Origin of the sequence: Nonomuraea sp. NPDC050394, assembly GCF_044459065.1 — a bacterium.
GTDB lineage: Bacteria > Actinomycetota > Actinomycetes > Streptosporangiales > Streptosporangiaceae > Nonomuraea.
On sequence record NZ_JBITIO010000001.1, the window covers coordinates 1,573,786 to 1,620,531 of the forward strand.

Below are 46,746 nucleotides of genomic sequence, written 5' to 3' on the forward strand. Positions count from 1 at the left end.
GACGCTGCCGCTGACGGTCCCCGGCGTGCTGACCGGGTGCCTGTTCGTGTTCGTGCCGAGCTTCGGCAACTTCGTGATCCCCGACATGCTGGGCGGTGGCAAGTCCGTCATGGTCGGCAACCTGATCAGGACCGAGTTCCTGCAGGCGCGCGACGAACCGTTCGGCTCCACGCTGACGCTCGCGCTGATCGCCGTGCTGCTGGTGTTGCTGATGGCCCAGTCATGGGCGGCCCGCCGTGCGTAGATCGAAGCTGCTGTCCGTGCCGTTCTGGGCCGCGATCGTCTTCCTCTACCTGCCGATCGCCGTCCTGGTCGTCATGTCGTTCAACTCCGGCGACTCGGCCTACACCTTCGAGGGATTCAGCCTCAAGTGGTACGGCGAGCTGGCCGGGGACGAACGCGTCATCTCCGGACTGGTCAACACGCTGATCGTCGCGGTGAGCTCCACTCTGATCGCCACGGTGCTGGGCACCCTGCTCGCGGTCGGTCTGGCCCGCTACACCCGCTCCAAGCTCTTGGACGCGGTGGCGCTGATGCCCGCCATCCTGCCCGACCTGGTGCTCGCGATCGGCCTGCTGCTGCTGTTCGTGACGCTCAACCAGACGCTCGGCCTGCACTCGGTGATCCTCGCCCACGCGGTCTTCTCGATGGCGTTCGTGGCCGCGGTCGTGCGTACCCGCCTCAGCGGCGCGGACGTCTCGCTGGAGGAGGCCAGCCGTGACCTGGGCGCGGGCCCGGTGACCACGTTCATGAAGGTGACGCTGCCGCAGCTGGCGCCGGGCATCGTGGCCGGCGCGATGCTCGCGTTCACGCTCTCGCTCGACGAGTTCGTCATCGCCTTCTTCACGATCGGCAACGCCGACCCGACGCTGCCGATCGTCATCTACTCAATGATCCGATTCGGGGTGACCCCGGAGATCAACGCCCTGGCCTCGATCCTCCTGCTGGTGAGCTTCACCGCGGTGATCGCGGGGCAGCGGCTGACGAAGATCGGGGAGACTCGTGCTCAAGATTGACGGCATCACGCGCCGGTTCGGCGAGGTCACCGCGCTCGACGGGGTCTCGCTGGAGATCGGCCAGGGCGAGTTCTTCGCGCTGCTCGGCCCCTCGGGCTGCGGCAAGACGACGCTCCTGCGCATCCTGGCCGGCTTCGAGACGCCCGACGGCGGCTCGGTCTCGCTCGACGGCGCCGACCTGCTCACGATGGCGCCCAACAAGCGGCCCATCAACCTCATGTTCCAGTCCTACGCGCTGTTCCCGCACATGAGCGTCGCCAAGAACGTCGCCTACGGCCTGGAGCGCGAGAAACTGCCCCGCGGCGAGGTCAGGAAGCGCGTCGGCGAGGTGCTGGAGACCGTCGGCCTGTCCGCCCAGGCGAGCAGGAAGCCACAGCAGCTGTCCGGCGGCCAGCGCCAGCGCGTCGCCCTGGCCAGGGCCATCGTCAAGCGCCCCCGGCTGCTCCTGCTCGACGAGCCCCTGTCGGCGCTGGACAAGAAGGTCCGCGCGGACATGCAACTGGAGCTCAAGCGGCTGCAGCACGAGGTCGGCATCACCTTCGTGGTCGTCACCCACGACCAGGAGGAGGCCATGTCGCTGGCCGACCGCATCGCGGTCTTCGACACCGGCCGCGTGCGCCAGGTGGACCGGCCCGTCGAGCTCTACGAGCGGCCCCGCTCCCGCTTCGTCGCCGACTTCGTCGGCGCCAACAACCTCTTCGCCGGTACGGCCGGCGCCGACGGCACCCTGCGCACCGAGAACTTCGGCACCCTGCGCGGCACGGCCGTCGAACAACTGCCGGAAGGGGCGGCGGCGCTGCTGGCCGTACGGCCGGAGAAGCTGGAACTGACCGAGGACGGCCCGATGACGGGCAGCGTGCTGGACGTCAGCTTCTACGGCGGCGTCTCGCACATCTCCGTCGAGGTGCCCGGTCAGGCCAAGCCCGTGCTCGTGGCCGTGCAGGGCGCCAGCGCGGTGAAGCCCGGCGCCGAGGTCGGGCTGCAGTGGGGGGAGCGGGACGCGGTCCTGCTCCCGGCGGTTCAATGAGCGAGGTCGTTGCCGGTCGCCGCGCGCGCGTAGGAGAGGATCAGCTCCACCGCCTCCGCCGGGCCGATCACGGGGTGCCTGGCGGTGATGCGGTAGCCGTAGGCGTCCTCCAGGGCCACCAGGTTGCGCGAGATCGTCAGCGCGTCCGCGCTCAGCGTGAACACGCCGAGCGCGGCCCCGGTGTCCAGGATCGACTGGTACATCGACACCTGGCGGTCGTAGAGCGAGGTGAGCAGCACGCCGTACATCCGGTTACGGCCCGCGGCCCCGCCGAGCTCGTTGAGCAGGCGCACGTCCGGGTCGAGCGGCCCGGTCGGCAGCCCGGAACGGATCGTCATGACCAGCTTCTCCACCGGGTCCATGACGGCGGCGATCTGCCGCAGCCGCTGCTCGTAGAAGCGCTCCATGCCCGCGTGCTGGGCCTCGACGAGCAGCTCGTTGAGGTCGGGGTAGTGGTAGAGCACGGCACCGGAGGTCAGACCGGCCTCCTCGGCCACGTGCGAGAGCTGCACTCCGTCGACGCCATGCCGGATGATGGCTCGGCGCGCCGCCTCGATCAGATCGATCCGGCGATCCGTGCGACTCTTGCGCTGGGCCACGCCCACCCCCGATGCACCATGGTTCAGCAAATCCGTCACCATAGTGCCGCGAAGTTGACCTTTACGCTAGATCAGCATTTGAATTCCTGTTCAGATTGATGTTTCCCCCCGGAGTGACCACATGGCTCTCACCATCCTGTTCATGCCCGAGAGCGCGTACGGGCCGACGAACAACAGCATCGGCATCGGCGACATCCTGCGCCGCCGCGGACACCGGGTCGTCTTCGCGGCCGAGGCGTCGTGGAAGGGCAAGCTCGAAGCGCTCGGCTTCGAGGAGGACCTGGTCGACCTGGCTCCCCCGGCAGAGGATGCCGAGGAGCAGGACCCCGGCCAGTTCTGGAAGGACTTCATCCGCGAGACCGCGCCGGAGTACCGCAAGACCACTCTGGAGCAGCTCGCGACCGTCACCAAGCCGATCTGGGACTCCCTGATCGACGGTGTCAAGTACTGCGAGCCGCAGCTCAAGGCCATCATCGAGCGCGTGAACCCCGACGTCATCGTCGAGGACAACGTGATCACCTTCCCGGCGCTGCTGACCGCGGGCAAGAAGTTCGCGCGCATCGTGTCGTGCAACCCGCTGGAGGTGCGCGGCGAGAACATCGCGCCGGTCTTCTCCGGCCTGCCCGCCGACGACCGCGCCGACTGGGACGCCTTCCGCGCGGAGTACGAGCGCACCCACCGCGAGATCTGGACCGCCTTCAACGCCTGGTGCGTCGAGCAGGGTACGAGCCCGCTGCCCGACCTCGACTTCATCCACGAGGGCGACCTGAACCTCTACGTGTACCCCGAGGTGCTCGACTACACCAACGCCCGCCCGCTGGGCCCGTCGTGGCACCGGCTCGACTCCTCCGTGCGAGAGACCGAGGAGCCCTTCGAGCTGCCCTTCGAGAGAGGGAACGGCGCGCTGGTCTACTTCTCGCTGGGCTCGCTCGGCTCCTCCGACGTGGAGCTCATGCAGCGGGTGATCGACGTGCTGGCCACCACCCCGCACCAGTTCATCGTCTCCAAGGGCCCCCTGCACGAGGAGATCAAGCTGGCCGACAACATGTACGGCGCGGAGTTCCTGCCCCAGACGAAGATCATCCCGCTCTGCGACCTGGTGATCACCCACGGCGGCAACAACACCACCGTCGAGGCCCTGCACTTCGGCAAGCCGATGATCCTGCTGCCGCTGTTCTGGGACCAGTACGACAACGCCCAGCGCGTCGACGAGCTCGGCTACGGCGTGCGGCTGTCGACCTACACCTTCACCGACGAGGAGCTGAAGGGCGCCCTGGAGCGCCTGCTCGGCGACGCCGAGCTGCGCGCCGAGCTGGCCGCCACCGGCGAGGAGATCCGCGAGCGCGACGGCCTGCGCAAGGCCGCCGACCTCATCGAGCAGCTCGGCCTGAAGTAATCCGCCGGTACGGCTCGCACCGCCGGGCCGTACCGGGTCATCCAAGGAAAGAACCCCATGCGCCAACTGATCAACCCGGCCACCGGGCAGCCCTTCGCCGATCTTCCCGACACTCCGGTGGGGGAGGTGGCGGTCGCCGTACGGAAGGCCCGGCGGGCTTTTGAGGAGTGGTCGCAGACCACTCCGGCCGAGCGGGCGCGGCTGCTGCTGCGCCTGGCCGACCTCGTGGAGGCCGACGCCGAGGAGCTGACCAGGCTGGAGGTCGAGGAGACGGGCAAGCCGGCCGCGGTCTTCCGCGACGGCGAGCTGCCGTTCGCCGTCGACAACCTGCGCTTCTTCGCCGGCGCCGCCCGCTCGCTGGACGGCACCGGAGCCGGTGTCCTCAGCACCGGATACACCTCGGTGCTGCTGCGCCGCCCCGTCGGGGTGGTCGGGTCGATCGCGCCGTGGAACTTTCCGTTCATCATGGCCGTCTGGAAGATGGGGCCTGCGGTCGCGGCTGGAAACGCGGTCGTCATCAAGCCCGCGCCGCAGACCCCTCGTTCCACGCTGCGGCTGGCGGAGCTGTTCGCGCGGGCCGGGGCGCCCGAGGGGCTCGTGCAGGTGGTGCTCGGCGACGGGGCCGTGGGCGAGGCGCTGGTGACCGACCCGGGCGTGGACATGGTCAGCGTGACGGGCTCCACCGAGACCGGCCGCGCGGTCATGACCGGCGCGGCGCGCACGCTCAAGCGGGTGCACCTGGAGCTCGGCGGCAAGGCCCCGGCTCTGGTGTTCGAGGACGCCGACCTGGAGGAGGCGGCGCGCGGCGTGGCCATGGGCGCCACCTACAACACCGGCCAGGACTGCACCGCCGCCACGCGCGTCTACGTCGCCAGGACGGTCTTCGACGACACGGTCGAGGCTCTGCGTGCGACCCTGGCCAAGATCACCGTAGGCGACCCCTGGGACGCGGCCACGGACATCGGCCCGCTGGTCTCGGCGGCCCACCGCGAGCGCGTGCACGGCTTCGTCGAGCGGGCGGGCGCTCAGGTGGTGCACGGCGGGGCGCCGATCGACGGCCCCGGGTTCTACTACCCGCCGACGCTTGTCACCGGCGTGGCGCAGGACAGCGAAATCGTGCAAGGTGAACTTTTCGGTCCGGTCCTCGTGGTGCTTCCCTTCGATCACGAGGACGATGCGGTACGGCTGGCCAACGACACCCGCTACGGCCTGGCCTCATCGGTCTGGTCGCGGGACGTGGCGCGGGCCATGAGGGTGTCGCACCGCCTGGATGTGGGTGTGACCTGGGTAAACGACCATCTTCCCATCGCCAGCGAGGCCCCGCACGGCGGCGTCAAGGGCAGCGGATTCGGCAAGGACATGAGCCAGGAGGCCGTTCAGGAGTACTCGGTGACCCGTCACCTGATGATCAAACACGCTGCCCCGGTCGAGCGGGACTCCTTCCGGCCGGCCTGAAAGCCGAAGGCGAAACCGACCGAAATGACACGTTTGGTCGCGTTTGATGGGAAATGCACGGTTGGCCGATCTGGTACGGGTTGTGTTCCAATTACCCACGCCCGCGGAATCCCATGCGCCGCACGCGTGTCAGATTTTTCGAGCACGTAGCGCGAGAGGTAGCGAGAGTCAGTGAGGACGGAAAACCCCAGGCACGCGACGCCAGGGGAGTACACAGGCGGACGGTTCCGGCTGGCTAACTGGCGTGTGCGCTCCAGGTTGGTGGCCCTGATCCTCATCCCCACCATCGTCGGTGTGCTCCTCGCCGGTATTCAGCTTGCCAACGCGATCGGCACCAGCGCCGAGTACCGGCGGCTCACCCAGGTGGCCGAGCTGGTCCAGCGCATCGGCGCGCTCTCCCACGAGATGGGCAAGGAGCGCACGCTCACCGCCTGGTACATCGCCGACCGGCGGCGGCCCAGCCGGATGGCGCAACTGCGCACGCAGCGCGCCGTCGTGGACGGCGCCAAGACCAAGGTGCTCGACAGCACGGCCGCCATCGACGACGCGCACGCGCCGCGCGTGCGGCAAGAGGTCGAGACCATGCGCCGCTGGCTCATCGGCCTCGACGGACTGCGCGAGTCGATCCTGGGCGAGAGCGTTCCGCCCCGAGCCGCGATCCGCACCTACTCGACGATGATCGACGTCCTGGAGAACCTCCAGGACGAGCTCGGCCAGGTGGGCGACAACGACAGCCTGGTCAAGGACGTGGCCGCCCTCGGCGCCCTCCAGCGCGCCAAGGACGAGGTCGCCCGCCAGCAGGGCATCCTGACCGTCGCGCTGGTCGAGCAGAAGCTGGACTACGACGACCTTTCGGACTTCCTCGGCTCCTGGAACGCCCAGCAGGCCGAGCTGGCCACCTTCGAGCAGGAGGCTCAGGCCAAGTACACCGCCCTGTACACCGACACCGTCAAGGGCCCGGCCATCGACCGCGCCGACGCCATGCGTCAGCGCGCCCTGGCCCAGCTGCGTGAGTACAAGGAGATCCGCGACCTCGACATCACCGCCACCCCGCGCCGCGAGCTGCTGTTCTGGTACGACAGCACCACGCTGACCGTCAACGCCATGCGCAAGGTGGAGGACGGGCTCGCCACGGCCGTCGTGGCCAAGACCCGCGAGCTGAGCGACACCGAGCAGCGCAACGCCATCATCTCCGGCGCGCTCATCCTCGTGCTGCTGCTTCTCGTCCTGGTGATCACCACCCGTGTGGCCGGTTCGCTGGTCCGCCCGCTGCGCCGGCTGCGCGCCGAGGCGCTCCAGGTGGCCACGACCAGGCTGCCGGAGACCGTCCGCGTGCTGCGCGAGTCCGGCGACGGCGCCGCCACGCCGGAGGTCCCCTCCGTCGGCGTCAACACCCGGGACGAGATCGGGGAAGTGGCACGGGCCTTCGACGAGGTCCACCGCGAGGCGATCCGGCTGGCCGGTGACGAGGCCAAGCTGCGCGCCAACGTCAACTCCATGTTCGTCAACCTCTCGCGCCGCTCCCAGACGCTCGTCGAGCGCCAGCTCCAGCTCATCGAAGGCCTGGAGCAGGGCGAGGAGGACGAGAACCGGCTCGCCAACCTCTTCCGCCTCGACCACCTGGCCACCCGCATGCGCCGCAACAGCGAGAACCTCCTGGTCCTCGCCGGCCAGGAGGCCGCGCGCAAGTGGAGCGAGCCCGTCCCGCTGGTCGACATCGCCCGCGCCTCGCTGTCCGAGGTCGAGAACTACGAGCGGGTCCAGATCCAGATCCCGTCCGACATCCAGATCGTCGGCCCGGCCGTCACCGACGCCGTCCACCTGCTCGCCGAGCTGATCGAGAACGCGATCTCCTTCTCGCCGCGCGAGAGCCGGGTCAGCGTCACCAGCGCGCCCGCCGACGGCGGCTTCGTCGTCACCATCAGCGACCTGGGCATCGGCATGAGCGGCGACGAACTGGCCGAGGCCAACTGGCGCCTGGCCAACCCGCCCGTCGTGGACGTGTCCGTGTCCCGGCGCATGGGCCTGTTCGTGGTCGGCCGCCTGGCCCTGCGCCACGGCATCCGGGTCCAGCTGCGCATGCGGGAGACCGGCGGGCTCAGCGCGCTGGTCATGCTGCCCGACATGCTCGTCGCCGCCGCCAACGGCATGGTGCCGCAGCAGCGCGGGCAGTACGACAGCTTCACCACCTTCGACCCGGCCATGCTGGGCTCGCCGCCGTACGCCAACCCCGACACTCCCGAGGTACGCGCCCACGAGTCGCTGGCCGACACCCAGTGGCCGGGTTCGATGCCGGTGCCGGACACAGGTGGATGGACACCGTACGGCGAGGAGGCGTCCCAGCCCGGTCAGCCGCCCCACGCGGACACGCCCGGCGACCAGGCACCCGCCGCCTTCGGTGAGCAGCCGCCCTTCGCCGACCGGCCCCGCTTCGGTGAGCAGCCTCTCGCCGACCAGCCGCCTACGGCCCAGCCCTTCGCCGGCCAGTCACCCTTCGCCGGCGAGCCGCCCTTCGCGGGAGAGTCGCCTTTCGCGGGAGAGCAGCCCTTCGCCGGAGAGTCGCCTTTCGCCGAGCAGTCGCCAGAGGCGAGCTGGCCGTCGTTCGCCGAACAGCCGCCGCCGCTCGCGCCCGACCAGCGCTGGCCCTCCTTCGCGGAGGAGCCGCCGCCGCTTGAGGTCGACCAGCGGTGGCCGTCCTTCGGCGAAGAGTCGAACTGGCCGTCGGTCGCCTCCTCGACCCCCAACGGCAACGGCTCGGGCAACGGGCTGTTCACGCCCTACAACACCGACTACGCCTCACAGGACCTCACCGGTCCGCTGCCCGTGGTCGACAGTTCGCCCATGGAGTCCGAGGGCGAGGACTTCCTGCCGATCTTCTCGTCGGTGGGCTCCGACTGGTTCCGCCGGCCCGAGCCCGACCCGCTGAAGGCCCAGGAACCGCCCGCCGATCCCGAGCTGCCCGGTCCTTCGACCGGCGCGTTCGGACCGGTCGGACAGGGCGGGTACGCCGGAGCTCAGGGTTCCTCCTCCGACGGCTTCAGCGGTCCGGGCACGGGCGCGTTCGGCGCGGTCGGCAACAGCCCCGCCTACGACTCCTTCGAGGCCGACTCGCCCCCGACCATGCCCCACCCGGTCATCTCGGCCGACGGCCCCCCGCCGGTCTCCGGTTATGGCCAGGGTCCGGGCTACGGCCAGGGCCACGGTGGCCACGCGGACTCCCAGGGCGGCTTCGCGGGCGCCGGTCAGGGCGGCCACGGAGACTCAGGCGGCCGGCCCGGCTACACGGGCCCCGGCGGCCCCTCCGACTACTCCGGCGCTCCCGGCCAGGACTACGCGAGTTCAGGAGCCCCCGGTTCGGACTACGCGGGCGCGGGCGCCCCTGGCCACGGCGGCCCAGGTCACGGCGGCCCCGGTCAGGCGGGTCCCGGCAATGCGGGTTCCGGCTATGGCGGCCCCGGTCACGCGGGTTCCGGTCACGCGGGTTCCGGTCACGCCGGTCACGCCGGCCCCGGCTACGCGGGTGCGGGTTCCGGTCATGCGGGTCCTGGCGCGGGTGGTCCCGGCGCGGGTGTTCCGGGTGCCGGTGGGCCCGGTGCCGGTGGCGCGGGTTCGGCCGGTGCCGGGCAGGCGGGTGGCGTCGGCAAGTCCGGTCTGCCGCAGCGCAGGCCGGGACAGTCCGGCGCCGGCGCTTCCTGGACCTCCCCGGCCGACAGCGGTTTCCAGGCCGCGCAGGCCGCCGCCGAGCCCGCCAGGGGCGGTACCACCGCCTCCGGCCTGCCGCGGCGCGTGCCCAAGGCCAACCTGGTGCCGGGCACGGCGGGCTCCGCCGAGCCCCCATTGACGTCACCGGCACCGCCGATCTCACCCGAGCGCCTGCGCAGCAGGCTCTCCAGCTTCCAGCAGGGTGTACGGCAGGGCCGTGAGGATCTGAAGGAGAAGGAATGAGAGAACTGAGCCAGGGAGCGCGTGGCATCAGCTGGCTGATCACCGACTTCGTCAACAACGTGCCCGGTGTCGCGCACACCGTTGTCGTGTCGTCGGACGGTCTGCCGCTGGCCTTCTCCGAGGGGTTCCCCAAGGACCGGGCCGACCAGCTCGCCGCGGTCGCCTCCGGTGTGATCAGCTTGACCCAGGGCGCGGCCCGCGTCTTCGAGGGCGGCATGGTCACCCAGACGGTGATCGAGATGCAACGCGGCCTTTTGATGATCATGTCGATCAGTGATGGATCGTGTCTGGCGGTGCTCGCCTCGCCCGACTGCGACATGGGCCTGGTGGCCTACCAGATGACGCTCCTCGTGGAGCGGGCCGGTCAGGTGCTGACGCCCGCCGTACGGGCGGAGCTGCAGGCGGCCCGCCCCCGCTAGCCGGGCGGTGACAGGAGATCATGGTGTCAGGTCAGGGTTGGGCTGGTGATAGCACTCCGCCGCATCCGTCGGCGCCCCGTCCGCAGAAGCCGAGCTCTCTGGTGCGGCCCTATGCCGTGACCGGGGGGCGGACCGCTCCGCGGATGAAGTTCGCCATGGAGGCGCTGGTTTCCTCCGTGACGTCGGAATACCAAGATATTTCCCTCTTGAGTCCGGAGTATCAGGCGATCATCCAGCTGACACGAAATGTTCGGTCGGTTGCGGAGATCTCCGCCCTTTTACGGCAACCTCTCGGGGTGGTCCGGGTGCTGATCGCCGACATGGCGTCGGAAGGCCTGATCCGCGTGCACCAGCCTGCGCTGGACGCGGGGAAGCCGGACCTCAACTTGCTCGAAAGGGTACTCAGTGGACTTCGCAGGCTCTAGCGCCGGCCTCACCTCGACGAAGATCGTCGTGGCTGGAGGCTTCGGCGTGGGCAAGACGACGTTCGTGGGAGCGGTCTCTGAGATCCTGCCGCTCACCACGGAGGCCGTCATGACCGACGCGTCGGCCGGCGTCGACGACGTGTCGCTCACTCCCAACAAGACCACGACCACGGTGGCGATGGACTTCGGCCGGGTCTCGCTGGACCGCGACCTGATCCTCTACCTGTTCGGGACGCCGGGTCAGCACCGGTTCTGGTTCATGTGGGACGACCTGGTACGCGGCGCCATCGGCGCGGTGGTCCTCGTGGACACGCGCCGCCTGGCCGACAGCTTCCCGGCCATCGACTACTTCGAAGAGGCCAAGCTGCCGTTCGTGGTCGGTGTGAACGGCTGGGACGGGGCCTTCTTGCACGATGAGCGGGAACTGCGCGAGGCACTGACGGTCGGCGACGGCACCCCGATCGTCCGCCTCGACGCCCGCAACAGGGAGTCGGTCAAGTCCACCCTGATCACGCTGGTCGAACACGCCCTGACCCGCCAGATCGCCCCGGCATAGCCGCGCAGGAGTTGGCCGAGCCCCCCGGCCCGGCCAACCAACCCCCTGCCACCCAAAACCCCACCCCAAAAACCCACCCCCGGGCTCAACACGGGAGCACGGGCTGAGAACCCACGCCGGGACACCTGCCCAGAGCTCAAGGCGGGAGCACGGGCCGGGGACGCTTGGCCCAGAAGGCACGCCGGGACACCGGCCCAGGACTCAACGCGGGAGCACGGGCCGGGAACCCACCTGGGGCGTGGAACCCGGCCTTTTGCGCGTTGTCCGGGTGATGCCCCTGGCGCATGGTGCCGGGGTCGAGACGGCGAGCTCCGGGTGTGCGGTGGTCTTCCCGCGCGGGGGTCTACGTGCGCACGTCGCGGTGGCCCGCCGGGGAGGCGGAGGAGCGTTCCCCTGGAAGGTCACCGGCCACGTGCGGCGGGTGGGGGTGGGGCGGCCTGCCGTAACCCCAAAGCGCCCTTGCGCGGAGATCGCGCGGAGATCGTCAGGCGGGAGTTTTGGAGTCCAGGCCGCGGACGAGGCGGCCGACCTCGGCGCGGAGGTGGACGAAGTCGGGGTGCTCGCGGGTGGTGATCTGGTCGCGGGGGGACGGTAGGTCCACGGGCAGGTCGCCGACCACGTTGGCGGGAGCCTTGGACAGGACGACCACGCGGTCCCCGACGTACACGCTCTCGTCGATGTCGTGCGTGATGAGCACGATGGTCATCTGGTGGTGTCCGCGCACCTGCAGGACGAGGTCTTCGAGGTCTTCGCGGGTCTGGGCGTCGACGGAGCCGAAGGGCTCGTCCATGAGCATGAGCGTCGGACGGTAGGCGAGGGCGCGGGCGATGGCGACCCGCTGCTGCATGCCGCCGGACAGCTGGAACGGGTATTTCTTGCCCGCGTCCCCCAGCCCGACCGACTCCAGCGCCTCCTGCGCGGCGTCTCTGCGCGCCTTCTTGTCCATGTTCTTGCGGCGCAGCGGCAGGGCGACGTTGTCGGCCACGGACATCCACGGGAACAGCGAGCGGCTGTAGTCCTGGAAGACGACGGCCAGGTTGTCGGGTGTGTGGGTGACCACCTGCCCGTCGACCTTGATCTCGCCGCCGGTGGGCGTGAGGAGGCCGGCGATGCTGCGCAGCAGCGTGGACTTGCCGGCGCCGGAGGGGCCGACGATGCACAGCAGTTCGCCGTCGGCGACGCTCAGGGAGAGGCCTTCGATGGCGTGGTGGGCGCTGGGGCCGCTGCCGTAGGTGTGGCTGAGGTTGGATATCTCGAGCAAGGCTGGGTTCCTTGAGGGGCGCGAGTGACCCCCTGACTCTAGCGGAGGCCCGAATTGTGAGGCCATAGCTGGCATTGACCAGAATTCACGTTGCTTTGTGCCTTTGAGTCCGGATTGGGGATTTCACTCGTCGAAAAGGTGTCAGAAAAGCCGCGCGTCATGAAATATCGTCTCTTGCGGCAGGCCCTCCCCACCCCCCGGAGCGCGCACCATGAGACGTACGATCCCCGCCCTCCTGCTCGCCACCACCCTGGCGCTGACCGCGTGCGGCGGTGCCGAGCAGGCGTCCACCGGCGGGCTGGAGAAGCCCGTCATCAAGGTGGGCGCGCTGCCCATCCCCGACGCGGCCGCCCTCTACATCGCCCAGTCCAAGGGCTACTTCAAGGAAGAGGGCCTCACCGTCGAGCCGATCACGATCCAGGGTGGCGCCGTCGCCCTGCCGCAGATCAAGAGTGGCGCCCTCGACATCTCCCACACCAACTACGTCTCCACGTTCCTGGCCGCGAGCAGGGGCGAGAAGGTGAAGGTGGTCGGCGACCTCTACGGCGCCGCCCCGGACACCTTCGACCTCATGGTGGCCAAGGACTCCCCGATCCAGGCGCTCGCCGATCTCAAGGGCAGGACCATCCTGGTCAACACCCTCAACAACATCGGCACGCTGGCCGTCACCTCGACGCTGAAGAGCGCGGGCGTGGCGCCGGGCGAGGTGAAGTTCATCGAGAAGCCGTTCCCCGACATGGGCAACGCGCTGGCCGCAGGGCAGGCGGACGCCGCGTGGCTGACCGAGCCGTTCATCACCGCCACGCAGGTCCAGCCGGGTCTGCGTGTCCTCGCCGACACCATGACCGGGCCGACGGCTGACCTGCCGATCGCCGCCTGGATGGCCACCGATGAGTGGGTCGCGAAGAACCCCAGGACACTCGCCGCCTTCCAGCGCGCGATCGGCAAGGCGCAGAAGCTGGCCGCCGGTGACCGCAAGGCCGTAGAGGCGGTCATCCCCTCGTACTCGAAGATCGACAAGACGGCGGTCACGAAGATCACGCTGGGCAGCTTCCCGACCGACCTCGACGCGGCGAAGTTGCAGCGGGTGGCCGACCTGATGCTGGAGTTCGGCTATCTCAAGCAGCCCCTGGACGTCAAGACGCTCCTGGTCAGCCCCACCGGATGAGCGTGCGTGCCGTGCGGGGCGCGGCGGGCGTCGCCGCGTTCCTGCTCGTGGCCGAGCTGGTCGTGCGCTTCTGGCTGGCCGAGGGCGTGGTGTTCCCGCCGCCCTCGGCCGTGCTGATCGAGGCCGCGCTGCTCCTGGCCGACCCCGCGTTTCTGGCGGGCGTCGCGGCCACCATGCTCAACTGGGCGCTCGGCCTGCTGGCCGCCGTGGCCGTCGCCGTGCCCGCGGGCGTGGCGCTCGGCGCGCTGCCCGCCGCCGAGCGGGCGACCCGCCCGCTGCTGGAGTTCATGCGTCCCATCCCGTCGGTGGCGATCATCCCGCTGGCGATCCTGCTCATCCCCGTGGACGTCGCGATGAAGGCCTCGGTGATCGTGTACGCCGCCGTGTGGCCCATCCTCATCAACACGCTGTACGGCATGCGCGAGGTCGACCCCCTGGCCAAGGACTCCCTGCGCAGCTTCGGCTTCGGCCCCCTGGCGGTGCTGTGGCGGGTCAGCCTGCCCAGCGCCGCCCCGTTCGTGGCCACCGGCGTCCGCATCGCCGCCGGCGTGGCCCTCATCCTCGCGGTCAGCGCGGAACTGCTGGCCGGAGGCAGCTCCGGCATCGGCGTCTTCGTCATCCAGGCGGGCAGCGGCAACCGTACCGATCTCATGCTGGCCGCCACCCTCTGGGCGGGCGCGGCGGGCCTGCTGGCCAACACGCTGCTGGTGGCGGGCGAGCGCCGCCTGTTCCGCTGGCACGAGGCACGCAGGGGAGTGGCCGGGTGAGCGTGCTGAACAGGCTGTGGTTCGTGCCCGCGGTGCTGGTCGTGTGGGAGGTGCTCACGCGGCTGAAGGACGACACGGACTTCCCGCCGCCGACCGCGATCGCGGGCCGGATGCGCGAGCTGTGGTTCTCGGGCCCGGCGGCCCGGTTGTTCCTGACCGACGAGGCGGTGGCCAATCTGCTGCCGAGCCTGGCCCGCATGTTCACCGGATGGGTGCTGGCCGCCGCGGCCGGTGTGCTGGCGGGGGTGCTGATCGGCCGTTCACGGGCGGCCCAGGACTACGCCGGGCCGCTGATCCAGTTCGGCCGCTCGGTGCCGCCGCCGTTGCTGCTGCCGTTCTTCCTCGCGCTGCTGCAGGGCGGGCTGGCCACGCAACTGGCCGGGATCGTCTTCGGCGTGATCTGGCCGGTGCTCCTGAACTCCATCGACGGTGCCCGCTCGGTCGAGGTCCTGCAGATCGAGACGGCCCGCGTGTTCGGACTGTCCCGCGCCGAGCAGGTCCGCAGGGTCATCATCCCGGCCGCGGCGCCGAAGATCCTGGCCGGTCTGCGGTTGAGTCTTTCGCTGGCACTGATCATGATGGTGATCTCCGAGTTGTTCGGCGGCACCGACGGGATCGGGTATCAGCTGCTGCAGGCGCAGCGGGGGTTCGACACCCCGGGGGTCTGGGCCGCCATCGCGCTGCTCGGTCTGCTCGGTTACGTGGTGAACTCCCTGTTCGTCGTGATCGAGCGCCGCCTGCTCGGGTGGCAGGGGGCGTAAGCCGGAAGAGGTGGAAATTTCATGAAATTCTCCCGAGTGTCGCTGTTAGTGGTCATGGTGGCCGCGACGGCGCTGGCGGGTTGCGGCTCGGGGACGGACGCGGCGGAGCCGGGCAAGACCGGCGGCCAGGAGTCCAGCGTGGTCAAGGCGATGGCGCTGCCGTTCCTCGACCAGGCGGGACTGCACGTGGGTCTCGACAAGGGCGTCTTCAAGAGCGAGGGCCTGGACCTCACCGCGCAGTTCTTCACCGACAGCAAGGCCGGCAGCGTCGCCTTCAACAGCGGCGAGGTCGACCTGGGCTTCGCCAACTACGTGACCCTGCTGCAGATCATCGACAACGGCGCCAAACTGAAGATCATCTCTGAGGGGTCGGTCGGCAAGCCCGGCGTCCAGGCGGTCATGGTGCCGGAGTCCTCGCCGATCAAGACGGTCAAGGACCTGGAAGGCAAGAAGGTCGCCGTCGCGGTGCTGAAGAACGTCCAGCCGCTCATGCTCAACGCGGTCCTGCGCGACGCCGGCGCCGATCCGGCCAAGGTCGAGTACGTGCAGGTGCCGGTCCCGAACACGGTCGCCGCGGTCGAGGCCGGGCAGGTGGACGCCGCCGCCTTCACCGAGCCGTTCACCAGCCAGGCCGCGGGCAAGGGCTTCCGCCTCGTCACCGACCTGGCCTCCGGCACCACGCAGAACTGGCCCACCGCCGGCTACTTCGTCAAGCAGGAGTGGATCGACGCCAACCCCAAGACCGCCACCGCCCTCGGCAAGGCGCTCGGCAAGGCGCAGAGCCTGGCCGCCGACCGGGTCAGCGTCGAGAAGGTCCTGCAACTGCCCACCTACACCAAGATGGACGCCACGACCGCCGCGGCGATCAAGCTCGTCGACTTCCCGACCGCGCCCGATGCCGCCCGCCTCCAGCGCGTCATCGACCAGATGAAGGTCGAGGGCCTGCTCAAGGGCGACCTCAAGGCCGCCGACCTCATCTACACCCCGGGCGGTTGACCGGGCTTCGCCGGCGCGGCGCCGTGGGCGTCGCGCTGTTGCTGGCCGGCCTGGAGGCGCTGGGCCGGGCGAGCGGGGGCACGCTGCCGCCCGCCGGGGACATCCTGGCCAGGGCGGCGACGCTCGCCCTGGATCCCGGCTACCTGTCCCACCTCGCGGGCACCCTGCTCACCTGGGCGGGCGGCACCCTACTGGCCACCGCCCTGGCGATCCCGGCCGGGCTGCTGCTCGGCAGCCTGCCGGGCGTCGAACGGGCGAGCAGAGCGGTGCTGGAGTTCCTCCGCCCGATGCCGGGCGTCGCGCTCTTCCCGCTGGTCGGCATGATGCTCGGCTCCGGCGGCACCACCCGGGTCGTGGTCGTCACCTACGTCGCGCTGTGGCCGGTCCTGTTCAACGCCGTGTACGGGCTGCGCGACGTCGAGCCGGTGGCCGTGGACACGCTGCGCGCCTTCGGCTTCGGCCGTACCGCGGTGCTGGTGCGGGTCTCGCTGCCGAGCGCGGCGCCGTTCATCGCCACCGGTGTACGGCTGGCCGCCGGCATCGCCCTGATCGCCACCATCGCCGGCGAGATCTTCATGGGCACCGGCCGGGGGATCGGCGTGCACGTGGCCCAGTCCACGTTCGTCCCCGACGCCACGGTCGAGGTGCTGGCCGTCACCGTCTGGGCCGCGCTGCTCGGCCTGCTCGCCAACACCCTGCTGGTACGCGGCGAGCGCCGCCTGTTCTCCTGGGCCCACCGGTGATCCGCTGGGCGGTGTTCGCCGCCTGCGCGCTGGCCTGGGAGGCGCTGTCGCGCTCGGCGGGCAACCGCTTCTTCCCGCCGCCCTCGCAGATCGCGGCGCGCATGTACGAGATGTGGTTCTCCGGCCCCTACATCCTCACCGACCAGGCGATCGGGCACTTCGCCCCAAGCCTGGGCAGGCTGGCCGCCGGGCTCGCGGGCGCGGTGATCACCGGGGTGGTCCTGGGCTTCGTCCTGGGCCGGTCGGCGAAGGCGCGCGCCTACGCCGACCCCGTGCTGCAGCTCTTCCGCGCCGTCCCGCCCCCGCTGCTGGTGCCGGTCTTCATCGTGCTGCTCAGCGTCGGCACCCAGATGCAACTGGCCACGATCGCCTTCGCCACACTCTGGCCGATCCTGCTCAACACCGCCGACGGCGTCAAAGGCGTGGACCGGCAGCATCTGGAGACCGCCCAGGTCTTCCGCCTGACCGCCGCCCAGCGGCTGTGGCGGGTGCTCGTGCCGTCGGCGCTGCCGAAGGTGTTCGCGGGGCTGCGGCTGAGCATGTCCGTGGCGCTGATCCTCATGGTCTTCTCCGAGCTGATGCCCGGCTCGTCCAACGGCATCGGCTACCTGCTGCAGGACGCCTACGCGGTCGGCGACCTGCCCACGATGTGGTCGGCGGTGGTGCTGATCGGGGTGCTCGGCTACGCGCTCAACGCGGTGCTGCTGGCCGTACAGCGCAGGGTGCTGGCCTGGCAGGGCGGCTAGAACGCGCGGCGGATCGGGGGCGCGTACCCGGCCGAGTCGATCCCCCACGAGGAGATCGAGGCGGGCAGCAGCTCAAGCCACTGCGGACCGCCGCCGCGCACCACCTGCTCGCCGCCGTCGTCGTGGAGCTTGGCGGTGCCGCGGATGAGCAGGCCGCGCGGCACGCCGTCCTCGGTGTAGTCGTCCACGACGATCGCCAGCTCAGGGTTCTCGGCGGCGTTGTCGCGGTAGGCGCGCCGCTGCCCGCGGACGGGCAGGTCGCGCGCGCCGATCTCCAGCGAACGCCCGTCCTCCGACAGCCGGAACCGCACCGGCACCACGTGCGGGCGCCGGTCCGCGCCGGCGCTGGCCAGCCGGCCGATCGTGTGGTCGCGCAGGTAGAGGAGCTCGCCTTCAGTGAACACCGGGCCTCACGAGATAGGAGCCGACGGGACGGCCGATGATCTTACCCGCGTCCATGACGTGGTGGCCGCGTACGAACGTGTCGGTCACCCGGGCGGTCAGCTCGAAGCCCTCGAACGGCGTGTACTCCTGCGTGGACTCCGAGTCGGCCGCGTGCACCGTCCACGTCTGGTCCGGGTCCACCAGCGCCACGTCCGCGTCGTAGCCGGGCGCGATCGTGCCCTTGGAGCGCAGGCCGTACCGGCGCGCGGGGTTCCACGAGGTGAGCGCCGCGATCCTCCCGTACGGCAGGCCGCGCCGCCGGCCCTCGGAGACGAGCCCCGGCAGCAGGTACTCGGCGCCGCCGAACCCCGCCTTGGCCACGAACACGTCGTCCCGCGGCTCGCCGTACTTCAGCTCCTCGCGGCAGCAGGCGTGATCGCTGACCACCCAGTCGACGGTGCCGTCGAGCACGTACTCCCACAGTGCCTCGACGTCCTCCCGGGGGCGGATCGGCGGGTTGACCTTGCCGCCCAGCCCTTCCGCGGTCTCGACGGAGGCCAGCAGGTGCCCGATGGTGACCTCGCGGCGGAAGTCGATGTTCGGGAAGGCGGCGGCCATGCGCACCGCGGCGTCCAGCGCCTTGCGCGAGGACAGGTGCAGCAGGTTGATGTTGGCCAGCCCGGTCTCGTGGGCCAGGTAGGAGGCGATGAAGACGGCCAGGCCCTCGGAGTGCGGCGGCCGCGAGGCACTGTAGGCGGCCAGGCCGCTGAGCTCGCCGGCCTCCTCCACCAGCTTGGTGTAGGCGGTCATGATCTCGGCGGTCTCGCAGTGCAGCGACAGCGAGATCTCGCCGGCCAGCTCGGGGAAGCGTTCGCGGGCCGCCTGGACGCCACGCATGACGAACTCGAAGTGGGCGTAGTCGTAGCGCTCGCCGTCGGGCAGCATGAGGAAACGGCTCTGGTCGTTGGAACGGCCGTGCAGGCCGTGCCCGCCGTAGAACATGAAGATCTTGAAGCTGGGCACGCCGTGCTTCTCGATCAGGTCGGGCAGTTCCGCGATGTGCGTGCTCGACATGGGCGCCAGGTGGAAGCCGTAGTCGATGTAGGCGCGGCCCTCGGCCCTGGCGAGCACCTCGGGGAAGAACTCGGCGTAGGGGCCGCCCCGGTTGAGGTAGTACTGGCCGGTGCGCATGTAGGTGAGCGCGGTGGTGACGCCGCCCTGGGCGGCCGCCCGGCTCTCGGTCGAGGCGTCCTCCTCCAGCGCGTTGTAGATGCCCCAGTGCTGGTGGGCGTCGACCACGCCGGGGAAGGCGAGCTTGCCGTTCCCCTCGATGACGTCGTCGCCGGGCGGCAGGCCGGGGGCGACCGCGGTGATGCGGCCCTCCGATATCGCGATGTCCGCCTCGACGGGTTCGTCACGCTCGTGGGTGACCACCCGCACGTTCCTGATCAGCAGGTCTGTCATGACCGCCTCCGGTTGTGGTGCCAGGCGAGGACGCGGCGCTCGCCCATGAGGAACAAGGAGTTGAGAAGGAAGCCCAGCACGCCGAGCATCACGACGCCCGCCCACAGGGCGGGCATGTCGGCATTGTTGGAGGCGAGGCTGAGCAGGTAGCCGATGCCCTCCGTGCTGCCCTTGAGCTCGGAGACGACCATGAGGATGAGCGCCAGGGAGACGCTCAGCCGCAGCCCCGCGAAGATCTTGGGGGAGGCGGCGGGCAGGATGATGCGCAGGACCCGCAGGTGGGCGGGGATGCCGAAGACGGTGGCCGTCTCGATCTGCATCCGCTCCACGTGGCGGGCGCCGTCGATGGAGTTCAGCAGGATCGGCCAGATGATGCCGAAGATGATCGTGGCCACCTGTACCTCGGTGCCCATGCTGAACAACACCAGGAAGACCGGGAGCATCGCCGGCGGCGGCACCGCCCGGCCGAACTCCACGAGCGGGTCGATGTAGTCGGCCAGCCAGTGCGTACGCCCCAGCGCCACGCCCAGCAGGACGCCGACCAGCACCGCCACGCACCAGGCGCCGACCACCCTGGCCAGGCTCGGCCAGACGTGCCCGATCGCCTCCTCGGCGGCGAACATCTCATACAGCCGCACCACGATGCGCGAGGGCGCGGGGAAGTACGGGCTGGCGACCGCGACCGCGGCCAGTTCCCAGCCGGCCAGGACGACGGGGATCAGCCAGAGCCGCTTGACGAGAGTCTTGATCATGAGCTCCGCCACCTGAACAACCGCCGCTCGGCGCGCAGCAGCACCGCGTTGACCATCAGGCCGACCAGCCCGGCCCAGATCAGCGTCGCGATCACGTCGAGCATGGCCGACTCGCCGATGCCGGTGCTGGCCTCGATGAGGAACCTGCCCACGCCGCTGGCGCCGCCGACGAAGTACTCCACGCTGATGGCCAGGATGAGGGTGACCGAGGCGGCCAGCCGTACACCGGTGAAGATGAACGGCGCCGCGCTCGGCAGCGCCACCCGCCACACCACCGCGCCCGCGCCGAAGCCGAACGAGCGCAGGGTCTCGGTGGCGACCGGGTCGACGTCGCGCACGCCGTACAGGGTGTTGATGAGGATGGGCCAGGACGCGGCGTAGACGATCAGCGCGATCTTGGCGTTGATCTCCGGCGTGAAGAAGAACAGCGCCAGCGGGATCAGCGCGACCGACGGGATGGGCCGCAGAAACTCCACGATGGCGCGCGTGGTCTCCTCCACCACCGGCACCGTTCCGAGCAGCAGCCCCACCGGTACGGCCAGCAGCACCGCGAGCCCGAGCCCGAGGATCGCGGCGGTCAGCGTCGCGGCCAGGTCGCCGAGGAAGACGGGGTCGGCGGCCAGCGTGGCGAACCTGATCAGCGAGTCGGAGGCGTTCGGCAGCCAGGTGAACAGCCCGGCCCGGCTCACGACCTCCCACAGAAGCAGAAAAGCCGCCACGCCGATGACGTGGCGGGTGATCTTCGCTAAGGGGACGCGGGCGAGCGGGTCGCGCTCGCGCCGCGTTCCGTCGATCGCTGCGGTCATCCCTGCGGATTGACGATCATCGTGCTCACGTCCATCTTCGCCTTCAGGAAGCCGTACTCGGCCATCAGGTCGGCGACGCGTTGGATGCGCTGGGCGTTCAGCGAGGTCGGGTAGTTGCCGAGGTTGATCGTCGCGGCCGTTTCCTTGGGGATCTTGGTGAAGGTGGGCAGGATCGCGGTCACCGCGTCGCGGTCGGTGGCGGCGATGTTCTGCGCCTTGGCCATCGCGCGCTGGAAGGCGGCCATGGTCTTGGGGTTCTCGCTGATCCACTTCTCGGTGGCCGCCCAGCCGGTGATGGGCAGGCTCTCGGTGGGGCCGGACATGGTGTCGATCAGCATGGTGGCGCCGAGTTTGCTCTCCGCCTCGCTGACGTACGGGTCGGTCATCCAGACCGCGTCCGCGTCGCCCTTCTCCAGCGACGACAGCCAGTTGGTGGTCGCGATCTCGACGTAGGTGACGTCCTTCTGCGGGTCAACGCCATTGATCTTCAGGTGCGGGTTCATGGTGAGAACGCCGAGTCCCTTGAGCGCGTTGACGCCGATCTTCTTTCCCTTGAGGTCGGAGATTTTCTTGATCGGTGAATTCTTCGCGACCATCACGCCGAACGCGCCGCTGGCTCCCTGATAGGAGTCGGCGATGTACTTGAACTTCTCCGAACCGCCCTCCTGAATGGTCAGGATGGTGGCGTAGCTGCCAAGGACGACGTCCATCTGGCCGTTGCTGAGCTTGGGCAACACGGCCTGCGGAGCCTGGATGGGTTCCTGCTTGACATCAAGTCCCTGCTCTTTGAAGAAGCCGCGTTCCATCGCGATGAACAGGGGCGCCGAGTCTGCTCCGGGGTACTGGCCGATGAGCAACGAGGTCTTCTCCAGACCCGACGCGTTGGCCGTACCCCCCGGTTTGCTTTCCGTCCCGGATCCAGAACACCCCGCAATCACCAGGGTTGTCGCCAGGCCGATCAGGGCGGTGCGCCCCAGGGCACGTAACCGCATGCCGTGTCTCCTTATGAACCAGGGGGTGTGAGCGACGATGACACGCACTGTAACGCACGAGAAGAGATTTAAAGGAGATATAGTGGATATGTCAGTTTTAGCCTTTTGACCGTCGGATTTAAATTAAACCGCGTACTTTGTCCGGTTTTATGGGCATTTATGTTGGTATGTCGTGTAGATGGCAGGGTGGCTTTCCGGATAGGCTCAGAGGGCGATCATAGGTTTGGGTGTAAGGGGTGTCGTGGCAGACGTCGATGGTGAGGCTCCCTACGGACTGAATCTGTCGGAGGCCAGCCCTGCTCGTGTGTACGACTACCTGCTCGGGGGCAAGGACAACTTCGGTGTCGACCGGGCCGAGGGTGAGCGCATCCGCGCGCTCATGCCCGGTGTCGAGATCGGGGTCCGCGCGCAGCGCGCGGTGCTGGGCAGGGTCGTCAGGTTTCTGGTCGGAGAGGTCGGTCTACGCCAGCTGATCGACATCGGCACCGGGTTACCGACAGCCGAAAACGTGCATCAGGTGGCCCACTCGGTCGATCCCGGGGTGCGTGTCGCCTACGTGGACAATGACCCGCATGTCCTGGTCCATGCCAGAGCCCTGCTGGCCAGGAATGTCAACACGCTCGCCGTACACGCCGACCTGCGCGAGCCCGCCGCCCTGCTGGGCGACCGCGAGCTGCTCGCGCACATCGACCTCAAGCGGCCGGTCGGCCTGATCCTGTGCGGGATCCTCCACCACGTCCAGGACGAGGAGGACCCCTGGCACCTGACGAAGGAACTCGTCGCCGCCCTTCCCTCGGGCAGCTACGTGTTCATCCACCACCTCCTGAACAGGGGCGACGAGCAGAGCCGTTCGCTGCTGGAGGCCCGGAACACCCGATACCGCACCAAGGATGAGATCGCCCGCTTCTTCGCGGGTCTTGAAATGGTCGATCCCGGGCTGGTAGGGGTGCCTGACTGGCGTCCCGACCCCGATCAGCCGTTCCAGGAGAGCCATCCGGTGCTGAAACTGGCGGTCGCCGGCGTCGGCCGCAAACCATGACCAACCCTGCAAGAGGTGTTCCTATGGGGCTTCGTGATGACATGCCGCTGCTCGCCCGCCACGAAGGCGAGTGGGAGGGCACGTACACCCACCTTGACGCGGACGGCAACCTGATCGACCGCCACCGCTCCCACCTGACCTGCACCATCGTGGACGACAAGACCTATCACCAGGTCAACCGCTACACCTGGGACGACGGCAGGACCGAGGAGCTCCAGTTCCCCGGCACGTACCTGGGCAACGGGCGCTGCGGCTTCGACACCGAGCGCATCAAGGGCGAGTTCTGGGAGCTGGACGCGTCCACGATCTACCTGAGCTGGATCTACAAGGCCGCCGACGAGGACCTGCGGCTGTTCGAGCTGATCGTCCTCAGCGACGACGGCAAGAGCAAGAGCCGCGTGTGGCAGTGGGTCAAGGGCGGCGTCTGCGTCAAGCGCACGCTGATCGACGAGCGACGGGTGGCCTGACCCCGCCCCGGCCGCCCTGACCGGGGGCGGCCGGAAGCACTGCCCGGAGCCGACACGCGCGTTGACAGAGTCTCTCCGTTGATGATCGTATTTCCCCCGCTATCGCCGCCCCACCTCCGGAGACACGATGTTGAAGCGCCGTGGTCTGTCCTTCGCTATCGCCTTATCCGCCGTCATGCTGACCGGTCTCGCACCGGGAGCCGTGGCCGCCGACATCGACGACCCCTGGGCCCCCGGCCCCATCTACCGGACGGTCACCGACGACGCCGGACAGCTCCAGCTACAGTCCATGGGCCGCCCCGACGGCCAGGACATGGTCTTCCGCATCTCCGGCTCGGTCTACGCCAACGTGGAGGGCAACGCCCTCGACCCCAAGATCCGCCACGGCCAGAAGCTGTTCAACCTCGAGGGCTACAACATCCGCCGGCTCTACCGCGTGCCCGGCACCACGCAGATCCACCAGCTCTCCCGCGAGATCGTCTTCTACACCAGCCCCACCAACCCGACGCAGATCCTCACCGAGTGGACCAACCCCGTCGACGGCAAGATCTACCCGGTCGTGCCGATCAACAACGACAGGGTGGCCTTCGGCCCGTTCAACGTCACCCCCTCCTACGTCGGCCCGCCCCTGCAGCAGCGGCACGAGGAAACGGCGTGGACCAGCGACATCCCGGTCAACACCAACTTCACCACCACGCTCGGCGAGAGCTTCGGCCTCAAGAACGGCCACTACAGCGCGATGGAGATGTTCGACTTCTACGTCGACGACCGTGAGCGCGCCGCACGCACCGTCGACGGCACCGTCCCCACCCTCGCCATGAAGACCAAGATCAGCTGGAGCCGCACCAGCCCATGGGCGCCCTTCATGTGCCTGCCGGAGGCGAGCGTCCAGGGCCAGCTCACCTACCACGCGCGGAGCTGGGCGCTCAACTCCTACGCTGAGGTCGAGCCCTGGCTGCGTGCCAAGATCGACCTGCAGTACCCGCTCTACCAGGCCGCTCCCACCGACCCCGGCGCCAGCGAGAACTCCTGGACGTCGTTCTACAACAAGCAACTGGGCCGTGGTGCCACCACCTGGGCCCAGTGGTGCACCACCAACGGAAGGTAACCATGACGCAGGTCAGGAACCCGCTCACCGGGGAAACCGACCGCCTGCTCGCACCACCGTCGCCCGCGCGGCTCACGGCCACGGCCGCAGAGCTGCGCGCGGCGGCGCCCGCCTGGCGCGAGGCGGACCGAGGGGCCGTGCTCAACCGCTTCGGGGCCGCGCTGGCCACCGACGAAGAACTGCTCGCCGCGCTCGTGGCCGACACCGGCCGCACCGGCGAGTCGGTGCTGGAACGTCAGATCGTCGCGGGCATGATCGAGCGGTGGGTACGGCAGGCCCCCGCCCTTCTCGCCCCGCCCCAGGACGAGCCCGCCGGCCTGCCCGGCATCGTGGTCGGAGGCGAGGCGGTGCCGTACGAGCTGGTCGGGGTGATCAGCCCGTGGAACTTCCCGCTGCTGCTCGGCCTCATCGACGCGATCCCGGCGCTGGCCGCCGGGTGCGCGGTGCTGGTCAAGCCGAGCGAGGTGACGCCCAGGTTCATCGAGCCGCTGATGAGGCTGGTGCCCGAGGAACTGCCCCTGCGGGTGGTCGAGGGCGCGGGGGAGACCGGCGCCGCGCTGATCGGCCTCGTCGACGCGGTCGTGTTCACCGGCAGCGTGCCCACCGGGCGCAAGGTCGGTGAGGCGGCGGCCAAGGCGTTCATCCCCGCGTTCCTGGAGCTCGGCGGCAAGGACCCGGCCATCGTGCTGGCCGGCAGCGACCTCGACCGGGCCGCCGCCGCCGTCCTGTGGGGCGGCACCGCCAACGCCGGCCAGGCCTGCCAGTCGATCGAGCGGGTCTACGTGGAGCGGGCCGTACACGCGGAGTTCCTCGCGCTGCTCGCCGACAAGGCGGCCAAGGTGACGCTGACCTGCGAGGGCGGCCCCATCGGCCCGATCATCGCGGCCGACCAGGCCGACGTCATCGAGCGCCACCTCGCCGACGCCGTCGAGCGCGGCGCGGTCGTGCACACCGGCGGCCGGATCGAGCACCACGGCGGCGGGCTGTGGTGCCGCCCGACCGTGGTGTCGGGCGTGGACCACTCGATGGCGCTCATGACCGAGGAGACGTTCGGGCCGATCCTTCCGGTGATGGCCGTGGACGACGCCGATGAGGCGGTCCGGCTGGCCAACGACTGCGCGTACGGGCTGTCCGGCGCGGTCTTCGCCGCGAGCGAGCAGGACGCCCGCGCGCTCGCGCGGCGGCTGGAGGTGGGCGCGGTCAGCGTCAACGACGCCTCCCTCACGGCGCTGGTGCACGAAGGGGAGAAGAACTCCTTCAAGCTCTCCGGCCTCGGCGGCTCGCGCATGGGCAAGGTCTCGATCAACCGGTTCGTCCGCCGCCGCGCCCACCTGGTCAACCGCTCGGCCGCGGCCGACCCGTGGTGGCACCGGTGACCGCCTACCGGGCGCTGGCCCTGCAACTGGAGACCCGGGCGGTGACGGGGCTGGCCGACCCGCGTTCCGAGATCAGGGCGGCCATCGCCCGTGTGGACGCGGGCCTCGGCGGCTCCAAGGCCTGGATCGGTCCCGACCTGCGGCTGGTCGTCCTGCCCGAGTACGTGCTGACCGGCTTCCCCATCAGCGAGAGCGTCGCAGCCTGGCGGGACAAGGCGGCCCTGGCCCCCGACGGCGAGGAGTACAAGGAACTGGCCGAGATCGCCGGCCGCCACGGCGTCTACCTGTGCGTCAACGCCTACGAGAGCGACGAGCACTTCCCCGAGCTGTTCTTCCAGGCCTGCGTGATCCTCTCCCCGCAGGGCGAGACGGTGCTGCGCTACCGCAGGCTTCACTCCATGTACTCGCCCAGCCCCTACGACGTGTGGGAGCGCTACCTCGGCGTCTACGGCATGGACGCGGTGCTGCCGGTGGCCAGGACCGAGATCGGCAACCTGGCCGCGCTGGCCTCGGAGGAGATCCTCTACCCGGAGCTGGCCAGGTCGCTGGCGCTGCGCGGCGCCGAGGTCTTCTGCCACCCGACCTCGGAGGCCTCCGCCCCGGCGCTGACGCCCAAGGCGATCGGCCGCCGGGCGCGCGCCATCGAGAACATGGCCTACGTGGTCTCGGCCAACAGCGGCGGCCTGAGCGGCATCTCCATCCCCGGCGACTCCACCAACGGCGGCTCGGAGGTCCTCGACTTCGAGGGCCGCGTGCTGGCCGTCGCCGGGCCGGGCGAGTCGGTGATCGCGGCGGCCGAGCTCGACCTCGGCGGGCTGCGCCGCTTCCGCACCCGCCCCGGCATGACCAACCTGCTCTCACGCGTGAAACCGGCCCTGTGGGCCGAGGAGTACGCCCGCCACGACGTCGAGCGCCCCGACGGCCTGACCGGCGCCGAACCCGGCCGCGCCTGGTTCGTTGCCCGCCAGAAGGAGATCATCGAGCGCCTGTACGGCTGACGCGCGGACGCCCCCTCCCCTCCTGAATCGGGAAGGGGGCGTCTCAGCGAGTACGGCTGGCCCGATGCCAGCCCAGCGTCATCCGCTCCACCCCGATGAACACGGCGTTGAGCAGGATCCCGAGGATGCCCAGCAGCACGATGCCCGCCCACATGGCCGGGATGTCGAACTCGCTCTGCGCCTCCAGCATGCGGTGTCCGATGCCCTCGCTGCTGCCGACCAGCTCCGAGACGACCATCATGATGAGCGCCAGCGAGACGCTCAGCCGCAGCCCGGCGAAGATCTTCGGTGCCGCCGCCGGCAGGATGATGCGGAACACCCGCTGCGTCCTGCTCAGCCGGAAGACGTCACCGGTCTCCATGTACTGCTTGTCGACGAAGCGTGCCCCGTCCGCGGCGTTGATCAGCACCGGCCAGACGACGCCGTAGACGATCGAGGCCAGCTGCATCGGCGTACCGATCTTGAACAGGATGAGGAAGATCGGCAGGAGCGTCGACGGCGGCACCGAGCGGCCGAAGTGGATCAGCGGGTCGGCCAGCGCCGACAGCCAGCGCGAGCGGCCCAGCAGGACGCCGAGCGCCACCCCCGCCGCCGCGGCCATGGCCCAGCCGGCCATGAGCCTGGCCAGGCTCGGGACCAGGTCGGCGAGCGCCTCGTCGGTGAGGAAGACCCGTGACAGCGGCCCGGAGAACCACATCTCGTGCAGCCGGACCACGATGACGCTCGGTGGCGGGAAGTAGGTGGCCTCGGCCTGCCGCGTGCCCAGCTCCCAGGCCAGGACGGCGACGGGCAGCAGCCAGTACCACGCGAGCCTGCGTATGATCATGACGTCGATCCCTGGTGCCAGTGGAACAACCGGCGCTCACCGGCCATGAACAACGCGTTGGCCGCCAGGCCGATCAGGCCCGCCCAGATCGTTCCGGCCAGCATCCTGTCGATGCGGTTGGCGCCGCTGGCGAGGGAGAGGAAGTTGCCGATCCCGCCGCCGCCACCGGCGATGAGCTCGACGCTCACCGCCACGATCAGCGTGACCGACAGGGCGATGCGGATGCCGGTGGCGATGAACGGCGCCGCGCTGGGCAGGCTGACCCGCAGCACGATCGACATGCCGCCGAACCCGAAGCTGCGCAGGGTCTGCTTGGCCTGGGGGTCGACGTCGCTCAAGCCGTACATCGTGTTGATGAGCAGTGGCCACGCGCAGGTGTAGACGATCAGAGCGATCTTGGCGTCCTGGCTCTCGGTGAACAGGAACATCGCCAGCGGGATCAGTGACACCGACGGGATGGGCCGCAGAAACTCCACCAGCGGGCGCACGGAGCGCTCGACCACGGGCACGGTGCCGAGCAGCAGCCCGGCGGGCACCGCGGTGGCGATCGCGATCACCAGGCCGATGAGGCAGGCCAGCAGGGTGTTTCCCACGTTGGACAGGAACTCGCCCTCGAAGGCGATCTCGACCGTGGTGACCAGCACGGTCGAGACGAGCGGGATGATCTCGGGGTCGATGACTCCGAGACGTCCCAGGGCCTCGACGAGAACGAGGAATCCCAGGACGCCGGCGGCGCCCAGGATTCCTCGTCTGTTGCGGAGAGTGCTCATTCGACCTTGGCGGGGATGAGTGTCGAGACGTCCATCTTCGCCTTGAGGTAGCCGTAGCCGTGGAGCAGGTCGGCCAGCTTCTGGAACGCGGCCATGTCCGGCTCCATGCCGAAGCTGCCGAGCTTCATCGCGGCGACGGCCGGCGCGGGGATCTGGGTGTAGGTCGGGACCACCTCGTTGATGGCGTTGCGGTCCTCACCGGCGATCTTCTGCGCCTTGGCCAGCGCGCGGTGGAAGGCCGCGGCCGTCTTCGGGTTGTCGGCCAGCCACTTCTCCGACACGCCCCAGCCGTCGATCGGGATGCCCGCGGTCGGACCGCTGGTGGTGTCGATGATCTGGGTCGCGCCCTCCTTGATCGCGGCCGACAGGAAGGGCTCCACCAGCCAGGCGGCGTCGACCTTCTTGGAGGCCAGCGCGCCGAGCTGGTCGGCGAACTGGATCGCCACGAACTTGACGTCCTCCGGCTTGAGACCGGCCGCCTGGAGGTGGGCGTTGGTGGCGGTCTGGCCGAGCGCCTTCAGCACGTTGACCGCGACCGTCTTGCCCTTGAGGTCGGCCGTCGCCTTGACCGGCGAGTCCTTGGGCACGACGACGCCCGCGATGCCGGGGGCGCCGGTCTGGACGTGCTGGAACAGCTTGAGCTTGGCCGCGCCGGAGTCCTGGATGGCCATCAGCGAGACGTAGCTGGTGAGGAAGGCGTCCATGCTGCCGTTGAGGATCTTCGGCATGACCGCCTGCGGAGCCTGGATGATCTCCGTCTTGACGGTCAGGCCCTCCGCCTTGAAGAAGCCACGCTTCTCGGCGATGTACAGCGGCGAGGAGGAGGGCACGGGCACCACGCCCACGGTGATCGTGCTCTTCTCCAGTCCGCCGGCGGGGGCCGAGCCCTGCGCCTTCGGCGTTTCCTTCTGCCCGCCGCCGCACGCGGCCAGGGCGAGAACGGTCGCGCAGGCGACGGTGACGACCCGCGTTAATCTCATGTTTTCGCTCCTGCTACTGCTCGGGTCCGTTGAAGACCATAGTGGGGACATCAATCTTGCTCTTCAGATAGCCGAACTCGTGCATGAGGTCGGCCACGCGCTGAATGCGCGTCGCGTTGAGCGAGGTCGGGAAGGTCCCCATGGCCATGGTCATGACCGCTTCCTTGGGGATCTGCGTGTACTTCGGGACCACTTCGGCCAGCGCGGAACGGTCGGTCGCGGCCAGTCGCTGGGCCTTCTGAACGGCGCGCTGGAAGGCGGCGGCGGTCTTCGGGTGCTTGGCCACCCACGCGTCAGTGCTGCCCCAGCCGTCGATCGGCAGCGACTCGGTGGGGCCGGTGTTGGTGTCGAGCAGTACGCGCGCGCCGCCCTGCTGCGCCGCCGACAGGAACGGCTCCACCAGCCAGGCGGCGTCCACGGTGCCGGTCTTCAGCGCGGCGATCTGCGCCTGGAAGTCGATCACGGTGAACTTGACGTCCTGCGGGGTGAGCTCGTTGATCTGCAGGTGGGCGCTGACGGAGAGCTCGCCGAGGTTCTTGAGGGAGTTGACGGCGATGGTCTTGCCCTTGAGCTCCTTGGCGCTCTGCAGCTTGGAGTCCTTCGGGACGACGACGGCGGCGATGCCGGGTGCGCCCTGGAGGGTATCGGACAGGATCTTGATCTTCTGACCACCGTCCTGAAGGTTTAGGAACGACACGTAACTGCCCTTGAAGATGTCCATGCTGCCGTTTTCGATCTTGGGCATGACCGCCTGGGGCGCTTGGATGATCTCCATCTTGACGCTGAGGCCCTCTTGCTTGAAGAAACCTCGCGCTTCGGCGATGTAAACCGGCGCGGACGACGGTACGGGGGAGACCCCGATGGTGATCGTCGTCTTCTCAAGGCCCCCACCTGCGGAGGAGCCAGAGGGAGAGCCTGAGCCGCTGCTGCAGGCGGCAAGGGAAACGGCCACGACGAGCCCGATTACGGACACGCGGAGGGTAGGCCCGAAAGTCATGAGTCTCCTCGACGGGGTGGTGCAAGGGTTCCGCGAGCGTCCCGAGCGACAGGTGGGAGCCGTGCGAACAGGCGGAGATCGTACAGGAGCCCCGGTCGCAATTGCCATGAAATCATCCGTTTTGTGTTGTCCGAAATATCGAGGGCTGGGTCGTATGTCCGAAATAATGACCTTTGAGGTGATAATGAAGATGTGATATGGCAGGGAGTGGGTGATTTGCAATGCTTGATGAGTTCGGTGAGACCGGAGTGTTGGCCTGAGTTAGGAGGATGTGCTCAAATAGCTCCTTGTTCCGAGGGTTGTCCCGTCTATCCCTCACCACCCCGTGGAACCCGCGAGGAAGTGCCAGTCACGTGAGGAAACGATCCGGCGCGAACCAGCGTGGCACGCAGAGTCCGGTGCCCACGCAGGCACACTCCAAGGCCGGTGGCGGTAGGTTCCGACTCCGCAACTGGCGCGTGCGATGGCGGCTCATCGCGCTCATCGCCGTCCCGACCGCTGTCGGTGTGTGGATCGGCGGCCTGCAGATCGTGGACTCCATCGGCCGGGCCAACGCCTATCAGCGTGTCCTGGAAAAGGCGGAATTGGGGGATTCCATCACCGAGCTCGTCCACGAGCTCGCCCTGGAACGTGACCGGGCCGTCCAGTACGTCGCCGTCGGTCGCCGCAAGCCCGCCGAAGCCGACTTACGCGGCACGTTCACCTCCGTCGACAAGGCCGTCACCGCGTTCAACCAGAAGGCCGCCGTCATCTCCGACGCGCACGGCGAGAGCGTGAGCCTCATGGTCCAGCAGATGCAGGGCCGCCTTGAGGAGATCGCCTTCGCCCGCGACACCGTCATCAAGTCGCAGCTTCCCAGGCTGCCCACGATGCGCAAGTACTCCCAGATCATCGACGCCCTCCAGAAGTTCCACGACGAGATCGGCCAGGGCGACGTCGATGAGACCCTCAGCAACAGCGTCCGCGCCTTCAGCGCCCTGACGCGCGCGAAGGACGCCGCCTCCCAGCAGCGCGGACTCCTGGCCGCCGCCGCCACGACCGGCGCCTTCCAGACCGGCGAACAGGAAGCCTTCGGCGGCGCCCGCGCCCAGCAGGAGAGCGAGATCGCCGCCTTCCGGTCGACCTCCTCCATCGACGAGCTGCAGTTCTACGAGGACACCGTCACCGGCGCCGACGTCGACCGCGCGGCGCTGTTCCGCCTGCGCGCGCTGTCGCAGGCGGCCGAGGGCAGCGCCATCGACCTCGACTCCCGGACCCGCGCGGACGCCGACCGCTGGTTCGAGTCGATCACTGGCGCCATCGACGCCATGCGCACCGTGGAGAAGCGGCTGTCGCAGTCGATCAACGTGCAGAGCCGCGGGCTTAAGGACTCCGCCCAGACCTCCGCGCTGTTCGCCGCGGTCGGCTCCGGCCTGCTGCTGATCCTGGTCCTGATCGTCACCACCCTGATGGCGCGCTCGCTGGTCAGCCCGCTGCGCCGGCTGCGCAGCGAGGCCCTGCACATCGCCGGCCAGCGCCTGCCGGACACCGTGCGGACCATGCGCGAGACCGTCGACGCCAGCACGCCCGAGGTGCCGCCCATCGGCGTCGTCTCCGAGGACGAGATCGGTGAAGTGGCCCGCGCCTTCGACGAGGTCCACCGCGAGGCGGTACGGCTGGCGGGCGAGGAGTCCAGGCTCCGAAGCAACGTCAACGCCATGTTCGTCAACCTCTCGCGCCGCTCCCAGACCCTCGTCGAACGCCAGATCACCCTCATCGACGGCCTGGAGCAGGGCGAGCAGGACGAGAGCCGGCTGGCCAACCTGTTCAAGCTCGACCACCTCGCCACCCGCATGCGCCGCAACAGCGAGAACCTCCTGGTCCTCGCCGGCCAGGACCCGCCCCGCCGCTGGAGCCAGCCGGTCAAGCTGGTCGACGTCGCCCGCGCCTCCCTGTCGGAGGTCGAGAACTACGAGCGCGTCGTCCTTCAGGTGCCCGACGGCGTCTCCGTCGCCGGACAGGCCGTCAACGACGTCATCCACCTGCTGGCCGAGCTGGTCGAGAACGCCCTGTCGTTCTCCCCGCGCGAGACCCGCGTGACCGTCTCCGGCAGCCGCATCGACGGCGGCGGCGTCATGCTGTCGATCACCGACTCCGGCATCGGCATGACCGGCGAGGAACTCACCCAGGCCAACGACCGCCTCACCGACGCGCCCACGGTCGACGTCTCCGTCTCCCGTCGCATGGGCCTGTTCGTGGTCGCCCGCCTGGCCCACCGCCACGGCATCCGCGTGCAACTGCGCCCCCACGGCTCCGGCGGCCTGACCGCCATGGTCCTGCTGCCGGAGGCGCTGCTCGGCGCCCAGGCCGCCGCCATGGCCGGCGCGGGCACCGGACCAGGCCCGGTCAGCGCGCCGCCACCGCACCCGCCCGTGGTCGAGCCGTTCAACGGCCAGCCCATGCAGTGGGGCCAGCAGATGCCCGGCGGCCACCCCTCCTTCCCGTCGAACCCGGCCGGCGGTTCGTGGCCGTCGATGCCCCAGTGGCCCTCCGAAGGCGGAGTCCCCGCCGGCGGTGGCGGCGGGAACGGCGGCTGGCCGTCCGACCCGCGCGGCAGCGGCCCCGACACCTCGGACGTGTGGGTGCCCTCGCGCAACACCGGCGGTGGCGGCTGGGGGAACGAACCCCCGCTGCCCAAGCGCCAGCCGGCGCCTCCCTCGGAGGAGGTGTCCACCTGGTCGTTCAACCGCGAGCAGCAGCAGCAACCGCAGCGCCCGCAGAACCGCTACGACTTCCCCGAGACCGAATCGGCCGCCACCGGGCCCATCCCGGCGGTGAACCAGGGCGACGAGTTCCTGCCGATCTTCGCCTCGGTGGAGTCCGCCTGGTTCGAGCACAACGACAACGGCGGCGGCAACTGGGGCTCGACCAAGGCCGACGCGGGCTGGAGCGCGGCGGAAGCCGTACGCGAGCCGGTGCGGGACGCGCCGACGGCGGCGGGACTGCCGAAGCGCGTCCCCAAGGCCAACCTGGTGCCGGGCTCGGCCGACACCGCCAGCGCGCCGAAGGGCGTGGCCCCGGTACGCAACGTCTCGCCCGACCGGGTACGCAGCCGGCTGAGCAGTTTCCAGCAGGGCTTCAGAGCAGCACGTGATGACATCAGCGAAGGCAGGGCGTATCCCCCTGGCTCGAAGCACGTTGATAGCAGGGAGGAGGGCGAATGAACGACCTGAGCCACGCGGCGCGCGGGGTCGACTGGCTGATCACTGATTTCGTCAGCACCGTTCCCGGGGTCGCCCATGCTGTTGTGGTCTCTTCCGACGGGTTACCGCTCGCGGCCTCCGCCGGCTTCCCGACGGACAGGGCCGACCAGCTGGCCGCGATCGCCTCCGGGCTGATCAGCCTCACCCAGGGCGCCGCCCGGGTCTTCGAGGGCGGGGTGGTCAACCAGACCATCGTGGAGATGGAACGCGGTCTCATGCTGATCATGTCGATCAGCGACGGCTCGTGCCTGGCGGTCCTGGCCGCCCCCGACTGCGACATGGGGCTGGTCGCCTACCAGATGACCCTGATGGTGGACCGTGCCGGGCAGGTGCTGACCCCCGCGGTACGCGCCGAACTGCGCGCCAGCCAGACCAGGTGATCGGCGTGAGCGACCATAGCTGCGAGGTGCACGCCTCGTGAACAGCCACCCTAGCTGGAACAGTGGCGGCGGCTGGGAACCCCCGCCGCCGCCCCACAACGACCCCGCCTCGCCGGTACGCCCGTACGCGGTGACGGGCGGGCGCACGGCGCCGCGGGTCAAGCTCGCCATGGAAGCACTGGTGTCCTCGGCCACGGCCGAACACCGGGAGTTCTCGCACATCACCCCCGAGTACCAGGCGATCTCACAGCTGTGCCGCCAGGTGCGCTCGGTCGCCGAGGTCTCCGCGCTCCTGCGGATACCACTGGGCGTGGTGCGGGTGCTGATCGCCGACATGGCGGCAGAAGGTCTGGTCCGCGTGCACCAGCCAGCGCTGGAAGCCGGAAGGCCGGACGTGTCTTTGCTCGAAAGGGTGCTCAGTGGACTTCGCAGGCTCTAGCCCCGGCCTCACCTCGACGAAGATCGTGGTGGCCGGAGGTTTCGGTGTCGGTAAGACGACGTTCGTCGGCGCGGTGTCGGAGATCATGCCGCTGACCACGGAGGCGGTCATGACAGACGCCTCGGCGGGGATCGACGACCTCGGGATGACACCACTGAAGTCCACGACGACCGTGGCCATGGACTTCGGCCGCGTGTCGCTGGACCGTGACCTCATCCTCTACCTGTTCGGGACGCCGGGTCAGCACCGGTTCTGGTTCATGTGGGACGACCTGGTACGCGGCGCCATCGGCGCGGTCGTGCTGGTGGACACCCGGCGCCTGGCCGACAGCTTCCCGGCCATCGACTACTTCGAAGAGGCGCAGCTGCCGTTCGTCGTGGGCGTCAACGGCTGGGACGGCCAGTACCCCCACAGCGACGGCGAGGTGCGCGACGCGCTCACGCTGGCGCCGCACATCCCGCTGGTGCGCCTGGACGCCCGGTCCAAGGACTCGGTCAAGAGCGCGCTCATCCACCTGGTCGAGCACGCCCTTACGGTACGCATGGCCGTGCCCGGCTGGAATGGCTGAAGGAGCGGCTAGGCTGGGTCCAGACCACGCATAACCGCATCGAGGACTGGCCAACCACGTGTTCGAGACGCTTTCCGACCGGTTGACATCGGTCTTCTCCTCCCTCCGTTCCAAGGGTCGGCTGTCCGACGCCGACATCGACGCGACCACCCGCGAGATCCGCATCGCGCTGCTCGAGGCCGATGTCGCGCTGCCGGTGGTCAAGGCGTTCGTCGCCCAGGTCAAGGAGCGTGCCCGGGGCTCGGAGGTCTCCGGCGCGCTCAACCCGGCGCAGCAGGTCGTCAAGATCGTCAACGAGGAGCTCATCGCCATCCTCGGCGGCGAGACGCGCAGGCTCCGCTTCGCCAAGACGCCGCCGACCGTCATCATGCTGGCGGGTCTGCAGGGCGCGGGCAAGACGACGCTGGCCGGCAAGCTGGCCCGCTGGCTGCGCGAGCAGGGCCACGTGCCGCTGCTGGTCGCCGCGGACCTGCAGCGTCCCAACGCGGTCAACCAGCTCCAGGTCATGGGCGAGCGCGCGGGCGTCGTCACCTACGCGCCCGAGCCCGGCAACGGCGTCGGCGACCCGATCGAGGTCGCCAGGCAGTCGATCGAGGTCGCCCGCCAGAAGCAGCACGACGTGGTCCTCATCGACACCGCCGGCCGCCTGGGCATCGACCAGGAGATGATGAAGCAGGCCGCCGACATCCGCGACGCGGTCTCGCCCGACGAGGTCCTCTTCGTGGTCGACGCCATGATCGGCCAGGACGCGGTGACCACCGCGCAGGCGTTCATGGAGGGCGTCGGCTTCGACGGCGTGGTCCTGACCAAACTCGACGGCGACGCCCGCGGCGGCGCGGCCCTGTCGGTGCGGCACATCACCGGCAAGCCGATCATGTTCGCCTCCACGGGCGAGAAGCTGGAAGACTTCGACGCCTTCCACCCCGACCGGATGGCCTCCCGCATCCTCGACATGGGTGACGTCCTCACCCTGATCGAGCAGGCGCAGAAGACGTTCGACGAGGAGCAGGCCGCCAAGATGGCGGGCAAGCTCACCTCGGGCGAGAACTTCACGCTTGAGGACTTCCTCGAGCAGATGATGATGGTCCAGAAGATGGGCCCCATCAAGAACCTGCTCGGCATGATGCCCGGCATGGGGCAGATGCGCGACCAGCTCGACTCCATTGACGATCGCGACCTCGACCGCATCGCCGCGATCATCCGCTCGATGACCCCGGGCGAGCGAAGCGACCCGAAGATCATCAACGGCTCCCGCCGGGCCCGCATCGCCGCCGGTTCCGGCGTGACGGTGACCGCGGTCAGCAACCTCATCACCCGCTTCCACGAAGCCCAGAAGATGATGAAGCGGATGGCCGGCGGCATGGGCATCCCCGGCATGCCGGGCGGCCGCAACAAGGCCGCCAAGCAGCAGAAGAAGAACAAGAAGGGCCGCAGGGTCAGCGGCGACCCGCGCAAGGCGGCGCTGGGCAAGCCCGCCCCGTCACCCGAGGACGACGCCGCTCCCCCCAAGCGGGGCGGCCTGCTGGGCAACCTCGGCGGCGGTCCCAAGCTCCCGCCCGGGATGCAGCTTCCGCCCGGTTTCGACCCGTCGAAGTTCCAGCTTCCGGGCGACGACAAGAAGTAGCTCCTCGTGGGGTACGGCGCGCGCCGCCGTGCCCCACGTGCCGTGTCGCTGTCAGTACCCACGGTCTGGCACAATGGCATGTTGGAACACCGTGACCAGGCGGGTGCCCTCTCACCTCCCGCCGGCCGCGCCTGTCCCTCGAGCGGCCCGCCATCGTGCCCCACTCGATGGCAAACCGTTCACCCACGCTCGATTGCAGGAGAGACCACACCCGTGGCAGTCAAGATCAAGCTCAAGCGGCTCGGCATGATCCGCAACCCGCAGTACCGCATCGTCGTCGCCGACAGCCGCACCAAGCGTGACGGCCGGGCGATCGAGGAGATCGGCCTGTACCACCCGAAGGAAGACCCTTCGGTCATCCAGATCAACGCTGAGCGCGCCGCCTACTGGCTGGGCGTGGGCGCGCAGCCCACCGAGCCCGTGCTGAAGCTGCTCAAGCTCACCGGTGACTGGCAGAAGTTCAAGGGCGAGCCCGCGCCGGCTCCGCTGAAGGTGGCCGAGGTGCCCGCCGACCGTCACCTCGTCTACGAGGCCGCGGCCAAGGAGGCGCTGTCCGGTGGCGACACCGGCAACAGCGGCACCACGCCGAAGAAGGCCAAGAAGAAGGACGAGGCTCCGGCTCCGACCGCCGAGGCCCCCGCCGAGACGCCGGCCGAGACCCCCACCGAGGGCGAGGGCTGACGTGCTCGAGGAGGCTCTCGAGCACCTCGTTAAGGGCATCGTCGAACATCCTGACGACGTCCGGGTCCGCGCACGCCGCATTCGCAGCGGGCGCGTTCTCGAGGTCCGGGTGCACCCCGACGACCTCGGTAAGGTCATCGGCCGCGGCGGCCGCACCGCAAAGGCGCTGCGCACCGTCGTGAACGCACTGGCTGACGGAAAGTACGTCCGGGTCGATCTGCTCGACCTGCACGAAACGGTCCGCTAGCCCGCTGGTTTCACGCGCCCTCATCGGTTCTCCGATGGGGGCGCTCGCGTTGGGGCGTGCCGTACATGGAGAGAAGGAAAAGATCGTGCAGCTGGTAGTGGGGCGGATCGGACGTCCGCATGGTGTCCGCGGCGAGGTCACCGTGGAAGTGCGCACCGACGAGCCCGAGCTGCGTTTCGCGCCCGGCACCGCGCTGGCCACCGACCCGGCCGCGCGCGGCCCGCTCGTGGTCGAGAGCCGCCGCTGGAACAAGAGCGTGCTGCTGCTGCGCTTCGAGGGCTTCACCGCGCGCGACGCGGCCGAGGAACTGCGCGGCACCATGCTCGTCATCGACTCCGCCGACGTGCCGCCCTCCGACGACCCCGACGAGTTCCACGACCACCAGCTCATCGGGCTCGCGGTCGTGACCGTCGAGGGCGCGCCCGTGGGCGAGGTGACCGACGTGCTCCACCACGGCCAGGACCTCCTCGTCGTACGCCGCGGCGGCGGCCAGGACGACGCCCTGATCCCGTTCGTGAAGGCGCTGGTGCCCGAGGTCGACCTGCCCGGGGGCAAACTGGTCGTCGACCCGCCGGAGGGGCTGCTCTGACATGGTGCGCCTCGACATCGTCTCGATCTTCCCCGAGTACTTCGCCCCCCTCGACGTCTCCCTCATCGGCAAGGCCCGGGAGCGCGGCACCCTCGACGTCCGCCTCCACCAGCTGCGCGACTGGGCGCACGACGTGCACAAGACCGTCGACGACACCCCCTACGGCGGGGGTCCCGGCATGGTGATGAAGCCCGAGGTGTGGGGCGAGGCGATCGACACCGTGATCGGCGACGGGGCGCCCCGCATGATCGTGCCGACGCCGAGCGGGCGGCCGTTCACCCAGGAGCTGGCGCAGGAACTGGCGCGCGAGGAGTGGCTGCTGTTCTGCTGCGGGCGCTACGAGGGCATCGACTCCCGCGTCATGACCGAGTACGGCTCGCGCCTGCGCGTGGACGAGGTGAGCATCGGCGACTACGTGCTGGCCGGAGGCGAGGTCGCGGTGCTGGTGATGGTGGAGGCGATCGGCCGGCTGCTGCCCGGTGTGCTGGGCAACGCGTGCTCGGCGGTGGATGACTCGTTCGCTCCTGGTTCGATGCGTAATCTGCTGGAGGGGCCGGTCTACACCAAGCCGCCTGTCTGGCGGGGGCACGAGGTCCCGCCTGTGCTGCTCAGCGGGCATCACGGGAAGGTGACCAGGTGGCGTCGGGACGAGGCACTGCGCCGTACCGTCACGAACCGGCCCGAACTGGCGGCCAACCTCGACCCCGAAACCCTGGACAAGCACGACCGCGCCCTCCTCGACCACCTCCACCCCCCACCCACCCCCTAACCTCAACCCCACCCCGCTGTTCCGCTCTGCCGCCCTGCGGGCCTCTTCCCTGCCCCCGCTCACCTCCCATGAGCCCTGGGCTCTGCCCTCGGTCCCTTCGGACATCCTTGTGGCCCTGCCGTTCCCCTGGGCTGTTGTCGGGGTCGTTTCGCTTCACGCGCGAACATGTGGCAAACTGAATCGCTGCCAACCCGTCATGTGGTTGGTTCGCCGTGCCCGGGGGACGCCCGGGTTCATCATGGAAGCAGGCGTGTCCGCCGCGAGCCGCGGCCGGGTGGACCTCCGCGTGCTCGCGAAGACTTTGAGGTAACAGCTCTCATGCACACGAAGATCCAGGAGCTCGACAAAGCGACCCTGCGCAGCGACGTGCCGGACTTCCGTCCCGGTGACACGCTCGAGGTTCACGTGCGAGTCGTCGAAGGCAACCGCTCGCGTATCCAGGTCTTCAAGGGCTTCGTGCTGCGCCGCCAGGGCGCCGGCGCCCGCGAGACCTTCACCGTCCGCAAGGTGAGCTACGGCGTGGGTGTCGAGCGCACCTTCCCGGTGCACAGCCCGGTCATCGAGAAGATCGTGCTGGTCACCCGCGGTGACGTCCGCCGCGCCAAGCTCTACTACATGCGTGACCTGCGCGGCAAGGCCGCCCGTATCCGCGAGAAGCGTGAGAGCGCGCCCGCCAAGTAAGGCGCGACCCAAAAGCCCGGTACTGCTTGGCCGTACCGGGCTTTTCTTTATATGGAACGACTCGCGGGCGGGTGTACCGTCGGTCGAGGCTTGTCGAGCCCATGCATCATCTAGGCTCGTCAGCGATGACTAGCGAGAGCCAGGAGAACGGCGCAGCGCGCCGCCCTGTCAAGGACGAGGTGGACGTGGTCGCCGAAGAGACTCAGAAGGCCAAGGACCCCAAAAAGAAGGACAAGAAAGGGTCGTTCTGGAAGGAACTTCCCGTCCTGGTCGTCGTGGCCCTCGTACTAGCCTTGATCATCAAGACCTTCGTGATCCAGGCGTTCTACATTCCGTCTGAGTCGATGGAGAACACCCTGCTGAAGAACGACAGGGTGCTGGTGAACAAGCTGGTCTACCACACGCGTGACATCGAGCGCGGTGACGTCGTGGTCTTCTCCGGGGTCGACTCCTGGGACGGCGAGTTCGTGATGGAGGAGCCGTCGAACCCGATCGCGGCCTTCTTCCGCTGGGTGGGCACGGCCTTCGGCGTGGTTCCGGGTGAGAAGGACTACATCAAGCGGGTCATCGGCGTCGGCGGCGACAAGGTGAAGTGCTGCGACTCCAAGGGCCGCATCTCGGTCAACGGCGTGGCGATCGACGAGGAAAGCTACCTCTATCCGGGCAATGTGCCGTCGCGGGAGCCGTTCGAGATCACGGTGCCCGAAGGGCGGCTGTGGGTGATGGGCGACCACCGCGTGGTCTCGCTCGACTCACGTGCCCACCAGGGCGATCCGGGTGGCGGTTCGATCCCGGAGAGCCAGGTCATCGGGCGGGCGTTCGTCATCGTCTGGCCCTTCTCGCGGGCGGCGACGCTGCCGATCCCCGAGACGTTCGCGCAGCCCGCGCTGCAGGCCATGGCCGGGGGGCTGCCGCTGGTCGCCGGGTTCGCGTTCGCGGTGCCGCTGGTGCTGGTGCGTCGGCGGTGGGTGCTGAGGAGGAAGCGCTGATGGCCGTCACCAAGAAGGCGGAGCCCGCCGGGAAGAAGAAAAAGGGCGGTTTCCGCGAGACGGTGCTCCTGCTGGTGCTGGGCGTCGGCATCGCGCTGCTGCTGCAGGCGTTCGTGGTCGGCTCCTTCTACATCCCGTCTGAGTCGATGGAGAACACGCTTCAGATCAACGACCGGGTGTTCGTCAACAAGCTCGCCGGCAAGCCGGAGCGGGGCGACATCGTGGTCTTCAAGGGCTGGGACGGACAGGACACCATCAAGCGCGTCATCGGCGTCGGCGGCGACAAGGTGGTGTGCTGCGACGCCAAGCGCCGGGTCACGGTCAACGGTGTCGCGCTCGAAGAGAAGTCCTACCTGTTCCCGGACGACGAGCCGTCGGGTGAGGATTTCAAGTACACCGTGCCGGCGGGCAAGCTGTTCCTCATGGGCGACCACCGGTCGATGTCGCAGGACTCGCGTGACCACGTCAAGCAGGAGGGCGCCGCCGGGTGGATCTCCGAGGAGGACGTGGTCGGCAAGGCGTTCGTGCGCTACTGGCCTTTGGGCCGGGGCGAGATCTTCCAGAAACCGGAGTCCTTCGACAAGGTGAAGTGAGCGCCTTTCCGGTCGCGGTTTGCGGCTATTGGGGCGTACGCTGCGTCTGTCATGACAGTTGCGTTCCGCCCCCGACCGAGCGTTGTCCGGCGAGATTCCGGGCTTTACGCGTACGAGAGAGCGCTGGCCCGCCGCGGTCTCACCCCGATCGCCGGGGTGGACGAGGCCGGTCGCGGCGCCTGTGCCGGGCCCCTGGTGGTCGCGGCGGTGATCCTTCGCAAGGAGATTCCGGGTCTGGGGGACTCGAAACTCCTGACAGCGGCCACACGCGAGCGCCTCTACGCCTTGGTCACGAAGAGCGCCGACGTAGGGGTTGTCGTCATCCCGCCGCAGGAGATCGACGCGCGCGGGCTGCACCGGTGCAACGTGGCGGGAATGCGGCGGGCGGTGGCGCAGTTGACGACAGACCCGGAATACATCCTGACCGACGGCTTTCCCGTGCCGGGCCTGCCGGCGCCGTCGCTGGCGGTATGGAAGGGGGACCAGGTCGCCGCATGCGTGGCGGCGGCCTCCATCGTGGCGAAAGTGACGCGAGACCGGATGATGGTCTCGCTGGACACGGAGTTTCCCGCCTACGGTTTCGCCGAGCACAAGGGGTACACGACCGCTCGGCACCGGGGGGCACTGGAAGCTCACGGTCCGTGCTCGCATCACCGGTTCTCCTTCGTCACTGTGGCAAGGGAGATGGGTGACAATGAAATGGGGGCCGGGGTTGCCTGACCTCGGAACTACAGGAGGGACGCGATGAGCGCAGAAGATCTCGAAAAGTACGAAACCGAGATGGAGCTGCAGCTTTACCGCGAGTACCGGGATGTCGTGGGCCTGTTCACCTACGTCGTGGAGACGGAGCGGCGCTTCTACCTGACGAACTCGGTGGATCTCGACGTGAAGACGGCGGGGAACGGTGATGTGTTCTTCGACGTGAAGATGCAGGATGCGTGGGTTTGGGACATGTACCGGCCTGCACGGTTTGTTAAGAACGTACGGGTGGTGACGTTCAAGGACGTGAACGTCGAAGAACTGGCCAAGGCCGACCTCGAGATGCCCAAGGAGGGCTTCTCCAAGTAGGGGTTTCGGCTTACCGGGTTGGCCTCTGGAGTCCGTGACGACACTGGGGGCCTCTCGCATGCTGCTCAACCTTCCTCTACCGGCGCCCATCGCCCCTGCCTCCCACCGACCCGGTCCGGCGCCCATTGCTCTGCCCTGCATCGGTCCGGTGCTCAATGCCCTGCCTCCCACCGGCCCGGCCCGGCGCCTATCGCCTTCCCTCGCATCGGTCCGGTCCGGTGCCCAATGCTCTGTCCTGCATCGGTCCGGTCTGGTGCCATCGCCTTGCCTCCCACGGGCCCGGTCCGGCGCCCATCGCCTTGCCTTCCACCGACCCGGTCCGGTGCCCATCGCCTTGGCTACTGGCACGCCCGTCCGCTTGCGTCCTTCGGGTTGCTACGTCACCGGTCGTTACGTCTCCTCCGGGCTCGTCCCCTGCGCTGGAGGGTTTTCCCCTGCAACCCCGCTCTTGGCAATCCCGCTCTTGCCCTTGGACCTTTCCGGCACGGATGCGGTGCGGCCTTCCGGTCGTCGAGTACCAGCGATCTTCCCGGTCGCCGCATACCAGGGGGTTGCCCTCAGTGGTCCGGCACGTGTGGCTCCCGGTTGGTGGTTGCCAGAGGTGGGCTCCTCTGGGCTCTGGGTTGGGGTCAGGGGCGGGAGAAGGCGCCGGGTTTGAGGCGCCAGCCCTTTGGGGTGCGAAGGACGTAGCCGGCGGCGGCCAGGCTGCCGAGGGCGCTGAGGGTCGTGGAGAGGTCTGTGCCCGCGGCTAGCGCGATTGTGGCGGTGCCCGCACCACCTCTGCCGGGTACGGCGTCCAGGACGCTCCTGGCCGTCTCTGAGAGCGTGTCGTGGGGCACGACGGGGCCGCGCGGGGCCGGGGCCAGGTCGTCGCCGATCATGCCGACGAGGTCGATGAGTTCCGCCGGTGTGGTCACGCAGACGGCCTTGCGGTCGCGGAGCAGCCTGTGGCAGCCCGCGGACATCTCCGAGGTGACCGGACCCGGGACTACCGCCAGGTGGCGCGACAGGGTCAGCGCATGGGCGGCGGTGTTCGCCGCGCCGCTGCGCAGAGCCGCCTCCACCACGAGGGTTCCTCGGGAGAGGGCGGCTATCAGTCGGTTCCTGATCAGGAAGCGGGCGCGGGTCGGGTGAACGCCGGGCGGGCATTCGCTGACGACCGCACCGTCTGCCCTGATCGCCGCGAACAGGTCGTGATGACCGCTCGGGTAGGCGATGTCCACCCCGCAGGCCAGGACGGCGATCGTGGTGCCCCCGGCGGCCAGCGTCCCCCGGTGCGCGGCGCCGTCGATGCCGAGGGCGCCGCCTGAAATCACCGTCCAGCCGGACTCGGCCATGCCCGCCGCGAACTCACCCGCCACATGCGTCCCGTACGGCGTTGCCGCCCGTGCGCCCACGATGGACACCGAACGCAGGCAGGAGTAGCGGAGATCGGCCGTGCCGTTCACCCACAGCCCGAGAGGGCGGCTGTCGCCGAGTTGGTCGAGCTGGGTGGGCCATTCGGGGCTGCCGGGGATGATCAGGCGGGCGCCCGCCTTCTCGCCCGCCGCCAGATCCGCTTCCGGGTCGGCGGCCTCCAGCCGCGCCTGCCACGCCCGCAGCCGCCGCGTGAGCCTGGCTTCCTGCGCGTCCGACGCTGTCGTCTCCCGGGTGGCCGCTCGGGCGTGGGGGCGTTGGTCTTCGTCGCGCTCCTCGCCAGGGTGGCCGCTTTGGTGTTCAAGCTTGGCTGTCGGGTGCAGCGTGAGGGTGCTTTCGGACGTGAGCTGGACCCACTCCCCTCGGTAGTCGTGCGGCGGGTCTCCGGCCTGGAGGACGCGCCCGGTCAGAACGTCCTGGGGACCCGCAGGGCCGGGAGTTTCCCGGCAGCAGGCCGACCTCTGCTGTCCGGTGGGGTGTTGCGAGTCACCGAGGCAGGCGGCCTGGGGGAGCAAGGCCAGGGAGGTTGCCTGGGAGGGTCCCACCTGGGAAGGAGCGGCCTGGAGAGGCGCGGCCTGAGACGTGACCAGGTGCGGGTCCATCGGGGATGTCGCGTTGGGAGTGATGGCGGGGGATCCGGTCCGGCCGGACGTGGCGGAAGAGCTGGCGAGAAGTGGCACGGTCGACGACTTGAGCTGGGGCGTGGACGGGACGGCCGAGGGGTCGAGCGGAGCGGCCGGGTGGAGGTCGATCGGGGTGGCGGGACGGGGATTGAGCGGAACGGCCGGGTGGAGGTCGAGCGGCGCGGCGGCATGGGGGTCGAGCGGGGTGGCCGGGTGGAGGTCGAGCGGCGCGGCGGGATGGGGGTTGAGCGGGGTGGCGGGGTGAGGGTTGAGCGGAACGGCCGGGTGGAGGTCAAGTGGTACGGCGGCATGGGGGTTGAGCGGAACGGTGGCATGAGGGTCGAGCGGGGTGGCTGTCTGGGGAGGGATGGGCGGGGGTGTGGGTGTGGGGTAGGTGGCCGGGGTTGTGGCGAGGAGCGTGGGGGTGCCTGAGGACTTGGCGTGGGCGTGGATCAGGCGGAGGGTCTCCACCGCTCCGAACTGGGCCACCAGGCGGCCCATGAGCTTGTCTCCGGCGTCGGCGGCTCGCATGAGGGCCACGCGGGCCAGGAGGTCGTCGTTCTGGGGCATCAGCCCACCCCCAGCCACAGGGCCAGCGCTGTCGAGACTTCTTCCACCTCGGGACGGTCCTTTCCCGCCAGGTCCGCGAGGGTCCAGGCGACTCGGATGATGCGGTCCAGGCCTCGTGTGCTCAAGGTGCCGGAGTCGAGGCTGACCGACAGGGGCTTCATGGCGTCGTTCGTGGGGCGGAAGTCGGTGTGGAGGGCCGTGGACGGGATTTCGGCGTTGGTACGCCAAGGGGTGCGGGACAGGCGTTTGGCGGCTTGGTCTCTGGCCGCCTTCACCCGGGCGGCGACTACCTCGCTGGATTCGACGAAGTGGCGGTCGGCCATCAGTTCTCTGCGGGAGGAGCGGGCGACCGTGACCTTCATGTCGATGCGGTCCAGCAGCGGGCCGGAGAGTTTGCCCAGGTAGCGGCGTTTGACGACGGGGGTGCAGCGGCAGGTTTGTTCGCCTTCCTGCGGTTGTGAGCAGGGGCAGGGGTTGGCGGCGAGGATCAGCATGAAGCGTGCGGGGAAGGTCACGGAACCCGCTGCCCGCGAGACGGTTACGTAGCCCGATTCCAGGGGCTGGCGCAGCGAGTCGAGGACGTAGCGCTGGAACTCCGGAGCCTCGTCCAGGAACAGGACGCCCCGGTGGGCAAGGGACGCGGCGCCCGGCCGGATGATCGTGCTGCCGCCGCCGACGATGGCCGCCGGCGTTGCCGTGTGGTGCGGGCTCACGAACGGCGGCCTGCTCATCATGGGGCTGTCGGGCGGCAGGACGCCGGCTACCGAGTGGATGGCGGTCACCTCCAGGGCGTGGTCCAGTTGCAGGTCGGGCAGGAGGGTAGGCAGGCGTTCGGCCAGGAGGGTCTTGCCGGTGCCGGGCGGGCCGAGGAGCCAGAGGTTGTGGCCGCCTGCCGCGCACAGTTCGAGGGCTCGCCTGCCCAGCGGCTGGCCTACGACGTCGGCCAGGTCGACGCTGGGCCGTACCTGGGAGATCGTGGGGGTTGGCGGGGTTTCTGGGATTTCCGGTTCGGGTGGGTCGTCGCCTCTGCGTAGCCATTCGGCCAGTTGCCGGAGGTCGCGGACCGGGACCACCTTCACGTCGGGGACGAGGCTGGCCTCGGCGGCGTTCGCGGTGGGGACCACGACCGTTATGTCGCCCTCCTTCGCGGTGCTCAGGATGGACGGGAGGATGCCGCGGACGGGGCGCAGGCGGCCGTCCAGGCCCAGTTCGCCGAGGAAGGAGAAGGACGCCAGGCGTTCGGCGGGGACCACGCCCGCCGCGCCCAGGATGGCCACCGCGATCGCCAGGTCGAACTGACTGCCTCGCTTGGGGAGGCTCGCGGGGAAGAGGCTGACCGTGATGCGGGCGTCCGGCCAGGGGTAGTTGCTGTTGACCATCGCGGAACGCACCCGCTCGCGGGCCTCGCTCAGGGCGGTGTCGGGCAGGCCGATCAGGGAGATGCCGGCCAGGCCGTTGCCCACGTCGGCCTCCACCTCCACCGTGCGGCCCGTTACGCCGATGAGGGTGACGCTTCTGGTGCGGGCCACGGCCATTCAGATCGCCCCCCGGATGTGACGCATCGAGAAGTCGCCGCCGAAGCGTTCCAGGGCGATGACGTCCACGCGGACTGTTTCGTAGCCGCACGGCTGGGCGGCCAGCCATTTCGCGGCGAGCATGCGGAGGCGGGCGAGCTTCATGGGGCTCACTGACTCCAGGGCGGTGCCGTGGGAGCGGGTGGAGCGGGTCTTGACCTCGACCACCACGAGGGTGGGGCCGTCTCGGGCGATGATGTCGATCTCGCCGTGGCGGCAGCGCCAGTTGCGCTCGATGATCTCCATGCCCTCGGACTGGAGGTATGTGACGGCTAGTTGCTCGCCTTGCCTGCCGAGGTCTTGTTTCGCGGACATGTCGATGACTGTCGCGCAGACGGGATCTCGGGAAATCGCCGAACGGGGTTCTGGGGACGGTCGGGGGTGGTCGCGGGTGGGGTGTGGATAACTTCCGCTGAGTAACGAGCGTGCGGCTGGGGGCATCGCACTTGGTGCG

The 46,746-nt window shown here is 69.3% G+C and carries 48 protein-coding genes (1 of these 48 only partly in view); 34 read left to right on the forward strand and 14 right to left on the reverse strand.

What is annotated here, in order from left to right; translation table 11 throughout:
- The 3 genes in view from ACIBKY_RS07645 to ACIBKY_RS07655 are tightly spaced (each overlapping or abutting the next) and all read left to right on the forward strand, a layout consistent with a single transcriptional unit that may run on beyond the window.
- Window positions 1-244 carry the final stretch of an ABC transporter permease gene (locus tag ACIBKY_RS07645; protein ID WP_397095225.1) on the forward strand. It extends 611 nt beyond the left edge of the window, so the window shows 244 of its 855 coding nt (coding positions 612-855); its start codon lies beyond the left edge, outside the window; it ends in the stop codon at window positions 242-244.
- On the forward strand, window positions 237-1,016 hold the full coding sequence (locus ACIBKY_RS07650) for an ABC transporter permease (RefSeq protein WP_397095227.1): 780 nt from the start codon (window positions 237-239) through the stop codon (window positions 1,014-1,016). Before ACIBKY_RS07645 ends, ACIBKY_RS07650 begins: the two co-directional genes overlap by 8 nt.
- Entirely contained in the window at window positions 1,003-2,043 is a 1,041-nt protein-coding gene (locus ACIBKY_RS07655; protein WP_397095229.1) for an ABC transporter ATP-binding protein, read from the forward strand. Before ACIBKY_RS07650 ends, ACIBKY_RS07655 begins: the two co-directional genes overlap by 14 nt.
- Here ACIBKY_RS07655 and ACIBKY_RS07660 read toward each other — a convergent pair.
- Window positions 2,037-2,672, reverse strand: a complete 636-nt coding sequence (locus ACIBKY_RS07660) for a TetR/AcrR family transcriptional regulator (protein WP_397095231.1) — start codon at window positions 2,670-2,672, stop codon at window positions 2,037-2,039. The genes ACIBKY_RS07655 and ACIBKY_RS07660 overlap by 7 nt on opposite strands.
- Before the next feature lie 91 nt (window positions 2,673-2,763).
- Between ACIBKY_RS07660 and ACIBKY_RS07665 the strand changes: the two genes are divergently transcribed.
- The 6 genes from ACIBKY_RS07665 (at window position 2,764) to ACIBKY_RS07690 (ending at window position 10,838) form a co-directional block, all read left to right on the forward strand.
- Window positions 2,764-4,038, forward strand: a complete 1,275-nt coding sequence (locus ACIBKY_RS07665) for a glycosyltransferase (protein ID WP_397095233.1) — start codon at window positions 2,764-2,766, stop codon at window positions 4,036-4,038.
- Between the two features lie 39 nt (window positions 4,039-4,077).
- Window positions 4,078-5,493 (forward strand): aminobutyraldehyde dehydrogenase, encoded by a 1,416-nt coding sequence (locus tag ACIBKY_RS07670; RefSeq protein ID WP_397095475.1) that lies wholly within the window; start codon window positions 4,078-4,080, stop codon window positions 5,491-5,493.
- 261 nt (window positions 5,494-5,754) lie between these two features.
- Complete coding sequence (locus ACIBKY_RS07675) at window positions 5,755-9,438, forward strand: nitrate- and nitrite sensing domain-containing protein (protein WP_397095235.1); 3,684 nt, start codon at window positions 5,755-5,757, stop codon at window positions 9,436-9,438.
- The gene (locus ACIBKY_RS07680; RefSeq protein ID WP_157250067.1) at window positions 9,435-9,857 is read left to right on the forward strand and encodes a roadblock/LC7 domain-containing protein; all 423 of its coding nucleotides are present in this window, start codon (window positions 9,435-9,437) and stop codon (window positions 9,855-9,857) included. The genes ACIBKY_RS07675 and ACIBKY_RS07680 overlap by 4 nt, the downstream gene beginning before the upstream one ends.
- A 20-nt stretch (window positions 9,858-9,877) precedes the next feature.
- Entirely contained in the window at window positions 9,878-10,282 is a 405-nt protein-coding gene (locus ACIBKY_RS07685; protein WP_214641576.1) for a DUF742 domain-containing protein, read from the forward strand.
- A 28-nt stretch (window positions 10,283-10,310) separates the two neighbouring features.
- Complete coding sequence (locus tag ACIBKY_RS07690) at window positions 10,311-10,838, forward strand: GTP-binding protein (RefSeq protein WP_397095237.1); 528 nt, start codon at window positions 10,311-10,313, stop codon at window positions 10,836-10,838.
- Between the two features lie 484 nt (window positions 10,839-11,322).
- Here ACIBKY_RS07690 and ACIBKY_RS07695 read toward each other — a convergent pair whose 3' ends face one another.
- Window positions 11,323-12,099 carry an ABC transporter ATP-binding protein gene (locus ACIBKY_RS07695; RefSeq protein ID WP_397095239.1) on the reverse strand — a complete coding sequence of 259 codons (777 nt, stop codon included), beginning with the start codon at window positions 12,097-12,099 and terminating at the stop codon, window positions 11,323-11,325.
- A gap of 211 nt (window positions 12,100-12,310) precedes the next feature.
- Here ACIBKY_RS07695 and ACIBKY_RS07700 point away from each other — a divergent pair, with 211 nt between their 5' ends.
- Genes ACIBKY_RS07700 through ACIBKY_RS07725 form a run of 6 tightly spaced genes read left to right on the forward strand, consistent with a single transcriptional unit; the run spans window position 12,311 to window position 17,280 of the window.
- Window positions 12,311-13,267, forward strand: coding sequence for an ABC transporter substrate-binding protein (locus tag ACIBKY_RS07700; protein ID WP_397095241.1), 957 nt, complete (start codon window positions 12,311-12,313; stop codon window positions 13,265-13,267).
- Entirely contained in the window at window positions 13,264-14,034 is a 771-nt protein-coding gene (locus tag ACIBKY_RS07705; RefSeq protein WP_397095243.1) for an ABC transporter permease, read from the forward strand. The genes ACIBKY_RS07700 and ACIBKY_RS07705 overlap by 4 nt, the downstream gene beginning before the upstream one ends.
- Window positions 14,031-14,795 (forward strand): ABC transporter permease, encoded by a 765-nt coding sequence (locus ACIBKY_RS07710; RefSeq protein ID WP_397095245.1) that lies wholly within the window; start codon window positions 14,031-14,033, stop codon window positions 14,793-14,795. Before ACIBKY_RS07705 ends, ACIBKY_RS07710 begins: the two co-directional genes overlap by 4 nt.
- A gap of 21 nt (window positions 14,796-14,816) precedes the next feature.
- On the forward strand, window positions 14,817-15,791 hold the full coding sequence (locus tag ACIBKY_RS07715; protein WP_397095247.1) for an ABC transporter substrate-binding protein: 975 nt from the start codon (window positions 14,817-14,819) through the stop codon (window positions 15,789-15,791).
- Complete coding sequence (locus ACIBKY_RS07720; protein ID WP_397095249.1) at window positions 15,788-16,534, forward strand: ABC transporter permease; 747 nt, start codon at window positions 15,788-15,790, stop codon at window positions 16,532-16,534. The genes ACIBKY_RS07715 and ACIBKY_RS07720 overlap by 4 nt, the downstream gene beginning before the upstream one ends.
- Window positions 16,531-17,280, forward strand: coding sequence for an ABC transporter permease (locus tag ACIBKY_RS07725; RefSeq protein WP_397095251.1), 750 nt, complete (start codon window positions 16,531-16,533; stop codon window positions 17,278-17,280). The genes ACIBKY_RS07720 and ACIBKY_RS07725 overlap by 4 nt, the downstream gene beginning before the upstream one ends.
- On the opposite strand, the gene ACIBKY_RS07730 is transcribed toward ACIBKY_RS07725, so the two are convergent.
- Genes ACIBKY_RS07730 through ACIBKY_RS07750 form a run of 5 tightly spaced genes read right to left on the reverse strand, consistent with a single transcriptional unit; the run spans window position 17,277 to window position 21,678 of the window.
- Complete coding sequence (locus tag ACIBKY_RS07730) at window positions 17,277-17,684, reverse strand: pyridoxamine 5'-phosphate oxidase family protein (RefSeq protein ID WP_379620322.1); 408 nt, start codon at window positions 17,682-17,684, stop codon at window positions 17,277-17,279. The two genes, ACIBKY_RS07725 and ACIBKY_RS07730, sit on opposite strands and share 4 nt — an antisense overlap.
- Entirely contained in the window at window positions 17,674-19,128 is a 1,455-nt protein-coding gene (locus ACIBKY_RS07735) for a dihydroorotase family protein (protein ID WP_397095253.1), read from the reverse strand. The genes ACIBKY_RS07730 and ACIBKY_RS07735 overlap by 11 nt, the downstream gene beginning before the upstream one ends.
- Window positions 19,125-19,880 carry an ABC transporter permease gene (locus tag ACIBKY_RS07740; RefSeq protein ID WP_397095255.1) on the reverse strand — a complete coding sequence of 252 codons (756 nt, stop codon included), beginning with the start codon at window positions 19,878-19,880 and terminating at the stop codon, window positions 19,125-19,127. The genes ACIBKY_RS07735 and ACIBKY_RS07740 overlap by 4 nt, the downstream gene beginning before the upstream one ends.
- Window positions 19,877-20,686, reverse strand: coding sequence for an ABC transporter permease (locus tag ACIBKY_RS07745; RefSeq protein ID WP_397095257.1), 810 nt, complete (start codon window positions 20,684-20,686; stop codon window positions 19,877-19,879). Before ACIBKY_RS07745 ends, ACIBKY_RS07740 begins: the two co-directional genes overlap by 4 nt.
- On the reverse strand, window positions 20,683-21,678 hold the full coding sequence (locus ACIBKY_RS07750; RefSeq protein WP_397095259.1) for an ABC transporter substrate-binding protein: 996 nt from the start codon (window positions 21,676-21,678) through the stop codon (window positions 20,683-20,685). Before ACIBKY_RS07750 ends, ACIBKY_RS07745 begins: the two co-directional genes overlap by 4 nt.
- A 241-nt stretch (window positions 21,679-21,919) precedes the next feature.
- Here ACIBKY_RS07750 and ACIBKY_RS07755 point away from each other — a divergent pair, with 241 nt between their 5' ends.
- From ACIBKY_RS07755 to ACIBKY_RS07775, 5 genes are all read left to right on the forward strand, one after another.
- Window positions 21,920-22,717: an SAM-dependent methyltransferase gene (locus tag ACIBKY_RS07755; protein WP_184965586.1), complete on the forward strand. Its 798-nt coding sequence runs from the start codon at window positions 21,920-21,922 to the stop codon at window positions 22,715-22,717.
- A 23-nt stretch (window positions 22,718-22,740) separates the two neighbouring features.
- A complete protein-coding gene (locus ACIBKY_RS07760) occupies window positions 22,741-23,184 on the forward strand; it encodes a DUF3598 family protein (protein WP_379620334.1) in 444 nt (147 codons plus the stop codon).
- Window positions 23,185-23,311: 127 nt separating this feature from the next.
- A complete protein-coding gene (locus ACIBKY_RS07765; RefSeq protein WP_397095262.1) occupies window positions 23,312-24,292 on the forward strand; it encodes a DUF1838 family protein in 981 nt (326 codons plus the stop codon).
- 2 nt (window positions 24,293-24,294) lie between these two features.
- Window positions 24,295-25,668: an aldehyde dehydrogenase family protein gene (locus ACIBKY_RS07770; protein ID WP_397095264.1), complete on the forward strand. Its 1,374-nt coding sequence runs from the start codon at window positions 24,295-24,297 to the stop codon at window positions 25,666-25,668.
- Window positions 25,665-26,666, forward strand: a complete 1,002-nt coding sequence (locus ACIBKY_RS07775) for a nitrilase-related carbon-nitrogen hydrolase (protein ID WP_397095265.1) — start codon at window positions 25,665-25,667, stop codon at window positions 26,664-26,666. Before ACIBKY_RS07770 ends, ACIBKY_RS07775 begins: the two co-directional genes overlap by 4 nt.
- A 43-nt stretch (window positions 26,667-26,709) precedes the next feature.
- Here the strand turns inward: ACIBKY_RS07775 and ACIBKY_RS07780 are convergent, their stop codons facing one another.
- Genes ACIBKY_RS07780 through ACIBKY_RS07795 form a run of 4 tightly spaced genes read right to left on the reverse strand, consistent with a single transcriptional unit; the run spans window position 26,710 to window position 30,347 of the window.
- Window positions 26,710-27,492: an ABC transporter permease gene (locus tag ACIBKY_RS07780; RefSeq protein ID WP_397095267.1), complete on the reverse strand. Its 783-nt coding sequence runs from the start codon at window positions 27,490-27,492 to the stop codon at window positions 26,710-26,712.
- Window positions 27,489-28,262 carry an ABC transporter permease gene (locus ACIBKY_RS07785; protein ID WP_397095269.1) on the reverse strand — a complete coding sequence of 258 codons (774 nt, stop codon included), beginning with the start codon at window positions 28,260-28,262 and terminating at the stop codon, window positions 27,489-27,491. The genes ACIBKY_RS07780 and ACIBKY_RS07785 overlap by 4 nt, the downstream gene beginning before the upstream one ends.
- The gene (locus ACIBKY_RS07790; protein WP_397095271.1) at window positions 28,259-29,242 is read right to left on the reverse strand and encodes an ABC transporter substrate-binding protein; all 984 of its coding nucleotides are present in this window, start codon (window positions 29,240-29,242) and stop codon (window positions 28,259-28,261) included. The genes ACIBKY_RS07785 and ACIBKY_RS07790 overlap by 4 nt, the downstream gene beginning before the upstream one ends.
- A 13-nt stretch (window positions 29,243-29,255) precedes the next feature.
- Window positions 29,256-30,347, reverse strand: a complete 1,092-nt coding sequence (locus ACIBKY_RS07795; protein WP_397095272.1) for an ABC transporter substrate-binding protein — start codon at window positions 30,345-30,347, stop codon at window positions 29,256-29,258.
- 350 nt (window positions 30,348-30,697) lie between these two features.
- On the opposite strand from ACIBKY_RS07795, the gene ACIBKY_RS07800 reads away from it, so the two are divergent.
- The 14 genes from ACIBKY_RS07800 to ACIBKY_RS07865 all read left to right on the forward strand — a co-directional run bounded on the left by ACIBKY_RS07800 (window position 30,698) and on the right by ACIBKY_RS07865 (window position 42,109).
- Window positions 30,698-33,442 carry a nitrate- and nitrite sensing domain-containing protein gene (locus ACIBKY_RS07800; protein ID WP_397095274.1) on the forward strand — a complete coding sequence of 915 codons (2,745 nt, stop codon included), beginning with the start codon at window positions 30,698-30,700 and terminating at the stop codon, window positions 33,440-33,442.
- Window positions 33,439-33,861 (forward strand): roadblock/LC7 domain-containing protein, encoded by a 423-nt coding sequence (locus ACIBKY_RS07805; RefSeq protein WP_184965570.1) that lies wholly within the window; start codon window positions 33,439-33,441, stop codon window positions 33,859-33,861. Before ACIBKY_RS07800 ends, ACIBKY_RS07805 begins: the two co-directional genes overlap by 4 nt.
- A gap of 37 nt (window positions 33,862-33,898) precedes the next feature.
- Window positions 33,899-34,300, forward strand: a complete 402-nt coding sequence (locus ACIBKY_RS07810) for a DUF742 domain-containing protein (RefSeq protein WP_376773507.1) — start codon at window positions 33,899-33,901, stop codon at window positions 34,298-34,300.
- Window positions 34,281-34,868, forward strand: a complete 588-nt coding sequence (locus tag ACIBKY_RS07815) for an ATP/GTP-binding protein (RefSeq protein WP_184965568.1) — start codon at window positions 34,281-34,283, stop codon at window positions 34,866-34,868. The genes ACIBKY_RS07810 and ACIBKY_RS07815 overlap by 20 nt, the downstream gene beginning before the upstream one ends.
- A gap of 58 nt (window positions 34,869-34,926) precedes the next feature.
- A complete protein-coding gene (gene ffh, locus ACIBKY_RS07820; RefSeq protein WP_397095276.1) occupies window positions 34,927-36,492 on the forward strand; it encodes a signal recognition particle protein in 1,566 nt (521 codons plus the stop codon).
- Between the two features lie 213 nt (window positions 36,493-36,705).
- Window positions 36,706-37,173 (forward strand): 30S ribosomal protein S16, encoded by a 468-nt coding sequence (gene rpsP / locus ACIBKY_RS07825; RefSeq protein ID WP_397095278.1) that lies wholly within the window; start codon window positions 36,706-36,708, stop codon window positions 37,171-37,173.
- A gap of 1 nt (window position 37,174) precedes the next feature.
- Window positions 37,175-37,420, forward strand: coding sequence for an RNA-binding protein (locus ACIBKY_RS07830; RefSeq protein ID WP_379620357.1), 246 nt, complete (start codon window positions 37,175-37,177; stop codon window positions 37,418-37,420).
- A gap of 85 nt (window positions 37,421-37,505) precedes the next feature.
- Window positions 37,506-38,009 (forward strand): ribosome maturation factor RimM, encoded by a 504-nt coding sequence (rimM, locus tag ACIBKY_RS07835; protein WP_397095279.1) that lies wholly within the window; start codon window positions 37,506-37,508, stop codon window positions 38,007-38,009.
- Between the two features lie 4 nt (window positions 38,010-38,013).
- The gene (trmD, locus tag ACIBKY_RS07840) at window positions 38,014-38,778 is read left to right on the forward strand and encodes a tRNA (guanosine(37)-N1)-methyltransferase TrmD (protein WP_397095476.1); all 765 of its coding nucleotides are present in this window, start codon (window positions 38,014-38,016) and stop codon (window positions 38,776-38,778) included.
- A 318-nt stretch (window positions 38,779-39,096) separates the two neighbouring features.
- A complete protein-coding gene (gene rplS / locus ACIBKY_RS07845) occupies window positions 39,097-39,459 on the forward strand; it encodes a 50S ribosomal protein L19 (protein ID WP_397095281.1) in 363 nt (120 codons plus the stop codon).
- A 125-nt stretch (window positions 39,460-39,584) separates the two neighbouring features.
- Window positions 39,585-40,448: a signal peptidase I gene (gene lepB, locus ACIBKY_RS07850; protein WP_184965559.1), complete on the forward strand. Its 864-nt coding sequence runs from the start codon at window positions 39,585-39,587 to the stop codon at window positions 40,446-40,448.
- Window positions 40,448-41,041: a signal peptidase I gene (gene lepB / locus ACIBKY_RS07855; protein ID WP_397095283.1), complete on the forward strand. Its 594-nt coding sequence runs from the start codon at window positions 40,448-40,450 to the stop codon at window positions 41,039-41,041. Before lepB (ACIBKY_RS07850) ends, lepB (ACIBKY_RS07855) begins: the two co-directional genes overlap by 1 nt.
- A 51-nt stretch (window positions 41,042-41,092) precedes the next feature.
- A complete protein-coding gene (locus tag ACIBKY_RS07860) occupies window positions 41,093-41,761 on the forward strand; it encodes a ribonuclease HII (protein ID WP_397095284.1) in 669 nt (222 codons plus the stop codon).
- A 24-nt stretch (window positions 41,762-41,785) separates the two neighbouring features.
- On the forward strand, window positions 41,786-42,109 hold the full coding sequence (locus ACIBKY_RS07865) for a DUF2469 domain-containing protein (RefSeq protein ID WP_184965553.1): 324 nt from the start codon (window positions 41,786-41,788) through the stop codon (window positions 42,107-42,109).
- Window positions 42,110-42,738: 629 nt separating this feature from the next.
- Here the strand turns inward: ACIBKY_RS07865 and dprA are convergent.
- Genes dprA through ACIBKY_RS07880 form a run of 3 tightly spaced genes read right to left on the reverse strand, consistent with a single transcriptional unit; the run spans window position 42,739 to window position 46,607 of the window.
- Entirely contained in the window at window positions 42,739-44,718 is a 1,980-nt protein-coding gene (gene dprA, locus ACIBKY_RS07870; protein WP_397095286.1) for a DNA-processing protein DprA, read from the reverse strand.
- A complete protein-coding gene (locus ACIBKY_RS07875) occupies window positions 44,718-46,253 on the reverse strand; it encodes a YifB family Mg chelatase-like AAA ATPase (RefSeq protein ID WP_397095288.1) in 1,536 nt (511 codons plus the stop codon). The genes dprA and ACIBKY_RS07875 overlap by 1 nt, the downstream gene beginning before the upstream one ends.
- Window positions 46,254-46,607, reverse strand: a complete 354-nt coding sequence (locus ACIBKY_RS07880; protein ID WP_397095290.1) for a YraN family protein — start codon at window positions 46,605-46,607, stop codon at window positions 46,254-46,256.
- Between the last annotated feature and the right edge of the window lie 139 nt (window positions 46,608-46,746).

Bases quoted from the DNA above. Each gene is read 5' to 3' on its own strand.
- ACIBKY_RS07665 (WP_397095233.1), top strand. From the start codon at position 2,764: ATGGCTCTCACCATCCTGTTCATGCCCGAGAGCGCGTACGGGCCGACG.
- ACIBKY_RS07680 (WP_157250067.1), top strand. From the start codon at position 9,435: ATGAGAGAACTGAGCCAGGGAGCGCGTGGCATCAGCTGGCTGATCACC.
- ACIBKY_RS07685 (WP_214641576.1), top strand. From the start codon at position 9,878: ATGGTGTCAGGTCAGGGTTGGGCTGGTGATAGCACTCCGCCGCATCCG.
- ACIBKY_RS07700 (WP_397095241.1), top strand. From the start codon at position 12,311: ATGAGACGTACGATCCCCGCCCTCCTGCTCGCCACCACCCTGGCGCTG.
- ACIBKY_RS07705 (WP_397095243.1), top strand. From the start codon at position 13,264: ATGAGCGTGCGTGCCGTGCGGGGCGCGGCGGGCGTCGCCGCGTTCCTG.
- ACIBKY_RS07715 (WP_397095247.1), top strand. From the start codon at position 14,817: ATGAAATTCTCCCGAGTGTCGCTGTTAGTGGTCATGGTGGCCGCGACG.
- ACIBKY_RS07735 (WP_397095253.1), bottom strand. From the start codon at position 19,128: ATGACAGACCTGCTGATCAGGAACGTGCGGGTGGTCACCCACGAGCGT.
- ACIBKY_RS07740 (WP_397095255.1), bottom strand. From the start codon at position 19,880: ATGATCAAGACTCTCGTCAAGCGGCTCTGGCTGATCCCCGTCGTCCTG.
- ACIBKY_RS07745 (WP_397095257.1), bottom strand. From the start codon at position 20,686: ATGACCGCAGCGATCGACGGAACGCGGCGCGAGCGCGACCCGCTCGCC.
- ACIBKY_RS07750 (WP_397095259.1), bottom strand. From the start codon at position 21,678: ATGCGGTTACGTGCCCTGGGGCGCACCGCCCTGATCGGCCTGGCGACA.
- ACIBKY_RS07760 (WP_379620334.1), top strand. From the start codon at position 22,741: ATGGGGCTTCGTGATGACATGCCGCTGCTCGCCCGCCACGAAGGCGAG.
- ACIBKY_RS07765 (WP_397095262.1), top strand. From the start codon at position 23,312: ATGTTGAAGCGCCGTGGTCTGTCCTTCGCTATCGCCTTATCCGCCGTC.
- ACIBKY_RS07770 (WP_397095264.1), top strand. From the start codon at position 24,295: ATGACGCAGGTCAGGAACCCGCTCACCGGGGAAACCGACCGCCTGCTC.
- ACIBKY_RS07780 (WP_397095267.1), bottom strand. From the start codon at position 27,492: ATGATCATACGCAGGCTCGCGTGGTACTGGCTGCTGCCCGTCGCCGTC.
- ACIBKY_RS07785 (WP_397095269.1), bottom strand. From the start codon at position 28,262: ATGAGCACTCTCCGCAACAGACGAGGAATCCTGGGCGCCGCCGGCGTC.
- ACIBKY_RS07790 (WP_397095271.1), bottom strand. From the start codon at position 29,242: ATGAGATTAACGCGGGTCGTCACCGTCGCCTGCGCGACCGTTCTCGCC.
- ACIBKY_RS07795 (WP_397095272.1), bottom strand. From the start codon at position 30,347: ATGGCAATTGCGACCGGGGCTCCTGTACGATCTCCGCCTGTTCGCACG.
- ACIBKY_RS07805 (WP_184965570.1), top strand. From the start codon at position 33,439: ATGAACGACCTGAGCCACGCGGCGCGCGGGGTCGACTGGCTGATCACT.
- rplS (WP_397095281.1), top strand. From the start codon at position 39,097: ATGCACACGAAGATCCAGGAGCTCGACAAAGCGACCCTGCGCAGCGAC.
- lepB (WP_184965559.1), top strand. From the start codon at position 39,585: ATGACTAGCGAGAGCCAGGAGAACGGCGCAGCGCGCCGCCCTGTCAAG.
- lepB (WP_397095283.1), top strand. From the start codon at position 40,448: ATGGCCGTCACCAAGAAGGCGGAGCCCGCCGGGAAGAAGAAAAAGGGC.
- ACIBKY_RS07860 (WP_397095284.1), top strand. From the start codon at position 41,093: ATGACAGTTGCGTTCCGCCCCCGACCGAGCGTTGTCCGGCGAGATTCC.
- ACIBKY_RS07865 (WP_184965553.1), top strand. From the start codon at position 41,786: ATGAGCGCAGAAGATCTCGAAAAGTACGAAACCGAGATGGAGCTGCAG.
- dprA (WP_397095286.1), bottom strand. From the start codon at position 44,718: ATGCCCCAGAACGACGACCTCCTGGCCCGCGTGGCCCTCATGCGAGCC.
- ACIBKY_RS07875 (WP_397095288.1), bottom strand. From the start codon at position 46,253: ATGGCCGTGGCCCGCACCAGAAGCGTCACCCTCATCGGCGTAACGGGC.
- ACIBKY_RS07880 (WP_397095290.1), bottom strand. From the start codon at position 46,607: ATGTCCGCGAAACAAGACCTCGGCAGGCAAGGCGAGCAACTAGCCGTC.